This is a genomic window from Streptomyces sp. sk2.1 (genome assembly GCF_008120935.1).
Taxonomy (GTDB): Bacteria; Actinomycetota; Actinomycetes; order Streptomycetales; family Streptomycetaceae; genus Streptomyces.
On record NZ_RDBO01000033.1, the window covers coordinates 144,951 to 202,164 of the forward strand.

The 57,214-nt window shown below is 71.8% G+C and carries 50 protein-coding genes and 2 pseudogenes (1 of these 52 running past the window's edge); 16 read left to right on the forward strand and 36 right to left on the reverse strand.

Features of this window, described 5'->3' with window-relative positions; genetic code table 11:
- The first annotated feature begins 274 nt into the window (after window positions 1-274).
- Window positions 275-457 (forward strand): hypothetical protein, encoded by a 183-nt coding sequence (locus EAO76_RS12750; protein ID WP_148836044.1) that lies wholly within the window; start codon window positions 275-277, stop codon window positions 455-457.
- A gap of 37 nt (window positions 458-494) precedes the next feature.
- On the opposite strand, the gene EAO76_RS12755 is transcribed toward EAO76_RS12750, so the two are convergent.
- From EAO76_RS12755 to EAO76_RS12775, 5 genes are read right to left on the reverse strand one after another with little or no spacing between them, the layout of a single operon-like run.
- Window positions 495-1,511 carry a LacI family DNA-binding transcriptional regulator gene (locus EAO76_RS12755; RefSeq protein WP_262375423.1) on the reverse strand — a complete coding sequence of 339 codons (1,017 nt, stop codon included), beginning with the start codon at window positions 1,509-1,511 and terminating at the stop codon, window positions 495-497.
- A complete protein-coding gene (locus EAO76_RS12760; RefSeq protein WP_262375424.1) occupies window positions 1,504-3,267 on the reverse strand; it encodes a glycoside hydrolase family 36 protein in 1,764 nt (587 codons plus the stop codon). Before EAO76_RS12760 ends, EAO76_RS12755 begins: the two co-directional genes overlap by 8 nt.
- Before the next feature lie 2 nt (window positions 3,268-3,269).
- Entirely contained in the window at window positions 3,270-4,151 is an 882-nt protein-coding gene (locus EAO76_RS12765) for a carbohydrate ABC transporter permease (protein WP_148836046.1), read from the reverse strand.
- The gene (locus EAO76_RS12770) at window positions 4,148-5,077 is read right to left on the reverse strand and encodes a carbohydrate ABC transporter permease (RefSeq protein WP_148836047.1); all 930 of its coding nucleotides are present in this window, start codon (window positions 5,075-5,077) and stop codon (window positions 4,148-4,150) included. The genes EAO76_RS12765 and EAO76_RS12770 overlap by 4 nt, the downstream gene beginning before the upstream one ends.
- 5 nt (window positions 5,078-5,082) lie before the next feature.
- The gene (locus EAO76_RS12775) at window positions 5,083-6,429 is read right to left on the reverse strand and encodes a sugar ABC transporter substrate-binding protein (RefSeq protein WP_262375425.1); all 1,347 of its coding nucleotides are present in this window, start codon (window positions 6,427-6,429) and stop codon (window positions 5,083-5,085) included.
- 221 nt (window positions 6,430-6,650) lie between these two features.
- Here EAO76_RS12775 and EAO76_RS12780 point away from each other — a divergent pair, with 221 nt between their 5' ends.
- Both EAO76_RS12780 and EAO76_RS12785 read left to right on the forward strand, forming a co-directional pair.
- Window positions 6,651-8,600, forward strand: coding sequence for a hypothetical protein (locus tag EAO76_RS12780; protein WP_262375426.1), 1,950 nt, complete (start codon window positions 6,651-6,653; stop codon window positions 8,598-8,600).
- Between the two features lie 176 nt (window positions 8,601-8,776).
- A pseudogene (locus EAO76_RS12785) lies at window positions 8,777-9,156 on the forward strand (transposase); the annotation flags it as partial.
- Here EAO76_RS12785 and EAO76_RS12790 read toward each other — a convergent pair.
- The 3 genes from EAO76_RS12790 to EAO76_RS12805 all read right to left on the reverse strand — a co-directional run bounded on the left by EAO76_RS12790 (window position 9,131) and on the right by EAO76_RS12805 (window position 14,345).
- Window positions 9,131-9,715: a S1 RNA-binding domain-containing protein gene (locus EAO76_RS12790; protein ID WP_148836049.1), complete on the reverse strand. Its 585-nt coding sequence runs from the start codon at window positions 9,713-9,715 to the stop codon at window positions 9,131-9,133. The pseudogene EAO76_RS12785 and the gene EAO76_RS12790 sit on opposite strands and share 26 nt — an antisense overlap.
- 259 nt (window positions 9,716-9,974) lie before the next feature.
- Window positions 9,975-13,535, reverse strand: a complete 3,561-nt coding sequence (locus EAO76_RS12800) for a protein kinase domain-containing protein (RefSeq protein WP_187438585.1) — start codon at window positions 13,533-13,535, stop codon at window positions 9,975-9,977.
- A 363-nt stretch (window positions 13,536-13,898) separates the two neighbouring features.
- Window positions 13,899-14,345, reverse strand: a complete 447-nt coding sequence (locus tag EAO76_RS12805) for a MarR family winged helix-turn-helix transcriptional regulator (RefSeq protein WP_148836051.1) — start codon at window positions 14,343-14,345, stop codon at window positions 13,899-13,901.
- Between the two features lie 478 nt (window positions 14,346-14,823).
- On the opposite strand from EAO76_RS12805, the gene EAO76_RS12810 reads away from it, so the two are divergent.
- Entirely contained in the window at window positions 14,824-15,624 is an 801-nt protein-coding gene (locus tag EAO76_RS12810) for a GPP34 family phosphoprotein (RefSeq protein ID WP_148836052.1), read from the forward strand.
- A 131-nt stretch (window positions 15,625-15,755) separates the two neighbouring features.
- On the opposite strand, the pseudogene EAO76_RS46130 reads toward EAO76_RS12810, so the two are convergent.
- The 4 genes and pseudogenes from EAO76_RS46130 to EAO76_RS12830 form a co-directional block, all read right to left on the reverse strand.
- A pseudogene (locus EAO76_RS46130) lies at window positions 15,756-15,944 on the reverse strand (transposase); the annotation flags it as partial.
- A 298-nt stretch (window positions 15,945-16,242) separates the two neighbouring features.
- A complete protein-coding gene (locus EAO76_RS12820) occupies window positions 16,243-17,421 on the reverse strand; it encodes an acyl-CoA dehydrogenase family protein (protein ID WP_148836053.1) in 1,179 nt (392 codons plus the stop codon).
- A 157-nt stretch (window positions 17,422-17,578) separates the two neighbouring features.
- Window positions 17,579-18,736 (reverse strand): methyltransferase, encoded by a 1,158-nt coding sequence (locus EAO76_RS12825; protein ID WP_148836054.1) that lies wholly within the window; start codon window positions 18,734-18,736, stop codon window positions 17,579-17,581.
- Between the two features lie 77 nt (window positions 18,737-18,813).
- Window positions 18,814-19,014: a hypothetical protein gene (locus tag EAO76_RS12830; RefSeq protein ID WP_148836055.1), complete on the reverse strand. Its 201-nt coding sequence runs from the start codon at window positions 19,012-19,014 to the stop codon at window positions 18,814-18,816.
- A gap of 250 nt (window positions 19,015-19,264) precedes the next feature.
- Here EAO76_RS12830 and EAO76_RS12835 point away from each other — a divergent pair, with 250 nt between their 5' ends.
- A complete protein-coding gene (locus tag EAO76_RS12835) occupies window positions 19,265-20,089 on the forward strand; it encodes an endonuclease I family protein (RefSeq protein WP_148836056.1) in 825 nt (274 codons plus the stop codon).
- A gap of 160 nt (window positions 20,090-20,249) precedes the next feature.
- Complete coding sequence (locus EAO76_RS12840) at window positions 20,250-20,555, forward strand: plasmid stabilization protein (protein ID WP_148836057.1); 306 nt, start codon at window positions 20,250-20,252, stop codon at window positions 20,553-20,555.
- Window positions 20,556-20,583: 28 nt separating this feature from the next.
- Here the strand turns inward: EAO76_RS12840 and EAO76_RS12845 are convergent, their stop codons facing one another.
- The 7 genes from EAO76_RS12845 to EAO76_RS12875 all read right to left on the reverse strand — a co-directional run bounded on the left by EAO76_RS12845 (window position 20,584) and on the right by EAO76_RS12875 (window position 29,486).
- The gene (locus tag EAO76_RS12845) at window positions 20,584-22,971 is read right to left on the reverse strand and encodes a phosphoketolase (protein ID WP_148836058.1); all 2,388 of its coding nucleotides are present in this window, start codon (window positions 22,969-22,971) and stop codon (window positions 20,584-20,586) included.
- The gene (locus tag EAO76_RS12850) at window positions 22,968-24,404 is read right to left on the reverse strand and encodes an NADP-dependent succinic semialdehyde dehydrogenase (protein ID WP_148836059.1); all 1,437 of its coding nucleotides are present in this window, start codon (window positions 24,402-24,404) and stop codon (window positions 22,968-22,970) included. Before EAO76_RS12850 ends, EAO76_RS12845 begins: the two co-directional genes overlap by 4 nt.
- A gap of 186 nt (window positions 24,405-24,590) precedes the next feature.
- Window positions 24,591-25,121: an ATP-binding protein gene (locus EAO76_RS12855; protein ID WP_262375427.1), complete on the reverse strand. Its 531-nt coding sequence runs from the start codon at window positions 25,119-25,121 to the stop codon at window positions 24,591-24,593.
- 164 nt (window positions 25,122-25,285) lie between these two features.
- Window positions 25,286-27,385: a xanthine dehydrogenase family protein molybdopterin-binding subunit gene (locus EAO76_RS12860; RefSeq protein ID WP_148836060.1), complete on the reverse strand. Its 2,100-nt coding sequence runs from the start codon at window positions 27,383-27,385 to the stop codon at window positions 25,286-25,288.
- A 45-nt stretch (window positions 27,386-27,430) separates the two neighbouring features.
- The gene (locus EAO76_RS12865; protein ID WP_148836061.1) at window positions 27,431-28,417 is read right to left on the reverse strand and encodes a xanthine dehydrogenase family protein subunit M; all 987 of its coding nucleotides are present in this window, start codon (window positions 28,415-28,417) and stop codon (window positions 27,431-27,433) included.
- Complete coding sequence (locus EAO76_RS12870; protein ID WP_148836062.1) at window positions 28,414-28,971, reverse strand: 2Fe-2S iron-sulfur cluster-binding protein; 558 nt, start codon at window positions 28,969-28,971, stop codon at window positions 28,414-28,416. Before EAO76_RS12870 ends, EAO76_RS12865 begins: the two co-directional genes overlap by 4 nt.
- 83 nt (window positions 28,972-29,054) lie before the next feature.
- On the reverse strand, window positions 29,055-29,486 hold the full coding sequence (locus tag EAO76_RS12875) for a hypothetical protein (protein ID WP_148836063.1): 432 nt from the start codon (window positions 29,484-29,486) through the stop codon (window positions 29,055-29,057).
- Window positions 29,487-29,854: 368 nt separating this feature from the next.
- On the opposite strand from EAO76_RS12875, the gene EAO76_RS12880 reads away from it, so the two are divergent.
- A complete protein-coding gene (locus tag EAO76_RS12880; protein ID WP_148836064.1) occupies window positions 29,855-30,172 on the forward strand; it encodes a DUF6479 family protein in 318 nt (105 codons plus the stop codon).
- A 41-nt stretch (window positions 30,173-30,213) separates the two neighbouring features.
- Window positions 30,214-31,011, forward strand: a complete 798-nt coding sequence (locus tag EAO76_RS12885) for a VOC family protein (protein WP_148836177.1) — start codon at window positions 30,214-30,216, stop codon at window positions 31,009-31,011.
- Between the two features lie 80 nt (window positions 31,012-31,091).
- Here the strand turns inward: EAO76_RS12885 and EAO76_RS12890 are convergent, their stop codons facing one another.
- From EAO76_RS12890 to EAO76_RS12925, 8 genes are all read right to left on the reverse strand, one after another.
- Entirely contained in the window at window positions 31,092-31,613 is a 522-nt protein-coding gene (locus EAO76_RS12890; protein WP_148836065.1) for a DUF6328 family protein, read from the reverse strand.
- A 141-nt stretch (window positions 31,614-31,754) separates the two neighbouring features.
- Window positions 31,755-32,297: a GNAT family N-acetyltransferase gene (locus tag EAO76_RS12895; RefSeq protein WP_148836066.1), complete on the reverse strand. Its 543-nt coding sequence runs from the start codon at window positions 32,295-32,297 to the stop codon at window positions 31,755-31,757.
- A 57-nt stretch (window positions 32,298-32,354) separates the two neighbouring features.
- Window positions 32,355-32,759, reverse strand: a complete 405-nt coding sequence (locus EAO76_RS12900) for a DUF1992 domain-containing protein (protein ID WP_148836067.1) — start codon at window positions 32,757-32,759, stop codon at window positions 32,355-32,357.
- Window positions 32,760-32,834: 75 nt separating this feature from the next.
- A complete protein-coding gene (locus EAO76_RS12905; RefSeq protein ID WP_262375429.1) occupies window positions 32,835-33,812 on the reverse strand; it encodes a hypothetical protein in 978 nt (325 codons plus the stop codon).
- A gap of 162 nt (window positions 33,813-33,974) precedes the next feature.
- Entirely contained in the window at window positions 33,975-34,772 is a 798-nt protein-coding gene (locus EAO76_RS12910; protein WP_148836068.1) for a tyrosine-protein phosphatase, read from the reverse strand.
- A 314-nt stretch (window positions 34,773-35,086) separates the two neighbouring features.
- A complete protein-coding gene (locus EAO76_RS12915; RefSeq protein ID WP_148836069.1) occupies window positions 35,087-37,033 on the reverse strand; it encodes an ABC transporter permease in 1,947 nt (648 codons plus the stop codon).
- A gap of 105 nt (window positions 37,034-37,138) precedes the next feature.
- Complete coding sequence (modA, locus tag EAO76_RS12920) at window positions 37,139-37,930, reverse strand: molybdate ABC transporter substrate-binding protein (RefSeq protein ID WP_148836070.1); 792 nt, start codon at window positions 37,928-37,930, stop codon at window positions 37,139-37,141.
- 51 nt (window positions 37,931-37,981) lie between these two features.
- Window positions 37,982-38,377, reverse strand: a complete 396-nt coding sequence (locus EAO76_RS12925; RefSeq protein ID WP_148836071.1) for a molybdopterin-binding protein — start codon at window positions 38,375-38,377, stop codon at window positions 37,982-37,984.
- A gap of 207 nt (window positions 38,378-38,584) precedes the next feature.
- On the opposite strand from EAO76_RS12925, the gene mutA reads away from it, so the two are divergent.
- From mutA to meaB, 3 genes are read left to right on the forward strand one after another with little or no spacing between them, the layout of a single operon-like run.
- Entirely contained in the window at window positions 38,585-40,444 is a 1,860-nt protein-coding gene (gene mutA / locus EAO76_RS12930) for a methylmalonyl-CoA mutase small subunit (protein WP_148836072.1), read from the forward strand.
- Window positions 40,444-42,645, forward strand: a complete 2,202-nt coding sequence (scpA, locus tag EAO76_RS12935) for a methylmalonyl-CoA mutase (RefSeq protein WP_148836073.1) — start codon at window positions 40,444-40,446, stop codon at window positions 42,643-42,645. Before mutA ends, scpA begins: the two co-directional genes overlap by 1 nt.
- 12 nt (window positions 42,646-42,657) lie before the next feature.
- Complete coding sequence (gene meaB, locus EAO76_RS12940; RefSeq protein WP_148836074.1) at window positions 42,658-43,647, forward strand: methylmalonyl Co-A mutase-associated GTPase MeaB; 990 nt, start codon at window positions 42,658-42,660, stop codon at window positions 43,645-43,647.
- Window positions 43,648-43,706: 59 nt separating this feature from the next.
- Here meaB and EAO76_RS12945 read toward each other — a convergent pair whose 3' ends face one another.
- On the reverse strand, window positions 43,707-44,588 hold the full coding sequence (locus EAO76_RS12945) for a GNAT family N-acetyltransferase (protein WP_148836075.1): 882 nt from the start codon (window positions 44,586-44,588) through the stop codon (window positions 43,707-43,709).
- Window positions 44,589-44,968: 380 nt separating this feature from the next.
- Between EAO76_RS12945 and rho the strand changes: the two genes are divergently transcribed.
- Genes rho through EAO76_RS47285 form a run of 3 tightly spaced genes read left to right on the forward strand, consistent with a single transcriptional unit; the run spans window position 44,969 to window position 46,954 of the window.
- Window positions 44,969-46,132, forward strand: a complete 1,164-nt coding sequence (gene rho / locus EAO76_RS12950; protein WP_148836076.1) for a transcription termination factor Rho — start codon at window positions 44,969-44,971, stop codon at window positions 46,130-46,132.
- A 1-nt stretch (window position 46,133) separates the two neighbouring features.
- Window positions 46,134-46,667: an aldo/keto reductase gene (locus EAO76_RS47280; protein WP_316248333.1), complete on the forward strand. Its 534-nt coding sequence runs from the start codon at window positions 46,134-46,136 to the stop codon at window positions 46,665-46,667.
- On the forward strand, window positions 46,667-46,954 hold the full coding sequence (locus tag EAO76_RS47285) for an aldo/keto reductase (RefSeq protein WP_316248334.1): 288 nt from the start codon (window positions 46,667-46,669) through the stop codon (window positions 46,952-46,954). The genes EAO76_RS47280 and EAO76_RS47285 overlap by 1 nt, the downstream gene beginning before the upstream one ends.
- 60 nt (window positions 46,955-47,014) lie before the next feature.
- Here the strand turns inward: EAO76_RS47285 and EAO76_RS12960 are convergent, their stop codons facing one another.
- The 5 genes from EAO76_RS12960 to EAO76_RS12980 all read right to left on the reverse strand — a co-directional run bounded on the left by EAO76_RS12960 (window position 47,015) and on the right by EAO76_RS12980 (window position 54,038).
- Entirely contained in the window at window positions 47,015-48,376 is a 1,362-nt protein-coding gene (locus EAO76_RS12960) for an NAD(P)/FAD-dependent oxidoreductase (protein ID WP_148836077.1), read from the reverse strand.
- A 132-nt stretch (window positions 48,377-48,508) separates the two neighbouring features.
- Window positions 48,509-48,850 (reverse strand): hypothetical protein, encoded by a 342-nt coding sequence (locus EAO76_RS12965; protein ID WP_148836178.1) that lies wholly within the window; start codon window positions 48,848-48,850, stop codon window positions 48,509-48,511.
- Window positions 48,851-48,879: 29 nt separating this feature from the next.
- Window positions 48,880-50,610, reverse strand: a complete 1,731-nt coding sequence (gene ctaD / locus EAO76_RS12970) for a cytochrome c oxidase subunit I (protein WP_148836078.1) — start codon at window positions 50,608-50,610, stop codon at window positions 48,880-48,882.
- Window positions 50,611-50,862: 252 nt separating this feature from the next.
- Entirely contained in the window at window positions 50,863-51,606 is a 744-nt protein-coding gene (locus EAO76_RS12975) for a glucose 1-dehydrogenase (protein ID WP_148836179.1), read from the reverse strand.
- 209 nt (window positions 51,607-51,815) lie between these two features.
- Window positions 51,816-54,038, reverse strand: a complete 2,223-nt coding sequence (locus tag EAO76_RS12980) for an NADP-dependent isocitrate dehydrogenase (protein ID WP_148836079.1) — start codon at window positions 54,036-54,038, stop codon at window positions 51,816-51,818.
- 49 nt (window positions 54,039-54,087) lie between these two features.
- Between EAO76_RS12980 and EAO76_RS12985 the strand changes: the two genes are divergently transcribed.
- Entirely contained in the window at window positions 54,088-54,399 is a 312-nt protein-coding gene (locus tag EAO76_RS12985) for a peptidoglycan-binding domain-containing protein (protein WP_262375430.1), read from the forward strand.
- Here the strand turns inward: EAO76_RS12985 and EAO76_RS12990 are convergent.
- Window positions 54,347-55,102 (reverse strand): alpha/beta fold hydrolase, encoded by a 756-nt coding sequence (locus tag EAO76_RS12990; RefSeq protein WP_148836081.1) that lies wholly within the window; start codon window positions 55,100-55,102, stop codon window positions 54,347-54,349. The genes EAO76_RS12985 and EAO76_RS12990 overlap by 53 nt on opposite strands.
- 329 nt (window positions 55,103-55,431) lie before the next feature.
- Here EAO76_RS12990 and EAO76_RS12995 point away from each other — a divergent pair, with 329 nt between their 5' ends.
- Window positions 55,432-56,283: an MHYT domain-containing protein gene (locus EAO76_RS12995; RefSeq protein WP_148836082.1), complete on the forward strand. Its 852-nt coding sequence runs from the start codon at window positions 55,432-55,434 to the stop codon at window positions 56,281-56,283.
- 148 nt (window positions 56,284-56,431) lie between these two features.
- Here EAO76_RS12995 and EAO76_RS13000 read toward each other — a convergent pair whose 3' ends face one another.
- Together EAO76_RS13000 and EAO76_RS13005 are read right to left on the reverse strand one after the other, a co-directional pair.
- Window positions 56,432-56,860: an ATP-binding protein gene (locus tag EAO76_RS13000; protein WP_148836083.1), complete on the reverse strand. Its 429-nt coding sequence runs from the start codon at window positions 56,858-56,860 to the stop codon at window positions 56,432-56,434.
- A 322-nt stretch (window positions 56,861-57,182) separates the two neighbouring features.
- Window positions 57,183-57,214: the final stretch of a GlsB/YeaQ/YmgE family stress response membrane protein gene (locus EAO76_RS13005; RefSeq protein ID WP_148836180.1), read on the reverse strand. The gene runs 235 nt beyond the window's last position; 32 of the gene's 267 nt are visible here — the last part of the coding sequence; the start codon falls outside the window, past its right edge — the gene reads right to left on this strand; the stop codon is at window positions 57,183-57,185.

The window sequence follows — 57,214 nt, forward strand, 5'->3', positions numbered from 1 at the left end:
TGCGGGGTCGGGGTCGGTGCCCCGGTCGGGGTCTGTGCCCCGGTCGSCGACCGGGGCGGGCAGAGCGGTCATGCGGGGAGCTCCTTCGGTTCGTGACCGGCCCAGCGTCCGCCCCGGCGGGCTCGTTTCCGCCGCTCCTGGCGCGTTCTTGGCGCCGCCCGCTCCGCTTCTGACAGCCCCTTGACACGGACCGTGGTGCCGCACGGCGTCAGGACCGCGTGAAGACTCCGCCGGGGACCGCCCGGAGCCCGCCGCCCCGTCCTACAGTCGCCCCATGAGCCCATCCGGCGGGCGGACACCCGCGGATCACCAGGTACGACGGCTCTCGGTGGCACTCGCCGTCGGCGCCGTCCTCGTCAGCGGTTCCGGTGTGGCGGCCGACAGCATGTGGCTGCTCGGCACCGGAGCCTGGCTCCTCATCGCGGCCATCCTGCTGGAACTCGTCTACCGCCCCTGACCCCGCGCCCCGGACCGGGCCCGGGTGCCCCGCCGCGTCACGCTCCCGGGGCGGGCCCCGTGGACGAGCGGATGATCAGCTCGGGGTCGAAGAGCAGCTCGCCCACGGGGACGTCCCGGCTGCCGACCAGGGCCAGCACGCTTCGGCCGACCTCGGCGGCGAGGCGCTCGGCGGGCTGGCGGACCGTGGTCAGCGGAGGGTCGGTGAACTCGGTGATCGACGAGCCGTCGTATCCGACGACGGAGACGTCCCCCGGCACCGAGCGTCCCCGCCGTCTGATGCCGCGGATGGCTCCCAGCGCCATGTAGTCGCTCGCCGCCACGATGCCGGTGACCCCGAGGTCGAGGAAGGACTGGGCCGCCGCCTGGCCGCCCTCGATCGTGTAGGACTGCCGGATCACCAGCCGGTCCGCGTCCTCGATGCCCCGCCCGGCCATGGCGTCCAGGAAGCCCCGCACCCGCCGGTCGGCCGGATGGTTGCCGACCGGGCCCGACACCATGCCGATGGTGCGGTGGCCCAGGCGGTGGAGATGGTCGACGGCGAGCTCAGCGGCGAGGGCGTCGTCGGTGGAGTACACCGGGACCGGCACGCCGTCGGCGAACACCCCGTTGACGCCCACGTACGGGATGCGGCGGCCGCGGAGCATCTCGTAGGGCTCCAGCTCCGCGCCCTCCACCGTGTTCGACGACGACAGGAACACGACGGCGGCGATGCCCTTGTCGACGATCGAGGCGATGTACTCCGGCTCCTGGACCCCGCCGGGGAAGGCCGGGCAGAGGACGGTCTTCAGTCCGTGGGGGGCGAGCGTGGCCTCGATCCGCTCGGCCACGTCCGCGAAGAAGGGGTTGGTCACGTGCTCGGTCACGACGGCGACGAGCTGTCCGCTCACCGGGCGCTCGTACCCGAGCTCGGCCATGGCGCTCTCGACGGCGTCACGCGTCTTCTTCGCCACGCCCTGGCGCCGGTTGATGACCCGGCTGACCGTTGCCTCACTGACACCGGCGAGCGCCGCGACCTCAACGATGCCGACCTTCATGCGCTCCCTTTCACCCACCGGTCCACTCTCCGCCCCTGATGGTGGCGGAGCCCATCCGCGGCACCGTCAGGCTGTTGAGGCCGGCGGGGACGACCATTTGATTCCGTTCGATCATACGGCCGTCCGGACCACGGACCTCGACATCCACTTCGGCCCCGTCCGCGAACTCCAGGACGAGCCGGTCGACTTCCGAACCGTTCACCAGGAACGTCGTCCGGCCGGACGGGCGGCCCATCGGAACGACCCTCTCGCCGTGCACGGTGACGACCCGGGTTTCGTCGTCCTCGGCGCGGACCAGGGTGTAGAGGTCGTCCGGACGGCCGGGCTCGACGTCCCCGTCGAGCAGGGTGCCGCGGAGCTGCCTCCACCGGCCGAGCCAGAACCGGATCGCCTCCGTGTGGCTCTCGGGAAGGGTGTCGAGGCGGACCGAGACCTGGGGCACCGAGTGCAGCGTGCCGATGAGCTGACGCGCGGCCGCCTCGACGGGTGCGGTGGTGTCCCACAGGAGGGGGTCCGAGTGCACGGCGCCTCCCACGGCGAGGAGCGCCGTGTCGATGGTGCGGACCCGGTTGGCCGCCGAGTCGGCGGGGCAGTCGAACGAGCGCAGCATGTTGCCGAAGGCGGCCATGCCGGGGCCCACATAGGGCTGGCGCAGTTCGAGCAGCAGGTCGGTGCGGACCGCCTCCAGGGCGGCGCGGAGCTCGGTGAGCAGCAGGGTCAGGGCCCTGCCGATGTCGCCCCGTCCGTCGCCCGCGTAGACCCTGGCCTCGTCGAGGAAGTCGACCTTGAGCCCGTCGAGGCCGTGCTCCCGGACCAGGCGGACGCAGGTGTCGACCACGTGGGCCCGGACCTCGGGGCGGCGGGGGTCGAGGACGTACGCGCCCGGCACCCCTGCCTCGACGGTCGCGCAGGGCGCCCACCGGGGGTGGCAGTCGGCGCGCGGGCCGAGCAGGAGGGGCGCCACCCAGGCGAGGTACTTCAGTCCGGTGCCGCGCACGCGGGCGACGTGGCCGGTGAAGTCGGGGAACTTCCCGGGGTCCGGTACCCAGTCCCCCACCCCCGCGTAGCCGCGGCCACTGCCCAGGCGCTGCCATCCGTCGTCCAGGATGAGGGTGCCGAACCCGAGCTCGGCCGCGCGCTCCGCCTGCGTCTCGACGGTCTCCGCGTCGACCTGCTGGTTGAAGGCGTACCACGTGCAGTAGAGGGGAAGCCGGGCGGCCTCGGGGACGGGCATGGTCGGCAGCTCCGCCGCGTACCAGGTACGGAGGACCTTGAGGGCCGACGCGACGGAGGGGCTGCGCCGGACGAGGAGGAGGCGGTGGGGCCGTGCCGAGGCGGGCAGGGCCAGGTGCACGACGTAGGTGTCGTTCTCCTCGGAGACCCCGTAGCGGATGGAGACCTCGGGAACGGGGTCGGCGGCCGCGAAGGTCAGCATGGTGGCGCCGGTGTGGTCGTAGAGGCAGCCGGCCGCCAGTCCGTCGACCAGGCTGACGTCGGTGCGGCCCGCCCAGTCGGCGACGACGGTGCGGGACCAGCCGGCCTTGGGGTGCCAGTATCCGGCGGCGTCTCCCAGCGGAAGGGAGAGGCGGACCTCCACGGGGACGTCCGTGGCCTCGATGTGCAGCATCCTGAGTCCGTCGGGCAGCTCCGCGACGTTCCACTCGGGCTCCGCCCCGGGGGCGAGGACGGCGATCTCGACCGTGTCGAGCAGCGCGGTGTACGTGGCCGGGGCGAGTTCTGCGGTGGTGACGGCCTCGTGGGACAGGGTGGTCACGTTCACTCCTTGACGGCTCCGGCGAGCAGGCCGGAGACGAAGTGGCGTTGGAGGGCGAGGAAGACGATGGCCATGGGGATCGCGGCGATGGCCGTGCCGGTGAGGATGGCGCCGTAATCGGTCTTGTCGACGCCCTGGAGCGAGGCGAGCGCGACGGGGATGGTGAACGAGGCGTTGTCGCGCAGCACGATGAGCGGCCAGATGAAGTCGTTCCACTGGTACAGGAAGAGGAAGATGCCCAGTGCGGCGAGGGCCGGCTTCATGGGTGGCAGGACGACCCCGAAGAAGAGCCGGAACTCCCCGCAGCCGTCCATGCGGCCCGAGTCGAGGAGTTCGTCGGGCAGCGCGCCCATCGACTGGCGCATCAGGAAGATGCCGAAGGGCAGGGCCAGGTTGGGCATGATGACGGCCTGGTAGGTGTTCAGCCATTCCAGCTCGGCCATCATCTTGAACAGCGGGATCAGTGTGACCTGGGTGGGGATCACCAGGCCGAGCATGAGGACGCCGAAGAGCGCGTTGCCGCCCTTGAAGCGGTACTTGGCGAAGGCGTATCCCGCGAAGGTGCACACGGCCCCCGCGGCGAGTGTGTAGAGGACGGCGATGAGCAGCGAGTTGAGCACGACCTCGTCGAAGGAGGCCGTGTCCCGGAGCGACCGGAGGTTCTGTCCCAGGTGGCTGCCGGGGAGCAGGGCCGGGGGCGAGCCGAAGATGTCGTCGGTGCTGTGGGTGCCGGCGACGACGAGCCAGTAGAAGGGGACGAGGACGGCCGCGAGCACGATGGCGAGGCCGGAGGTGAGCAGGATGCTCCTGCCCGCGGTCCGGGAGCGCGGGGAGCGGGACGCGGTGCCCGCCGCCTTCGCGGTTCCGCGTGCGGAGGTGGTCATTTCTTGTCTCCCAGGACACGGAACTGGATCAGTCCGAGGATGCCGATGAGCACGGCGAGGACGTAGGCGATGGCGGAGGCGTACCCGAAGTCGAAGTAGGTGAAGGCGTTCTGGTACAGGTACAGGCCGATGGTGAGCGTGGCGTTGTCCGGGCCGCCGCGGGTGAGGACGTACGGCTCGTCGAAGATCTGCAGGGTGCCGATGGTCGAGAGCACCGTGGTGAGCAGGATCGCCGGCCTGAGGCCGGGCAGGGTGACGTGCCGGAAGGCGCCCGGGGCCCCGGCGCCGTCCACGGCGGCGGCGTCGTACAGCTCCTTGGGGATCGTCTGCAGCCGGGCGAGGAGGATCACCGCGTTGTAGCCGGTGTAGTGCCAGGTGAGGGCGAGTCCGAGGGAGATCTTGGCCCAGAGGGGGTCGGTGAGCCAGGGGATCCCCTCGGCACCGATCAGCGACAGGACCCAGTTGACCAGCCCGTACTCCTCGTTCAGGAGGACCGAGAAGACGACGCCGTAGGCGACGAGGCCGGTGACCATCGGCAGGAAGAAGCCGAGGCGGAACAAGGAGCGGGCCTTGAGCACGGCCGAGTCGAAGGCCACGGCGAGGCCGGTGGCGAGGGCGAGCATGAGGGGGACCTGGATCACCAGGATGATCCCCGTGTTCTTCAGCGCGGTCCAGAAGAGCGGGTCGTCGAGGAGCCTGCGGTAGTTGTCGCCGCCGACGAACAGGTCGACGCCGTCGACGGTCCGGTAGAGGCTGAGGACGAAGGACCAGGCGATCGGGTACAGCTTGAACGCCGCGAAGAGCAGGACGGCGGGCAGGACGAAGACGTACGGGGCCGTGCGGCGCCCCGTCAGGCGCGGCTTGCGGGCGGCGGCCGGGGACGGCGTGCCGGTCGCCGCCCGCGTGCGGTCGGGTGCGGTGGTCATGACGGTCACCCGGCGACCTTGCGCCCGGTCTGCTCGGCGAGCTGGTCGGCCGCTGCCCGCAGGACGGCCGCGGGGTCGGCCTTCTTGAGGAGCACCTTGGTCTGCGCGTCGGTGACCGCCTTGAGTGCGCGCGCGTAGTCGCCGGTGTAGTTGAAGGCCGGGGAGGGAGCCTTGAGGGCTTCGAGGAAGATCTCCCCCTTCTTCTTGCCGCCGAAGAACGGTGACGGCGCGTGGAAGACCGGGTCGTCGTAGGCCTTGAGCAGCGCCGGGGCGATGCCCTTGCCCCTGTAGACGGCGGCCTGGGACTCGGGGCGGGTGAGGGCGAACTCCACGAACTTCCACGCGGCGGCCTGCTGCTTGCTGGAGCCGGCGACGGCGAGGTGGGTCGAGTTGACGGTGGCGGCCCGGGTGCCGCCCCGGCGGATGGCGGGGGGCAGCCGGACACCCCACTTCCCGGCCTCCCCGGGCACGGTCTCCTCGATGATGCCGCCGAACCAGGTCGGCCAGGGCACCACGGCGTTGGTGCCCTTCTTGATCGAGCCGATCAGGGAGTTCCAGCCTCCGGAGATGTCACTGACGAGGCCGGCGTCGTTCATCCTCTTGATGAGCGTCATCGCCTTCACGGCCTCGGGCGATCCGATCATGATCTCGCCGTCGAGGTTGAAGTACATGGTGCCCTGCAGCTGGAGCAGCAGCTGGAAGAAGTTGGCGGAGTCGGCCTGCGAGGCGGGCTTGTCGATGCCGAGCAGGTGGGTGCCCGTCCTGGCCTTGATCTTCTTGCCGGCCTCGATGGCGTCGTCCCAGGTTTCGATGGCGTCGACGTCGACGTCCGCCTTCTCGAAGATGTCGGCGCGGTAGTAGAAGCCGCCGGAGTTCGCCTCCCAGGGAAGGGCGTTGACCCGCTTGCCGTCGGGGCAGACGGTCTCCCACAGTCCCTTGGCGAAGGCGTCGCGGTACTCGGTCGCGCCGAGGGGACCGAGGTCGGCGAGCCGGCCGGGGAACTTGGCGACGTACCCGGGCAGGTAGTCGACGCCGATGTGCATGACGTCGGCGAGGCCCACGCCTCCCGCCGCCATGGCCGTGGTGATCTTGTCCCAGATGGCGGGGTTCCCGATGTCCTGGACGTCCACCTCGATGCCCGGGTGCTTCTTGTTGAACGCCGGTATGAGCTTGCGCAGTTCCTCGGCCGGACCGGCCCAGCTCCACACCGTGATGTCCCCCTTGCCGGGGTCGCCCGCGGATCCGCTCCCTCCTCCGGTCGTGCTTCCCGTGCCGGAACAGGCGGTGAGACCGCCGAGGCCGGCTCCGGCGGCGAGAACGCCGCCCACCTTCAGGACTCCACGGCGACTCATGTCCATGGCACAACCACCTCTGTTCACAGCTGGGACGTCACACCGGCGATCGCCGGGCCGACGGCATCGGACGGTAGCAATCGATCAAATTGACTTGCAAGACTCCATTGAAAATTTTCTGCCATGCCAAACAATGCTTTTGCGCATGTGTATTGAAAGTCGGAGAGAGCTGCTGTTAGCGTCCGGCCACCATCCCCGTCTCCACGCAGACCGGAGCTTCCATGAGGCCCTCTCGATCCATGCGGCTGTCCCTCCTCGCGGCCCTCGCCACACTCGCGCCGCTCATCGTGAGCGGCGAGGCGTCGGCCGCCACGCAGCCCGTGCTGAACGTGATCAACCCCGGTTTCGAACAGGGCCGCACCGGCTGGGACTTCACCTCCGGCACCGGCACCGCCACCAACGCCCCGCACGGCGGCACGGGGCTCGCCTACCTGGACGAGGGCAGCGGGAAGAAGGTCTCCCAGACCATCACCGCCCGGGCCGACGGCCGTTACGACTTCTCCGCCTGGATCGCCGCCGCAGGCACCGGTGGCAGGTTCGTCGCCCGCGTCAACGGCACCACCGCGGGCAGTGTCGACCTCCCCGACCGCCCCACCTACGCCCGCCACACGATCAGCCGCGTGGCGCTCAGGAGCGGGGACACCCTTGAGATCGCCTTCGAGTCCGGCACCGGCTGGGTCAACGTGGACGACCTCATGGTCTCGCCTGCGGCACCGGTCGACCCGGTGGTGTCCTCCTCCGACCCGAAGATCGTCGCCATGTTCGACTGGGCGAAGCGCAAGGCGAACAGCTGGGTGCGGCTGCCCGGCACCACCGGCCCCCTGAACGTCGACGAGAACAACCCCTCCGGAACCGGAACCGGGGTCTACTCCCCGTCGTACTGGGCCGGTTACGCCCACCGCAGCGCCTACTACTCACGTGACATGGCCCACCAGGTGGCCGGGGCGTCGGTGCTCGGCCTGAACGACGAGAACCGGGCGATGCTCCGCGCGTTCGCGAACTCCGCCACCGCCCGGCACAAGTACTACCCCGTGTGGGCTCTCAACTTCGACAACAAGACCTATCTGTCCATCGACTACCACAACCCGAACAGCTTCGTCCGCGAGGTCCCCGCGACGTTCGAGCTGGTGGAGAAGGCCAACGAGGCCTACCGGTGGAGCGGGGACAGCGCCTACATCGACGACCCCTCCCTGTGGAACTACTACAAGCACGCCACCGAGGAGTTCATCGAGCTCCACGACGGCATGAAGCCCAACGGGGTCGCCGAGGGCAGTGGCGGCGGCATCTTCTCCGGAGTGGCCACCTACAACGAGATCGGCACCGAGCACCCGATCGAGTCCGGCGACTCCATCGGCTCCCAGTACCAGGCGTTCCGCGCCATGTCCGCGCTGGCCGCCGACAAGGGCGACAAAGCCCTGTCCGTCAAGTTCAAGAAGAAGGCCGACGACCTGAAGTCGTACTTCAACTCCTCCTGGAGCGGCACCGGTTCGGGCGGCTCCATGACCCGCGCCTACGGCAAGGACGGTGAGGAGTACAGCGGCTGGGGCAAGGAGAACAGCTGGTTCATGCCGATGAAGCAGATCATGGAGCCGGGCACGCGCACGGACACGTACCTGGACTTCATCGACCAGCAGTCGAGCGGCAGCGGCAAGCCGGGCAACATCGAGGCGATCTCCTACCTGCCGGACACCTTCTTCGCCTACGAGCGCAACGACACCGCCTGGAAGTGGATGAAGTACGTCTACGACCAGCGCGACCTCCAGCACCCGGTCTCCAGGCAGGGCCCCAACGGCGACTACCCCGAGATCTCCTACACCCTGGTGAGCCAGACCGTCGGGGGCCTCATGGGGGTTCGTCCAAACGCCCCGGCGCACGCCCTGAGCACCACCTCGCGCCTGCCCGCGGACATGGACTGGCTGCGCATCGAGGACATCAGGATCGGCGGCAACACGTTCACACTGCGGCACGACGGGGCGACGAAGTCGACGCTGACCAACAGCACCGGCCCGGCCTCCTACACCTGGGAGGCCCGCTTCCCCGGCAGCCACGCCCGGATCGAGATCGACGGCAAGCCCCGGAGGGCCACGACCAGGACCGTGAACGGCAAGACGTTCAGCTGCGCCACGGTCACGGTCACCCCGGGCCGGACGGTCACGGCCGAGGTGCGGTAACCACCCGCGGAGAACGACGGCACGCGCGCGGCCGGGGGCCGACGCACCGGGAAAGGTGCGTCGGCCCCCGGCCGCGCTGTGACCTCAAACTCTTCATGGCATCCGCTACATCCCTTGACCTGCGGGTTCGCCAACCAAGACCGTGTCCTACATGGTGATTGCTCGTCGGGCTGTTCATGGGGCGGGATACGTGGAGTCGGACTGTTCCGGACGGGTTGTGGGAGATCGCGAAGCCGTTGATCCCGCCGTCGAGGGTGCGGCCGCAGGGCGGCGGGACGCAGGACACCCCTGACGAGACCCTGTTCGCGGGGATCGTCCATGTGCTCGTCAGTGGCTGTGCGTGGCGGGCGCCGCTGTCGTGTTTCGGGGCCTTGGAGTCCACCGCTCGCCGGCGTTTCGTCATCCGGTCCAGGGCCGGTGTCAGGGGCCGGCTGCACGAGGCCGTCATCGGCAGGAGACGAGTGCGGCCTGCCCGACGTGACTCGTGGTCCTCGACTCCGCCCACGTACGGGCCGAAAAAAGGGGCGGACTCACAGGTCCGAGCCCCGTGGACCGTACGGGCCGCTCTCCGGCCTGGAGAGGAACACCCGGCGGCGTGACAGCTCGATTTCCGCGACGACGACGGCGATCTCCTCTCCGACCTCGAAGTCTTCTGCCGGACTTGCCGCAGGGCGGCCGTCGATCTCCCTGAAGGGGACCAGCCCGAAGATCTCATCCCCGAGGTCGACGAGAACCCCGATGGGAAGTACCTCCTCAACCGTCCCGCAGAATTCCTGGCCCACCGCTGTGCGGTCGGCGAAAGCCTGGAGGGGGTCGGGCTCCAGTGCTTTCAAAGACAGTCTGGCCTCGGCGTTGTAGGTGTCGAACCCGATGAACTCGCACGAGACACGCTGCCCCGTCCGAACAACATCGGTGGGAGCATCGAAGCGCCGCCAGGACAGTTCAGTGACATTGAGGAACCCGACACCGGGCAGAGTGGGATGGCCGGGCCCGTCGTCCAGGGCCACGAAGACCCCGAACCGTTCGATCGCCGCAACGGTGCCGGACAGGATGTCGCCGCGGTGCAGGGACTCAAGGAACGCCCAGAGTTCCGGGCTCTCGGACTGCCAATCCATACCCGTAACCCTGGCACACGACGTCGTGTGCCGACCATGTCCTCAAGCTGAAGCGACCGTCAGCAATCCCGCCATGCCTCAGCCGTCAGCACCTTGACGGCCCGGACAAGTCCTGGCGCCGGCTCAACCACCGCTACGAACACCATCCCCGCAACCACCTGGCCTTCCTCCGCCTCGCCGCCGCCCTCCGCCGCTACAAACGACTCGTCGAACCCACCACGTGGGGCACGGTCTCAGCCGTCACCAATTCCTTGGTCGGTCAGGTCGGGTGCGAGGCGAGCTCCCAGTCGAATTCCCACAGGCGTAGTGGCGTGTTCGCGCCGGCGGTGAGGGCGTACCGCCCGTCCGGCGTGAACGCGCAAGCCCAGATCCCGATCTGCTGCGTGTCGAGGGTGTGCGCGAACTGTCCGGTCCTCGGGTCCCATATCTGGACCATGCTCGTGGGTCTGCTGGACACCGCGACCGCCACGAAGCGGCCGTCGCAGATGTACTGGACCGTCTGCGCGTGACCCGGCAGGTGCTGTTGGCTCCGTACGCAGATGCCGGAGCCGAGGTCCCAGAGCCGGATGGTCCGGTCGTTGCCACAGGACACGGCGAAAGCTCCGTCCGGGCTCAGCGCAACCGAGCAGATCTCCGTGGGACTGTCCAGAACGTTCGTGCACTCGCCTGTGTCCAGGTCCCAGACCCGCACGGTGCGGTCCCAACTGCCGGACACCGCCCGGTGCCCGTCGGGATGCACCCACAGGTCAGTGGTGATGAAGCCGTTGCGGCCGTGGCCGCAGAGCGTTCGTGCGAGGCGGCCGTCCTTCAGGTCCCACAGGTGCAGTGCGTTGTTCCGGTCCGCGGTGAGCGCCCAGCGCCCGTTCGTAGTGAAACATGCCGGCTCGGCACCGCGGCCGGCACGTTCGTCGGTGATGCTCGTGAGCTTGTCACCGGTGTCGATCGACCACACAGAGAGTCGGCCGTCCTGCGTGGCGGACAGCACGCGCTGTTGATCGGGGCTGAGCCGGACCGCGGTGAACGGGGAAGGGCGGTTGATGTGTGCCCGGGTGCCGAGTCCCGTGCCGACCCCCCATTCCCGCAGGCATCGACCGGTGCGCGTGTCCCACACCCGCAGGCTTCCACCGGCGGATACGACGCGAGCACCGTCCGACGACAGATCGACCGCACACGGCGCCACGGACAGGCCGGGCAGCTCGCCGACCTGCCAACTGGCCCGCACCCCCACCTGCGGCAGAACACCGGCTAGCGACCGCCAGGCCGACAGCACGTGCGGGGCTCGTTCGAAGCCGGGAGTCCGCCGTGCCCTGGCGAGCAGTTCGCGCGCCTCGCCGTAGCGACGCCCGTCCCTGGCACGCTCGGCTGCGTCGACCAGCGTTCCCACGCCCGCCTGCAGTCTGGCCAGCTCTCCGTGCCGGTGTGGGGGGCTCAACCGGGGTGGCGCGGTGTAGCGGCCGGGCAGGGGCCACCATCGCACTCCGCCCTCGTCGGCAGCGACCGCGCGACGGGCGCCCGGCGCCAGCAGCACCTGCTGCTGCCGGCTCGCGGTGGACGGGAAAGTACGCAGGCAGCGGCCGCTGTCCAGCTCCCACAGCCGTGCCGTGCCGTCGGTCCCGCCGGACAGCAGCGCCTGGCCGTCGCCGCTCCACGACAGCGACACCACGCGTCGTGTGTGGCCGGTCAGTGTGTGCGTCTGCGCACCAGTGGCGAGATCCCAGACACCGATGTCCTCCCAGGAACGCTTGGTGGTCCCGCGGGAGCGGGCCATCGCCACGGTCCGGCTGTCCGCGCTGATGGATGCGGGTACGGCCGCCGCATCGACCCCATGCGACTCCCACCTGAGGGCCCCGGTGGTGTCCCACAGCTGCAGGCTGCCGTCATCGATTGTGATCAGCACTGACCGTCCGTCCGGGGACAGGGCGGCCAGGCTGCCTCGCCGACCGAGCCGCAGGCTCAACTCCCCGGTGAGCGCGTCCCAGATCGTCACACTGCCGCCGCCCGTCTGTGCGGCAGCGACGCGTCCGTCGGCGCTGAGCCGGACGGCGCTGACCGGGGCACGGCCGTCCGCACCGAGCCAACGGGACGTGGAGGACCCCGACTCTTCGTTGAAGTCCACCCGCCACAAGCGACGACGTCTCACCAGGTCCCACAGGTGCAGCTGGCGGTCGAGGCCACACATGACGAACCGCCCGTCAGCGCTGACGTCGATCTCCTTGTAGTAGTGCGGCTCGTCCCGGCGGAACAGGCACTGTCCGCTGTGCAGGTCCCACAGGCCCACGTACTTCCGGGAGGAGACCAGCGCCCGCCGGCCGTCTGTTGTCAAGCGGACCTTCGTTCGCGGTGCCTGGGGCACCTTGAGACCGTCGGCATCGGACACCCACCTCTCCTCGGCGGGCCACCAGCCCATCGGGCGGGACGTCACGCGGCTGCGATCGGGCGCCCCGCCCTCCCTGACCGTTCGTAGGGCGCCGGCAACCTTCGGCTGCTCCGGGGCCATTTCCTCGACAGTGCCGAGGAGCGCGTCGGCCGTGGCGATGTCACCGCGCTCCAGGTTGACTTCGGCCAGCAGGTATCGGGCCGTCCAGGAGTCCCTGGAGGCGGTGCGGGCAGCTTCCAGCCTGCTGATCAGTGCATCGTCGGTGAGGGCGCCGGACCGCCACCGGCGCAAGCCGTCGTTGTAGGTGGCTTCCAGGTGCCGCGGGTCGATGTCGACGGCTGCCTCGAACGCTTTCGCTGCCTGGGCCGGCCGACCGAGGTCCAGGAGTGACAGCCCTCGGTTGTTCAGCTCGTCGGCACGCAGGTCCGCCGCGACCGGCTGGTGGCGTGGATACGCCTCGCCCACCGTCCGGCGATAGACCTCGACCAGCTCGCCGGCGACCTCGGGCATCGACCGCGGACGGGCTGCCCGGTCGTGACGCAGGCACCGGTCCAACAGTGCCACGACCTCCGCCGGGATCTCGATCCGGTCGGTGTCCCGCCGCCGCCCGGCGCGGTGATCTGCGAGGACTTCCGCGGCGACGGGCCCAACCATCCAGGTCCTGCCGCCGATGAACATCTCCAGCACGGACACCGCGAAGCTGTAGATATCGCTCCCCCGCCCCACCCGCTCCCCCTCGGCCTGCTCGGGTGACGCGTAGGCGAGCGTCATGCCACCCCAGGAGACGACGGCGCTGACCCCCTCGGGCACGCCGCCATCCACGGAAGCTCCTGCCCTGGCCCGGGCAAGGCCGAAATCGGTCACCTTCGCCGTGAACGCCGCGTCCGCGCCCACATCGAGCAGCACATTGGCGGGCTTGACATCCTGGTGCACCAGCCCGCCCGCATCGTGACAGTGGGCGTGTTCCAGACCCCAGGCCATTTGGATGGCGACGTCCAGTATCCGGGCACGTACCTCCGACAGCTCGCCCGCGTACAACCGTCCGTCCGCGATCCAATCCGCCAGACTGCCGCCCGCGACGTACTCGGCGAACACCCGTGGAGCCCCGTCGAGCAAGCGCACGCTGTAACAGCCACACACATTCGGGTGCAGCCCCAACCCCACCCACGCCTCAGCCTCGTTGACGAACAAGTCCCGGTGGCCCACGCTCTGGAACCGGCCCGGCCGCGGACTCTTGACCGCCAGATCGACGCCCCATTCCCGGTCCCGGACCCGGTGCACCACGCCCATGCCGCCACGCCCGAGCTCTGCCAGAACCTCGTACCGGTCGTCAATCACGTCCCCGACCCGCCACGACGACGGCTCTTCGCTCCTCATGCCCGTCATCCCCAACCCTCCTCGTGCAGTGCACGCAACCAGAGTGACTTCGCCCGCCTGTTGCACGGACCCGCCGATCCCCCTCCGCGGTTCCCCGCAGGCCCCATGGGTCCGTAGACCACGTCAGGAGAGTCCAGCCGGGGGAAGCCGTGGCCCTGCTGCGAGGGGACAGCCGGCGCTGAGAGACGGTACGGCAGGACATGGCAGCCACGGACCTGCGGAACACGGCTACATCGTTTGCCGACCTTGCTTCACAGGCTGAGGGCACGTGTCCGTGACGTCGATGCTTGCCCGAGTCACCGGGCCGGCTGTCCCTCCCGGTGCGGCGGACGGTGCGGATGCGGGTGCCATCGATCAGGACAGACTCGCCGCCCCGATTCACGACCTTCCGCAGAGCACGGTCGGGGCGGGGTGCGTCCACGGAGTGGCTCAATCCGCGTCGGTCGCCTGCCCTCGGGCGTCATCGAAGTGCGTACGGACGCGGTCCAGAAGCGTGCAGAGCTGCTCGATTCCGTCCCGGCTGAGGGCATCGGCGAAGTACCGCTTCACGGCCGCGAGGTACGGGCCCGACGCGTTCCGGAGCGCGTCACGGCCGGCGGGGGTCAGCACGATCAGGGTTCCGTGTCCGCCGTCACAGGCTTCGCGCCGGATCGGGCCCAGCTTCTCCATCCTGCGCCCGAGATGGTGCGACAGCCGACTGCGCTCCCGGTCGACGGCCTCGGCCGACTCCGAGGAGCGCATGGCGCAGTCTTCGGCTTCGCCGAGTACCGGCAGTACGGCGTGGTCCCCCGGCGACACACCCACGTCCTGCAGCCCGGCACCGAGCACCTTGCGAAGGTCCGCGGTCAGGTCGATCGGCGTCCGCCACGTCTTCATCGCGCGGCGCCGGGCGTCGGGGGTCGGCGCCGTTCCGATCAGCCCTCATCTGCGTTCTTCCTGCGGGCTGACGTGTCAGGAATATCGTCGTGGACCCCGCCGGTGCGGCACAAGCCACGGTCTGCGGCCGGCCGCGCGGTGTCAAACGTCGGAGTCGCGCGACCCCGCCGTCGCCCGGAGGGCGGCTACGCTCCGTCTGGTGCGTGTGATCGCAAGGCTCCGGAATGGTCCCGCAGTGGAACTGCCAGGGCGTTTCGGCGACGCCGCCAGTGCGCCGGACGCCGCGCGACAGACGGCAATTCGACGCCAGGAATAGTTCCGCCATGTCCGCAGGCCATGAAGGCCAGCCCAGATCCTGACAGAAATACCTGTGCGTCCGGGCTCGGCCTCCCGGGGGCGGGCACTCCGGTACGGGCGGCACGCCGAGCATCCTGCGGAGCTCTCCCTTCCATGGACCGCCGCGCCTACCCTGGCAGGCATGACGACGGGGGATGAGCTGCTCCTGCTCGCGATAGTCCCGGGCAGGCAGCGCATACGCATACGAAGCGACGATCGGCTTCGGTACGCCCTGCGGACCTCGGAGTTGGCGGATCTGTGCCTGGCCGGACGGATCGCCGTCGGGCGCCGACGGATCGAGGTGTTGGACACCCGGCCTGTCGAAGACCGTCGCCTGAGCAATGTCCTGCAAGGTCTCGGCGCAGCTGCTCCCCCGCCGGGCCTCAAGGACTGGCTGCGCCGGACACCGCGCTCCCTGACCGTCGAGTACCTCTCCCGGCTGGAGGACCAGAAGGCGGTCCGTGTCCGTCGGCTGCGCGATTCCAGCGGCCGTACCCGCAACGACATTCTTTCCGTGGACATGCCGCGCCGCCAGGCGCTACTGACCCGCCTCGACAGCGTGGTCCGCTCCGGCTCCGTACGGTCCACCGCTGACCGCAACCTCACCCTCGCCGTACTTGCCCAGGCCGCGGGCCTCGCCCCTGCCGCCTACCCTGGACTGCGCGGCATCACCGCCCGCCGCCGTATGGCCGCCCTCGCCGCAACGCACCGTCTCACCCCCGCAGCCGCCGGAGCGGTCCCGGTCGCCGACGTGGAACTCGCTGCGGCACTGACCACCGGCGCCGACGTCCTGACCCGCCGACTCCTCGGCGAGCTCAGTGACCTCTACTCCGACTTCACCACCGGCGGCCACGGTCTTGGCCACGGCTTGGGCTCCGGCGGTTGGTCTGAGGGCGGCGCAGGCGGCACCGGCCACCACGGCGACGGGAACGCCGGCTGGTGACTCCGGCAGCCGGGAGTCGCACGGCTCTTGACCTTGCCCGGGCCCGGTGGAGCTCGGTACGCGAGCCGTGCGGGCATCCCCCGCCATCTGTCACATGACATGGTGTCAGAGGCACCTCCACCATCTGTCGCTCAGCGCCGAGCCCACATCAGGAGCGGTGCGAGAGCGACTGCTGCCTGGTAGGACTCGGCGGTCTTGTCGTAGCGCGTGGCAATGCCGCGCCGTTGTTTCAAGTGGTTGAAGCAGCGTTCGACGACATTGCACTGTTTGCAGAGCTGCTTGTCGAAGGCCGGCGGGCGCCCTCCGCGGCATCCTCGGCGGTGAAGCGACCCCTCAGGTCACGACATTTCCGTTTTATGCCGCGTGGTCCAGCCGTTGATGGCAGAGGACCCTCGCCTGGTACGGCGTGATGTAGCCGATGGTCGAGTGGAACCGCTCCCGGTTGCAATGTTCCGTGATCCAGACGAAACCTCCAGCGTCCAGGTGCCGGAATTTCGGGGGTCACTCCAGACGGCACCGCCACCCCGCCCATCTCCGGGATGGAGAGATCCACCGGAAAGAGATCATGGTGACCATCGGCCTCTGCAGGTGACGACTGAAATCGGCAGTCGCACGCGCTCAGCGCCGTACCCGCGGCATTCCCAGGCCGATCCACGAGATGATCTCCCGCTGGATCTCGTTGTTGCCGCCGCCGAAGGTGAAGATGACCGCGGAGCGGTATCCGCGTTCGAGTTCGCCGTGCAGTACGGTGCCCGCCGATCCCTCCTTGAGGGGGGCCGCCGAGCCGACGATCTCCATGAGCCAGGCGTAGGCGTCGCGGCGGGCCTCGGAGCCGTAGACCTTGACGGCGGAGGCGTCCTGCGGGGTGAGGGTTCCTTCCTGGACCGCGGAGACCATGCGCCAGTTGAGCAGTTTCATGGCGTCGAGCCTGGCGTGGGTGCGGGCCAGGAGGGTGCGGACCCAGCCGAGGTCGGCGACGCGGCGGCCGTCGGCGAGGCGGGTGTCCACCGCCCAGCGCTGGACGTCGTGGAGGGCACGGATGGCCATGGTGCCGTGGGCGGCGAGGGTGACGCGTTCGTGGTTGAGCTGGTTGGTGATGAGCCGCCAGCCCCGGTTCTCCTCGCCGACGCGGTGCGTGACGGGAACGCGGACGTTCTCGTAGTGGCTGGCGGTGGTGTCGTGCGAGGCGAGGGTGTTGATCAGGGTGCAGGAGTAGCCGGGGTCGGTGGTCGGGACGAGCAGCATGGTGATGCCCTTGTGCGGCGGCGCGTCCGGGTCGGTGCGGACGGCGAGCCAGACCCAGTCGGCGGTGTCGCCGTTGGTCGTCCAGATCTTCTGGCCGTTGACGACGTAGTCGTCGCCGTCGCGCACGGCCCGGGTCCGGAGGGCGGCGAGGTCGGTGCCCGCCTCCGGTTCGCTGTAGCCGATGGCGAAGTCGATCTCGCCGCTGAGGATCCTCGGCAGGAAGTACGCCTTCTGCTCGTCGGTGCCGTACCGCATGATCGTCGGCCCCACTGTGTTGAGGGCCATCAGCGGCAGCGGCACACCCGCCTGGGCCGCCTCGTCGAAGAAGATGAACTGCTCCATCGCGGACAGGCCCCGTCCGCCGTACTCCGCCGGCCAGCCGACGCCGAGCCAGCCGTCGGTGCCGAGGCGGCGGATCGTCTCCCGGTAGAAGCGCTTCTGCTCCTCGGGGGCGGCGTGGCGCGCGTGGGCGTCGCCGGGTATCAGGTCGGCGAAGTAGGTACGCAGTTCGGCGCGCAACTGCTGCTGCTCAGGCGTGTATTCGAGGTGCACGGCCCCTCCAGGAGTCTCGCGTTCGCGTCGCCCGTGTGCGGCGGCGCACACAGTAGAACGTGTTGCAGGAATCCGGAAGGGCCAATGCCCTTCGTACGGGCCGGTGTCCGGTCCCCGGTGGCCGGGAACCGCGGCAGGCCGGTGCCCCTCGTGCGGGTCAGCGCTTGACGGCGCGCAGGACGACGAACTTCGGGTTGCCCGCGACCGTGGCGCAGTTGCCGAAGATGCGGCGGAGTTGGGTGTGGTAGCCGAGGTGCCGGTTGCCGACGACCCAGAGTTCGCCGCCGGGCCGCAGCGCGGTACGGGCCCCGTGGAACATGGTGCGGGCCGTCGCGTCGGTGGTGGCCTGGTGGGAGTGGAACGGCGGGTTGTTGAGCACCAGGTCCACGCCGGCGGGCGGCATGTCCGCCAGTCCGTCGCCGACCCTGAACTCGGCCTCGGCGTCCGGGCCGGTGTTGGCCCGGAAGGTCTCCTCGGCGGAGGCGACCGCCTGGTACGACTCGTCGATGAAGGTGACCGACGCCTCGGGGTTGGCGAGCGCCGCGGCGAGACCGACGACGCCGTTCCCGCAGCCGAGGTCGACGACCCGGTCGGGGCCGCTGCGCGCGGGGAGATGGCCGAGGAAGAAGCGGGTGCCGATGTCGAGGCGGTCGGCGCAGAAGATGCCCGCGTGGTTGACGACGGTCCGGCCGGAGACCGGGCCGATGCCTTCGGGCAGTTCGTAGCGGCGGGGCCAGGGGCTGGGGGTCCGGGCCAGGCCGGGGTCCGGGGTGCAGAGGATGAGCCGGGCCTTCCGCACCGCGAGGGAGGTGCGGGTCGGGCCGATGATCCGCTCGAAGAGTTCGAGCGTGGAGGTGTGGATCTCGCGGACCATGCCGGTGCCGATGACGACGGTGCCCGCGTGGACGGCCGGCGCGATCCGGTGCAGCTGGTCCTCCAGGAGCGCGAGGCTCTTCGGCACCCGTACCAGCAGGACGTCGACGCGGTCCGGCGGCGCGTCCCTGGCCGACAGCAGGCGTACGGCGTCCGCGTCCGCGCCGTTGCGGGCCAGGTTCGCCAGGGTGGCGCGCCGCGCCAGGTAGGAGTCGGTGATCTGTACGGGCCGGTGCTCGGCCAGCACGGTGCTCAGGGCGCCCCAGCGGTCGCCCACCACGACCACGGTGCCGGACAGGTCGACGGGCTCCGCCCCGTCCTCCCCCTCCAGCCGCCGCAGCAGGTACTCGTCGGCGGCATCCCAGGCGCGGAACGGGTCGCGCGGGTTCTCGGGGAAGCGGGCCAGTTCGTACCCGGCCCCTGACGTCGTCAAACGGTTCATTGTGCACCCAGGCTAGCCGAGCCGCGGGAAGTGCCCACAACACTCCCCGCGGCCCGGCCGCCGGGCGGACGCTCCCGCTACGGCAGCGCCTTGTCGATCGCCGACCGACCCTCCCGGGCGAGCCTGCGCTCCGCCCACTGGAGGTTCTCCGGAGTGAGGTCCCGCCCGGAGGCGAGCACCAGATCCTCCGCCGACGGATGGTCGCTGCCACCCGTGTGCAAGAGGCTGTCGGGGGTCACTCCCCGCGTTGCGGATACGGATTCGGGCTCGTCGCTCATGCCGCCTCCTCGTCCCTTTCGGACATTCTCGCTCCGCGCCCGACGCGCCGCATCCGAGACCCATGCACCTTTTTCCGACACGGAGGCCGGATCATCACTTGACCTGCACATGATAGGTACGGAGCGTTCACACCATGGTCACGGTGCGTGTGGCACGCTCCCGCTTACCACATAGCACACGATCGCCGCGGCGCCACCCCCACCTAGTGGCGGTGTCGCGGCGCACGTATTTCCGGAGAGGACACCCCACATGTCCCGTCGTCACCCTCGCCACCGGCGCACGCTGCTGGCCACCCTCGCCGCCTTCGCGGTGCTCGGCGGCACCGCGGCCGCCGCACCGGCCGCCACGACCCAGGACGCGCCGACCGCCACGACCCCGCTCCGGGTACTCGACGACACGTACTACCAGGACGCGCTCGGCAAGAGCGGGTCCCAGCTGAAGAGCGCGCTGCACGAGATCATCAGCGACCAGACCAAGATCTCCTACAGCCAGGTCTGGACCGCCCTCAAGGACACCGACCAGGACCCCTCCAACAGCTCGAACGTGATCGAGCTCTACACCGGCCGCTCCATTTCCAAGAACTCCAACGGCGGCTCGGTCGGGAACTGGAACCGTGAGCACGTCTGGGCCAAGTCCCACGGCGACTTCGGCACCGCCACCGGCCCCGGCACCGACATCCACCACCTGCGCCCGGAGGACGTCACCGTCAACTCGATCCGCGGCAACAAGGACTTCGACAACGGCGGCAGCTCGGTCAGCGGCGCCCCGGGCAACTACACCGACAGCGACTCCTTCGAGCCGCGCGACGCGGTCAAGGGCGACGTGGCCCGCATGATCCTCTACATGGCCGTGCGCTACGAGGGCACCGACGGCTTCCCCGACCTGGAGCCCAACGACCGGGTGTCCAACGGTTCCGCCCCGAACATCGGCCGGCTGTCGGTGCTGAAGGCGTGGAGCCAGGAGGACCCGCCGGACAGCTTCGAGAAGCGTCGCAACGACGTCATATTCGACCAGTACCAGCACAACCGGAACCCGTTCATCGACCACCCCGAGTGGGTCGAGTCCATCTGGTAGCCGGTGGCGCGCCGGGACGCCTCGCGGCGTCCCGGCGACCGCCCGGCGCGGTGTGCGGCAGGCGTGCGGGCCCCCTCGGGCGCTGGGACACTGGAGAGGGTCCCGGCCGGACCCCGTGCCGAACCCCGGGGCGGGTGCCGGGGAGAGGGGTGACCGCACCATGTCGCATGGATCCGGCGCCGGACGGCACCGGCAGTACGAGCACATCAAGGAGAGCGCGCAGGAGCGCGGGGTCGGCGAGGAGCGGGCCGAGGGGATCGCGGCCCGTACCGCGGGCGGGGACCACTTCCGCACGGGCCCGGTGAGGACCGTGCGCCGCGCGTCCGCCGCGGCCCCGTCGTCCGTACCGCACGACAGCGCCGAAGCCCCCACCCGCGACCAGCTCTACGAAGAGGCACGGCGGAAGAACGTCCACGGGCGGTCGACCATGACCAAGGCCGAGCTGGCCCGGGCGGTCGGCCGCTGAGCGCCTTTCGCACGGGACCGGGACGGACTCAGCCGCCCCAGGTCCAGTCGGCCACCTCGGGCAGGTCCGTGCCGTGTTCCCGGATCCAGGCGTGGTGGCGGGTGCGGACGTCCGCCATCGCCTGGCGCACGGCCGCGGCGCGGACCCCGAGGCCGGGCACCCGGTCGATGACGTCCATGACCAGCCGGTAGCGGTCCAGGTCGTTGCGGACCACCATGTCGAAGGGCGTCGTGGTGGTGCCCTCCTCCTTGTAGCCCCGCACGTGCAGGCCGGCGTGGCCCGCGCGGCGGTAGGCGAGCCGGTGGATCAGCCACGGGTAGCCGTGGTAGGCGAAGATCACCGGGGCGTTCCGGGTGAACAGGGCGTCGTACTCGGCGTCCGGCATGCCGTGCGGGTGCTCCTCGCGGGGCATCAGCCGCGCCATGTCGACGACGTTGACCACCCGTACGGCCAGTTCCGGCAGATGCCCGCGCAGCAGGTCCGCCGCGGCCAGGGTCTCCAGCGTGGGCACGTCCCCGGCGCAGGCGAGCACCACGTCGGGTTCGCGGCTGCCGTCCTCCGTCCCGGCCCACTCCCACACCCCGGCGCCGCGGGCGCAGTGCGCGCGGGCCTGGTCCATCGTGAGCCAGTCGAAGGACGGTTGCTTGCCGGCCACGATCACGTTGACGTGGTCGCGGCTGCGCAGCGCGTGGTCGGTGACCGAGAGCAGTGTGTTGGTGTCCGGGGGCAGGTAGACCCGCACGACTTCGGGGCTCTTGTTGAGGACGTGGTCGACGAAGCCCGGGTCCTGGTGGGAGAAGCCGTTGTGGTCCTGCCGCCAGACGTGGGAGGTGAGCAGGTAGTTGAGCGAGGCGACGGGGCGGCGCCAGGCCAGCCTGCGGGCGGTCCTGAGCCATTTGATGTGCTGGTTGACCATCGAGTCGACGATGTGGGCGAACGCCTCGTAGCAGGAGAAGAGGCCGTGCCGGCCGGTGAGGAGGTAGCCCTCCAGCCAGCCCTGGCACAGGTGCTCGGAGAGCACCTCCATGACACGGCCGTCGTGGGAGAGGTTCTCGTCGGTGGGCAGGATGCGTTCCTGCCAGTTCTTGGCGGTGGCCCCGTAGAGGGCGCCGAGCCGGTTCGACGCGGTTTCGTCGGGGCCGACGACCCGGAAGTCGCGGCGTTCGGCGGTGGCGGCCATGACGGCCTCCAGCAGACCGCCGAGCACCCGGGTCGGCTCGTGGAACGCGATGCCCGGGGCCCGGACCTCGACGGCGTGGTCGTCCAGCGGCGGGAGGGGCAGTTCTCGCAGCAGCAGGCCGCCGTTGGCGTACGGGGTCGAGCCGAGCCGGGCGTCGCCCTCGGGCACGCAGTCGAGCACCTGGGGGCGGGGCCGTCCGGACGCGTCGAAGAGTTCCTCGGGCCGGTAGGAGCGCAGCCACTCCTCCAGCTGCCGCAGGTGGTCCGGGTCGTCCCGGACCCCGGACAGCGGGACCTGATGGGCGCGCCAGGTGCCTTCGACGGGCACTCCGTCGACCTCGGCCGGGCCGGTCCAGCCCTTGGGGGTGCGCAGCACGATCATCGGCCAGTGCGGACGCCGGGTGTCGCCGCCGTCGCGGGCGGCTGCCTGTATCTCCCGGACGCGGTCGACGGCCAGGTCCGTCGCGGCGGCCATCGCCCGGTGGACGTTGAACGGTTCGTCGCCGCCGACGTACAGGGGATCGTGCCCGTAGCCGCGCAGCAGCGCGTCGAGTTCGGTCTCCGGGAGGCGGGCGAGCAGGGTCGGGTTGGCGATCTTGTAGCCGTTGAGGTGGAGGATCGGGAGGACCGCCCCGTCGTGCACCGGGTCGAGGAACTTGTTGGAGTGCCAGGACGCGGCGAGCGGCCCGGTCTCGGCCTCGCCGTCGCCGACGACGCAGGCGACGAGCAGGTCCGGGTGGTCGAGGGCGGCGCCGTAGGCGTGGGTGAGGGCGTAGCCGAGTTCGCCGCCCTCGTGGATGGAGCCGGGGGTCTCCGGCGCCACGTGGCTGGGCACGCCGCCGGGGAAGGAGAACTGCCGGAACAGCCGTCGCATGCCTTCGGTGTCGCGTCCGACGTCGGGGTACGTCTGCGCGTAGCTGCCCTCCAGCCAGGAGTTGGCCAGGACGGCGGGTCCGCCGTGGCCGGGGCCCCAGACGCAGAGGCAGCGCAGGCCGCGGGACTTGATGGCACGGTTGAGGTGGGTGTGGACCAGGTTCAGTCCGGGTGAGGTGCCCCAGTGGCCGAGCAGCCGCGGCTTGATGTCCTCCCGGGCGAGCGGCCGGGTGAGGAGGGGGTTGTCCATCAGGTAGATCTGGCCGACGGTCAGGTAGTTGGCGGCCCGCCAGTGCGCGTCGAGTGCCGCGATCTCCTCGTCGGACGGGCCGGGTATGTGGGCCGGACCGGCGTCGTCGCTCATGCGGTCTCCCGGAACGTGGTGCCGACGGGGTCGGGGCCGTACCAGACCGTGGTGGCGTTGCAGAATTCGCGGATGCCGTGACCGGCGAGTTCCCGCCCGTAGCCGGAGTGCTTGACGCCGCCGAAGGGCAGTGCGGGGTGGGACGCCGTCATGCCGTTGAAGAAGACGCCGCCCGCCTGCAGGTCGCGCACGCAGCGGCGGGCCTCCTCCGGATTCCTGGTCCATACGTTGGAACTGAGGCCGAAGGGGGTGTCGTTGGCGAGTTCCACGGCCTCGTCGAGCCCTTTGACGCGGTAGAGCGTGGCGACGGGACCGAAGGTCTCCTCGTGGTGGATGCGCATGGCGGGGGTGATGCCGGTGAGGACCGTGGGGGCGTAGAACCAGCCGCCCCTCAGTTCCGGGTCCAGGCGTTCGGGGCGGCCGCCGCCGCACAGCACGTCCGCGCCCTGCCGCACCGCGTCGTCCACCAGCTCCTCCAGGTCGGCGCGGCCCTGCCGGCTGGCCAGGGGGCCGATGTCGGTGGACTCGTGGAGCGGGTCGCCGACCGTCAGGTCGCGCATGCCGACGGTGAACCGCTCGGCGAACTCCTCGTACACGTCCGCGTGCACGATGAAGCGCTTGGCGGCGATGCAGGACTGTCCGTTGTTCTGCGCCCTGGCGGTCACCGCGGTACGGGCGGCCCGGACGACGTCCGCGGACGGCATGACGAGGTACGGGTCGCTGCCGCCCAGTTCCAGGACGGTCCGCTTCACCACGTCACCGGCGATCGAGGCGACCGAGCGGCCGGCCGGTTCGCTGCCGGTGAGGGTGGCGGCGGCGACCCGGGGGTCGCGCAGGACCGACTCGACCGCGGCGGACCCCACGAGGAGGGTCTGGAAGCAGCCCTCGGGGAATCCCGCCCGGCGGAACAGGCCCTCCAGGTACATCGCGGTCTGCGGGACGTTGGAGGCGTGCTTGAGCAGGCCGACGTTCCCGGCCATCAGCGCGGGGGCGGCGAACCGCACGACCTGCCACAGCGGGAAGTTCCACGGCATCACGGCGAGGACGGCGCCGAGCGGCCGGTAGTGGACGTAGGCGCGGGAGGCACCGGAGTCCCGCACATCGTCCGGGGAGGGGTGTTCGTCCGCGAGGAGTTCCTCCGCGTGCGCCGCGTACCAGCGCATCGCCCTGGCGCACTTGGCGGCCTCCGCACGGGCCGCGGTGACGGGTTTGCCCATCTCGGTGGTCATGGTGCGCGCGATGTCCTGCCGGTCCTCGTCGAGCAGTTCGGCGGCCTGCTCCATCAGCCGGGCCCGTTCGGCGAATCCGGTGGTCCGGTACTGCCTGAACGCGGTGTCGGCGGCCGCGATCCGGCGTTCGATCTCCGCCTCCCCCAGCGCGTCGAACGTTCTGAGGGTCTCGCCGTTCGCGGGGTTGACCGTCGCGATGGGCATGGCTGGGTCCTCCTTGCCTGGGTCCTTCGACCGTGCCGTGCCCCGCGCCGCGCCGCAACGCGGGCCCGGCGGGCGGGTGCCCGGCGGGCGCGGACGGGGCGTGCGGGGTGCGAACCGTCCGCGCCGTCCACGCCGGAGGGGGCGCTCCGCCGGGTACGGGCCGGCGGGGCGGGTGCGGCGGTCGTCTCAGACGAGGGCGGCGTCGGGCTCCCGGGCGGTCGCGGCGCCGGGAACGTCGGCGGTCGCGGAGCCGGGGACGTCGGCGGTCGCGACGGGCGGGCGGCGGAATTCGCGCACGCCGGGCAGCGGCGACAGCGGCACCAGGTCGATGCCGTTCGGCTCCTTCGCGTACCGGGTGAACCAGACGACCTTGCCCTCGTCGGTGCGGCAGGTGCCCCAGCTGTCGCTCAGGGCCATGATCCGGCTCAGTCCGCCGCCCCCGGTGCTGAGCAGCCGCGGCATGCCGGAACCGTTGTCGGCGACGGAGACCGTCAGGTGCCGCCCGGACCAACGGAGTTCGACGACGCAGTTGTTGTCGTCACCGACGTGCCGGTGGACATTGGTCAGCAGCTCCTCCACGCCGCGGCACACCGGCCGGACATGAAGTTCGAGACTCCAGTGGCGCAGGTGCGCGGCGATTATTCGCCGCAGCTGGGACACGCGCTCTGCCGAAACCTGGAGTTCGACCAGATAGTGCCGGTCGAGTGGAACGGTCATCGTCGAGGCTCCTCACATCGAGGCCCACTGGCTTTCGCCCCGTTGAACCAACGACCCCCGAACACGAAGAGTGAGCAGATGTCTCTTCTGGGTCACTGACAGCGTGACCCGGTTGGGCCCGGCGCGCAACACGAGAGGGTGCCCACCGGTCCCGCCCGGCACGTTCACACCAGGTAGGGCAGCAGCTTGTCCGGGGTGAGCGGGAGGTCGCGCAGCCGGATGCCGGTGGCGTGCCGGACCGCGTTGCCGACGGCCGCCGCGGCGCCGACGATGCCGATCTCGCCGATGCCCTTGCTGCCCATCGGATTGAGGTGCGGGTCGTCCTCGTCGATCCAGTGCGCCTCGATCTCCGGCACGTCGGCGCTGACCGGCACGTGGTAGGAGGCGAGGTCGCTCTCGGTGAAGTCCCCGAAGACGGGGTCGATGGCGCTGCCCTCGGTCAGGGCCATGCCGATCCCCATGGTCATGCCGCCGATGAACTGGGAGCGCGCGGTCCGGGGGTTGAGGATGCGTCCGGCGGCGAAGACGCCGAGCATCCGGCGCAGCCGCGCCTCCCCGGTGCGGGAGTCGACGGCGACCTCGGCGAAGTGCGCCCCGAAGGCGTGCCGCGCGTACGGGGAGTTCCCGGCGGTCTCCTGCCGGGTGTCGGCGGTGGCCGTGAGGCCCTGTGCGGGGAGGGGGCCGGGGTGCTCGCCCAGTCGCCGCAGCAGGAGGGTGGCCGCCTTGTGCACGGCCCAGCCCCAGGAGGCGGTCCCCGCGGAGCCGCCGGCCACCGGGGCGTCGGACAGCTCGCTGCTGCCGATGTCGATCCGCACGTCGTCCATGGGGGTGTCCAGCACGTCGGCCGCGATCTGCGCGAGCACGGTGCGGGCGCCGGTGCCGATGTCGGTGGCGTTGACCCGGACGTGGTACGAGCCGTCGGGGGCCGCGTGGACCGAGGCGCCGCAGGGGGCGATGTACACGGGGTAGGTGGCGGCGGCGACGCCCGTGCCGATGAGCAGCGGCCCCTCCTCGCGGACCGCGGGGCGCGGGTCGCGGTCGTACCAGCCGAAGCGTGCGGCGCCCGCCTCCAGGCAGGCGGTGAGGCCGCGGCTGCTGAACGGCAGGCCGGAGTCGGGTTCGTGCGCCGGGTCGTTGCGGACGCGCAGTTCGACGGGGTCCATGCCGAGGGCGGAGGCGAGCTCGTCCATGGCGGATTCGAGCGCGTACATGCCGGGGGCCTCGCCCGGCGCGCGCATCCAGGAGGGGCTCGGCACGTCCAGGGCGGCCACCCGGTGGACGGTGCGGCCGGCCGGGGACCCGTACATGACCCGGGTCGGTACGGCGGCCTGTTCCACGAACTCCTTGACGGTGGAGGTGTGGGTGAGGGCCTCGTGGTCGATCGCGGTGAGGATGCCGTCGAGCCCGGCGCCGAGCCGGACGCGCTGCACGGTGGGGGCCCGGTGGCCGACCGCGGCGGCCATCTGGCGGCGGGGCAGGGCGATCTTGACCGGGTGTCCGGTGTGGCGGGCGGCCATGGCGGCGAGGACGGTCTGCGGGCGCGGGGTGCCCTTGGAGCCGAAGCCGCCGCCGACGTGTTCGGAGACCGCGGTGACCTGCTGCGGCTTCAGCCCGAACACGGCGGCGAGGGTGTCGCGCACCGTCGTGGAGCCCTGGCTGGAGTCATGGACGGTCAGGTGTCCGTCCGCGTCCCACCACGCCGTCGTGGCGTGCGGCTCCATGGGGTGGTTGTGCAGGGGGCCGATGGTGTACGTGGCGTCGATCTGCACGGGGGCCGCGCGGAGGGCCCGGTCGGTGTCGCCGCGTTCGCGGACGGCGGGGTAGCCGCCGTTGACCGTCCGGGGGACGTACAGGCCGGGATGGTCCTCGGTCAGGACGACGTCGTGCCCGGCGGTCTCGTACGTGATCCGCAGCGCCCCGGCCCCGGCACGGGCGGCCTCGGGGGTGTCGGCCACCACGAGCGCGACGTACCAGCCCCGGTGCGGGACCAGGTCGTTCCGGAGGACGGCGAGGGCGGGGTCGTCGGGCTCCTCGGTCCGGGGGGCGTTGTCGTGGGTGAGCACGGCGCGTACGCCGGGCAGGGCCAGTGCCTGGTCCGCGTGGACGGCGGTGACCCGGCCGCGGACGATCGTGGCGGGGACGGGTCGCCCGTACAGGCAACCGGGCGGAGTGTGCTCGGCGGAGTACCGGGCGGTGCCCGTGACCTTGTCCCGGCCCTCGCGGCGGACGACGGGGGTGCCCAGTGGTGACGGGGCCTGGCTCATGACGGGATCCTCACCTCTGCGGGTCGGCCGGTGTGGTGCGGTGGTTCAGCTGTCGGCGGCGAGTTCGGCCAGCGCGTCCACGGCGAGGGCGCGGGCGAGTCCCACCTTGAACGCGTTGTCGCGCAGCGGCCGGGCCGCGGCGAGTTCGGCGTCCACTGCCTGTTCGAAGGTCTCGGGGGCGGCCGGGGCGCCCCGGAGCGCCGCTTCCGCGGTGTGTGCGCGCCAGGGCCGGTGGGCGAGCCCGCCGAAGGCCAGCGCCGCGTGCTCGATCCGGCCGCGGCGGACGCTCAGCACGGCGGCGACCGACACGAGGGCGAAGGCGAAGGAGGCCCGGTCGCGGGCCTTGCGGTAGAGGGAGGCCGCGCCGTCCGGGGGCGGGGGCAGGAGCACCTCGGTGACGAGTTCGCCCGGCAGGGTCTCGGTGTCGCGGTGCGGGGTGTCGCCCGGCAGCCGGTGGAAGCCGGTGGCGGGCACGGTCCGTTCGCCGTCCGGTCCGTGCAGGCGGACGGTGGCGTCGAGGGCGGACAGCGCGACGGCCATGTCGGACGGGTGGGTGGCGACGCAGTGCTCGGAGTGGCCGAGCACCGCGAGATCGCGGTGGGCGCCCTCCCGGGCGGGGCAGCCGGTGCCGGGGTCCCGCTTGTTGCAGGGTTTGGAGGTGTCCTGGAAGTAGGGGCAGCGGGTGCGCTGGAGCAGGTTGCCGCCGGTGGTTGCGGTGTTGCGGAGCTGCCCGGAGGCGCCGGACAGCAGCGCCTGCGACAGGGCGGGGTAGCGGGTGCGCACCTCGGGGTGGGCGGCCAGGTCGCTGTTGCGCACGGTGGCGCCGATGCGCAGTCCGCCGTCGTCGGTGCCGGTGACCCGGTCCAGTAGCAGCCGGCTGACGTCGATGAGCAGGGCGGGGGTCTCGACGCCGAGCTTCATCAGGTCGACGAGGTTGGTGCCGCCGGCGAGGAAACCGGCGCCCGGGTGGGCGGCGTGTTCGCGGACGGCCTCCTCGGCGGACCGGGCCCGGAGGTAGGCGAAGGGCTTCACGGCGTCACGTCCTCGATCGCCTCGACGATGCGGGGGTAGGCGCCGCAGCGGCACAGGTTGCCGCTCATCCGTTCGCGGATCTCCGCGGCGTCGAGGGCGGCCGGGGCGGTGCGCGCGGTGGCGTGGGAGGGGAAGCCCTCCGCCGCCTCGCCGAGCATGCCGACGGCCGAGCAGAGCTGACCGGGGGTGCAGTAGCCGCACTGGAGGGCGTCGCGGTCCAGGAACGCCGCCTGGAGCGGGTGGAGCCGGTCGCCGTCGGCCAGGCCCTCGACGGTGGTGACGGCGGCGCCGTCGTGGGCGACGGCGAGCAGCAGGCAGCTGTTGGCCCGCCGGCCGTCGACGAGGACGGTGCACGCCCCGCACTGGCCGTGGTCGCAGCCCTTCTTGGCGCCGGTCAGCCCGAGGTGCTCGCGCAGGGCGTCCAGGACCGTGGTGCGGTGGTCGAGCGTGAGGGTCCGCTCGGTTCCGTTGACCCGCAGCGTCAGGGTGGAGCGGTCGGCGGTCGCCGTCCGCTGCCGGGGGGCGTCGTCTTCCCGTCCGTGGGAGGGGTCCACTCACTCGCACCTTTCAGGGGTGGCTTCCGGGTGTTTCCTCATGGATGGTCCGCTTTCTACCAGACGGGGAGCGCCTTCCCGGCTCATTGCCCCGTGCCCGGGCCGTGGCCCTCCGGACGGTCGCCCGACCGGCTCCGCAGGCGCAGGCGCACCTCTTCCTCCTGGTCGCCGGAGACCGTGCCGACGACCTGGACGTCGAAGGCGTGCGCCAGGCTCCGCCTGAGCCGTTCGACCGCCCAGTAGCCGCCCTGCACGTCGACGCTCACGGGCGCGTCGAGCGAGACCGCCCCGGAGACCACCCTGGCCTCGGTGACGTCGACGGTCACCGCCCACGCGGTGGGGCGGCTGCCCGCGAGGTCCCGCGGGACGTCGGCCGAGGCCCGGTCGGTGGTGAACGCCGCCCGCAGCACGTCGAAGACCATCCGCGCGTCGTCCTTCCCGCACCCGCTGATGACGACCGACACCTCCTGTCCGTATCCGCTCGCCGCCGTCTGCTTCTCCTTGATCGTGTTCACCGCGGTTCCTTCCGGTCGGTGCGGCGCCGCACGTTCCCGCGCCGGGGCCGGCCCATCGGCCGGGCGGATCCGGCGCCCGTCATTCCGCCCCGCCCCTTCGACGTTTCGGGGCTGTCTCCAGCCTCGCTCCGCGGCGGTGCGACAGCGACACGAGGGCGCCGCCGCGGGCCGCTCCACCCTTCGAAACCCGCCGGTCGGGGCCCGCCGCCCTCGCCCCGTGCCGCCTGCGGCGGCCCGCCCCCGCCTCCGAGCGAAACGCTTTTCTCCCCATATCCACTTAAAATATGAATTCATGGTGTTTGTCGCGTGCGGGATTCGCCTCGGGGTATCCGGCACATATGGACGGATCGCACATGGACGGATCGCACATGGACCTGAATTCGCTGGCCCTCGTCCTCGCCGACGGCCGGGGCGCGACCGGAGCGGTACTGGGCGTCGTCGGGGTGGCACTGGTGGCCATGCTGATCGGCGGCTTCTGGCTGGGCAAGCGGCGCCGGGACCAGGAGCTGCCACCCCCCAGACCCGATGAACAGCCACCGCGGCCGGACCACCGGAGCCACGTCGAGGCGCACGACGTGCACGGCGACGACAGCTTCCCGCCCAACGGCAGGGGCCTTTCCCCCTACGAGCTCGGGGACCACGGGAACGAGCCCCTGCGCCGCAACGGCGACGAACGCCGCGAATGAACCCCGAGCTCCCTCACGACGGCTCCCCGGGGCGCACGCCGATGCCGGCGCCGCTGACCGGATCGGCGGCGCCCTGCTGGGTGAACCTCATGACCCGCGACCTGGGGGCGGCGCAGGAGTTCTACGGCGCCGTGCTCGGGTGGTCCTTCCGGCCGGGCAGGCTGGGGCAGGAGTTCTCGGTCGCACGCCGTGGCGACGTACCGGTCGCCGGGATCGGCGCGACGGCGACCGCCTACCGGGTGGCCGTGGCCTGGACGCCCTACTTCGCCGTCCCCGACGCGGACGCCGCCGCCTCGCGCATCCGGGAACGCAGCGGCACTGTCGCGGTGGGCCCGCTGGCGCTCGGCAAGGGGCGCGGGGCCCTGGCGGCGGACCGCGACGGCGCGGTGTTCGGCGTCTGGGAGCGGACCGGGCCCGAGACCTCGCCGCCCGCGCCGGACGACCACTCGCACGCCTGGCTCCGGCTGCACACCAGGAACGCCTTCGACGCCGCGATCTTCTACGGGGAGGTGCTCGGCTGGGCGAGCGGGCGCCCGGGGGGCTGCGAGGTGTCGTACGAGAAGGACGAGGTCGTCGTCGACTGCCGCGGCCGACGGCTCGCCCGGATCGGATCGGGCGCGGTGGAGGCGGCGCCCGATCCGATGGTCCGCCCGCACTGGCAGGTGTACTTCCCGGTCACCGACGTGGCGGCCACGGTCGCCGCGGCGCGGGAGAACGGCGGCGGTCTGATCGAGCGACGGCCGCTGGGCCGGGGCGGCGAGGCGACCCTGCTGGACCCGGACGGGGCCCTCTTCACGGTCACGGACGTCCCGGAACTCGCCGTGGCGGACCCCCGCTGACCGGACCGCGCGTGGGGCCGCACCCCGCGCGGAGACCGTCCCCCATGTCCGGCTCCGCTCCGGCCCCACCCCCGACGGGATCATTCCGGCCCGGCGCGTTCCTCTCCGTCGGACGGCGAGGAACGCGCCAGGGCTTGGGCCGGGAACACGAACCAGCAGGCCAGGAACCACACCGCCATGCCGCCCACCAGCCACAGGGCGACGGAGTTGTGCAGGGCCACCCGCAGGATGAGCAGCAGGGTGGAGCACATGGTGCAGAACAGCAGGACGAGCCCGAGCACGGTCATCCGGGACGCCCAGGCGACCGTCTGCGGCTTGAGTCGCCGCCCGGTGAGCAGCCGGTGGTACGAGACGGGCCCGATCAGGGCGGCGGCGGTGGCCGAGCCCAGCATCACGGTGACCACGTAGATGTTGCGGTCGGTGTCCGAGAGTTCGGCGAAGCGCGGTTGGAAGACCACGGCGAGCAGGAAGCCGAACAGGATCTGGACACCTGTCTGGGCCACCCGCAGCTCCTGGAGCAGGTCCGTCCACCGCCGGTCCGCGCGCTCCTCGGGGGTCTCGTGGCGGCCCGGATCGCCAGAGGGGCCTGCTGTCGGGGTCACGGGAAGCCTCCGTCCGAGTACCGGCCGTACGCCCCCTCCTTCCTCACCGTAGACCCGGCGGCGGGTGCGGGCACGGACGCCGTTGCTCGGCCCGCGGCGGGTGCGGGCATTCGCCCCTCGGCCCGCGGCACGGCCCCGGAGTCACTCCTCGCGCGGACCCGCGCCGCGGTCCGGACCGGTTTCCTCCCCCGCCGCCCCGACCGGCAGCAGCAGCTCGGGCCGGTCCCACATCACCGCGGGCGGGCGGGCCACCGACGTGCCGGTGCGCAGGGCGCCCATGCTCCGGTAGAAGCCCTCGGCGGGCGGGTGCGAGACGACGCGGACGCCGCTCAGCCCGGCGCGCCCCGCCTCGCCGCGCAGATGACCGACGAGGAGCCGTCCGATGCCGAGCCCCTGCACGTCGTCGGCGACGAACATGAGGTCGAGTTCCGGCGGCGAGAGGACGAGCGAGTAGAAGCCGAGCAGCCGGTCGGTGCCGGTCTCGACGGCCGCGAAGACCCGGTGGGTCTCGATGTAGTCGGGGCCCACCCGGTAACCGGCGACCATCGAGGCGTAGTGCCCCTCGTAGGCACGGGATGTCCTGACCATTCGGGTGAGTCGCTTCGCGTCCCGGGCGGTCGCCCGCCTGACGTGCGCGGCCGCCCGGCGCGGCGCGGCGCCCGGACGCGTGGTGCTCGTTGCCATGGGCCGAGTATCACCCATCCGGGCCAGGGGGCCGGGCGGCCGTCGCCCGGCGGACCCTCACGCGGAGTCGCGCGCGGCGCGCCACTCCTCGACCACGGCCTCGACGTCGAACGGCCGGAGGTTCAGCAGCGGTCCCGGCGGCGGCCGCCTGATGGCTGCCCGGATCTTCTCGTTGACCTCGGTGAGCATGCGCCGCACCTCGGCCTCCGTGCGCGTCCCGGGAACGGCCGCGGACACCTCCTCGGCCTCCTTGCGCAGGGCCAGCGCCGGCGGGAGCACCGACACCCCTTCGCGGTGCATCTTCCGCTTGATCCACCAGTTCTCGTCGTAGGGGGCCTCGACACTGTCGAGCGGCTTGCCGAAGCCCGGCAACTGCGAGATGTCTCCGCGCTGTTCGGACTCCCGGATCTGCTTGTCGACCCATGATTCGAAGCTGATGTTCGCGGGTTTGCGCTCGGTCAACGTACGCCCCTTCCGGAGTTTCGTAATCCGTGCTCTCACGATACCCGGGGCCGGTACGCGGCCGGGGGCGCCGGGTCAGTGCGCGTGCCCGGCGGTGCCCTCGTCCTTGCCCTCGCCCTTGCTCCCGCTCTCGCCCTCCTGGTGGTCGCCGCCCTTCTCGGCGGACGCCGGAACCCGGACGGTGAAGGCGGCCGTGCGCACCTTGCCCTCGTGCTGGAAGTCGAGGAAGAGGCGGTAGGTGCCCGCGCTGGGCGCCGTGGCGGTGAAGGACACCTCGGGGCCCGGGCCCCCCTCGTTCGGGTGGACGTGGAGGTAGGCCAGGTCGCCCGAGCGCAGGGCGACCAGGTGCCCGTACGCGCCGAGGTAGCGCTGGAGGTCGGTGACGGGGCGGCCGTTCCGGCTGATGGTCAGCTTCAGTTCGCCCGACCGGCCGGCCCGGAGGTCGCCGTCGAGCGCGACGTCGTACCCGTCGGTCCCGGCGGTGGCGCGCGGGGCGGGCAGCGCGGCGGGGCGGTACGGGCCGGAGACGGCCAGGTTCGCGCCCAGGGTGAGGTTCTCGGCCCCCTCGGCCGCGGGGGTGAAGTCGGCGAACGCCCGGTAGCCACCGGCCTCGGGCAGTTCGACGGAGGTCGACCAGGTGCCGTCGGCCGCGCGGACGGGGTGCAGGTGCCGGTACTGGGTGAGGTCGCTCGACGCGAGGATGAAGTGCAGTTCCTTGCCGTGCTCGCGCCGGTAGGCGGTGACCTTGCGTCCGCTGTCGTCCTTGACGGTGAACCGGATCTCGCTGCGGGCCCCGGCGCGGATCACCGGGTTCTCGAGCGCCAGCGTGTACCCGCCGTCGGAGACCTCCAGGCCGCCGGCCGCGTGGTCCGCCGCCGCCTTCGGCTCCTCCTTCCCCTCGCCCGCCTCCTCTCCCCCGCCGTGGCCGCCGTGCTGCGCGGGGCGGTCCTCGGCCGCCACCAGCGGGTCGACGCTCCTGCCCACGCCGTACGCGGTTCCGAAGGTCGCGGCGAGCGCGGCGGCGAAGGCGGTGATCCTCAGGGCGTTGTTCATGACGGTTTCCTCCTCGGGTGGACCGGGAGGCCGCGCCCCCCGACACACCACAAGGTACCCCCTGGGGGTATCAAGTCAACCCGGGAGGACGGCATCTTTTCCCGCTCCCCGCGAAGGGCGGGATCCGGCGGCGCGCACGGGGCGGGCGCCGGGACGTCCGGCTCAGGCGGGCACCACGAGTCCGTCGAGCAGCCGCTCCAGCGCGGCCCGGGGAATCCGCAGGCCGTCGCGCACATAGCCCTCCAGCCCGCCCCACCGCTCGTCCATGGCGTCCAGCGCCGTGTCGAGGTACCGGGGCCGGACCTCGCTGATCGCGGACGCGATCTCCGGGTCGCCGCCCGCGTCGAGGAAGTCCCGCACGTAGGGCGCGAAGGCGGCCCGTACCACCGGGTTCACCGCGAGGAACTCGGCCCGGACGGCCTCGCGCGACGCACCGAGCATCATCAGGAGCAGCGCGGCGGCCCAGCCGGTCCGGTCCTTGCCCGCCGTGCAGTGGAAGAGCACCGGACGGGCCCGGTCGTCGGCGACCGTCTCGACGAAGGCCCGGTGGGCGGCCGCGGCACCCGGCGAGAGGACCATCTGCCGGTAGGTCCCGGCGAACATCTCCTCCGCCTTCCCGCCCCCCAGCAGCCGCTGCGCCTCGACGGGGTCGGCGAGCAGCGCGCGCAGCCGGGCGGGTGCCACGCCCGGGTTGTCCCCGAGCACGTCGGCGACGAACAGCCGCGCCCCGGGAGGCAGCCGGTCCGGTGCCGCGGAGCGCTCGTCGGCGGTCCGCAGGTCGACGACGGTACGGATGCCGAGCGCGGCCACCTCCGAGTCCTGCGCCGCGTCGAGCCCGCTGAGCTGCCCGGAGCGCAGCACGGCCCCCGGCCGGACCCGTCGGCCCCGGCCCAGGGCGATACCGCCCAGGTCGCGCAGGTTGAGGACGGTGGATGCGGGGACGGCCCTGGCGGTCTGCACGATGAATTCCCCTGTTCCCGACGTGTGTGCGCATTGATTCGACCTGGCCGGTCAAACGTTGCACGCGCCCGGGAAATCGACAAAGTAAAACGCCGGGCGACGGCGACCGGGAACCCCTATGGAGATAAAGGAAATGTGAAGCCGCATCCTTCCGGCCCCAGGTCAGGGGCATCATGCGGAGAAAGGTGGCTCTTTTCCGGCCCTCCCGGACGCCCCTCCACTCTTTTGCCGCACGGGCCGGGCGGCGGGAATCGAATTTCCGGCCCCGCGTTTTTCCGGACGTATGCGCCCGGCCCGGATCGGGAGCGATCCGTTCACCGGGTGACGACGGTGACCTCGGTCGCCTTGACGCTCGCCCACACGGCCGTTCCCTCTCCGAGGCCCAGCTCGGCCGCCGCCTCGGGGGTGATCTCGGCGACCAGGTCCGGTGCCTCGTCGAGAGCGACGGCCACCCGGACCCGGCTGCCCACGGCGGTCAGTTCGCGGACGGTACCGGGCCAGACGTTGCGCGGGCTCCCGGCCGGCCGGTCGCGGTGCACCGCGACCGCTTCCGGCGCGATGACCGCGAGCACGGCCGTCCCCCCGGCGGGCGCGTCCGCGACGACCAGCCGGCCGCCGTCCGCGAGGGCGAGGGTGCCGTCGCCGGCGGCGGTGCCCGGCCAGGCGTTGCGGCCGAGCATCCGGGCGACCCACGGCGAGCGCGGGTGCCGGGTCACCTCGGCCGGGGTCGCGTACTGGAGGGTGCGGCCCTCGTCGAGCACGAGCACCCGGTCGGCCAGCGACGCCGCCTCGACGGGGTCGTGGGTGACGATCAGACAGACCCCGCCGAACCCGGCGAGGTGGCTGCGCAGGGTGTGCCGGACGTGGGCGCGGGTGGTCTGGTCGAGGGCCGCGAGGGGCTCGTCGAGCAGCAGCAGCCGGGGGCGGGCGGCGAGCGCCCTGGCCAGGGCCACGCGCTGGGCCTGGCCGCCGGAGAGCTGGGCGGGTCTGCGGTGGGAGAGGTGGCCGACGCCCAGCCGGTCGAGCCACCGCTGCGCCTCGCGCCGGGCCTCGGCCCGGGGGACGCCGCGGGCGCGGAGCCCGTACGCCGTGTTCGTCAGCGCGCTCAGGTGCGGGAAGAGCGCGCCGTCCTGCGGCACCCAGGCGACCTGGCGGCGGTGCGGGGGCAGTCCGGTGACGTCGGTGTCGCCGAGGCGCAGCCGGGCGCGGGCGCGCGGGGTCAGGCCGAGCAGGGCGCGCAGCAGCGTCGTCTTGCCCGCGCCGTTGGGGCCGACGACGGCGATCGTGGTGCCGGGCGGGGCGTCGAGGGTCAGCCGGTTGAAGCCGGTCACCTCGGCGTGCAGCGACCGGGGCTCCTGCCGGGCGGGGGGCGGCACCTCCCGGCCGGCCGGGGGCTCCGTCGCGGCCGGGTCCTTTGGGTCGTCCGGGACGGGGCCGGGGGCGCGCGAGCGGTCGCGCGGCGTTCCGGTCCAGCGCCCGCGCAGTGCGACGAGTACGGCCATGGCGATGGCGAGCAGCAGCAGCGAGACGGAGGTGGCGGCCTCCGGGGACTCCTGGAGCAGCAGATAGACCTGGAGGGGCAGCGTCTGCGTGGTGCCCGGCAGGTTTCCCGCGAAGGTGATGGTCGCCCCGAACTCGCCGAGTGCGCGCGCCCAGGTGAGGGCGGCCCCGGCGGCGAGGCCGGGGGCGACCATCGGGAGGGTGACGGTGAGGAACACCCGGACCGGCGGGGCCCCGAGCGAGGCCGCGGTCTCCTCGTACGCGGGGCGCAGACCGGCCAGTGCCCCTTCGAGGCTGATGACGAGGAACGGCATCGCGACGAAGGTCGCCGCGACCACCGCGCCCGACGTGTGGAAGGGCAGGGTGATGCCGAAGGTGTCCTCCAGCCAGGGTCCCAGCAGGCCCCGTCGGCCGAAGCCGAGGAGGAGGGCCACGCCCCCGACGGTGGGCGGCAGCACCATCGGCAGCAGGACCAGGGAGCGGACGAGTGCCTTGCCGGGGAAGTCGACCCTGGCCAGCAGCCAGGCCAGCGGCACCCCGAGCAGCAGGGACAGACCCAGCGCCCAGAAGGAGACGAGCAGGGACAGTCTGAGGGCCCGGGTGACGTCCGGATCGGTCAGATGGGCCCCGAGGTCGGCCCAGGGGGTGCGGGCCAGGACGCCGATCAGCGGCACCAGCAGGAACGCGACGGCGAGCAGGGCGGGAAGGGCCAGGGCGACGGGGGTGCGCACACCGGGCACACGGCTGCGGAGGGCTCTCATCGGGATTCCCTGGATGGGTCGGTACGGGGTACGGGGACCTGGCTCCCCCGGACGGGCCGGTCGTCGCACCGTCGGTACATCGGCACGACGGCCGGCCGCGGCGGGCTACGGCTGTTGGAAGCCCGCCGCCCGGAGGATCTTCTGCGCGGCGGGGGTGCTCAGCCACTTCACGAACGCCGTCGCGGCCTTGCTGTCGCCGGACTGGCGCAGGGTGGCGGCCGGGTAGGAGGCGACGGCGTTCTGCGCGTCGGGGATGTCGACGGCGTCGACCTTGTCGGGGGCCGTGGCCGCGTCGGTCCGGTAGACGATGCCCGCGTCCGCCTCGCCGAGTTCGACCTTGCTGAGGACGGCGCGGACGTTGGGCTCCTGGGAGACCGGCTTCACGGTGAGCTTCTGGGCGTCGAGGACCTGCTCGCTGTAGCGGCCGACCGGCACCTCGGGGGCCGCCAGGACGACCTTCAGGCCGGGGTCCGTCAGGTCCTTCAGGCCGCCGATCTTCTTCGGGTTCCCCTCTCCGGTGGCGATGACCAGGCGGTTCTTCGCGATGACGGTGGGAGTCCCGGTGTCGTCCCCCAGCCCGTCCATCGTCTTGGTGTCCGCCGTGACCAGCACGTCGGCGGGGGCGCCCTGCTTCACCTGGGCGGCCAGTTCCTGGGAACCCGCGAAGGAGAAGGTCACCTTCGTGCCCGGGTGCTCCTTCTCGTACGCGGCGCCCGCCGTCTTGAACACGTCGGTGAGGGAGGCCGCCGCGAGCACCGTCAGCCGGGCTCCGGAGGACGGTGCGGACTTCCCGGCGGACTCCTTCTCGTCACCGCCGCCGCAGGCGGCGAGCGGGAGCAGCAGGGCGGCGGTCGTGATCGCGGCGGCGACGCGGCGCCTGCCGGGGGTGATCGTCATGGTGACGGTGGCTCCTGGGGATAGAGGGGGACGCTCGTGGGCGGCGCGTGGTCAGACGCGGTCGATGTGCACGTTGGTGGACTTCACCCGGGCGGTGGCCCGCATGCCGACTTCCAGCCCGAGCTCCTCGACGGCCTCCCGGGTGAGCAGGGAGACCAGCCGGTGCGGTCCCGCCTGGATCTCGACCTGCGCCGCGACGTCGCCGAGCTTCACGGCGGTGACGATGCCCGGGAAGGCGTTGCGGGCCGAGGTGTACGAGGGTTCGTCCTCGCCCCCGCCGCCCTGGCCGACCTCGATGGAGAACGCGGCCAGGTCGCGGCCGTCGATGACCCTGCGGCCGCTTTCGTCGCGGTGGGTGGCGACCCTTCCGGCGTCCGCCCAGCGGCGTGCCGTGTCGGGGCTCACGCCCAGCAGACGCGCCGCCTGCCCGATGGTGTAGGACTGCATGTGCGACAAGATATTCGAATGAATCTTGCAGCTGCAACGCACTGCGGCGTTCTGTGGAGCAAATGCCAGGAGCACTGGAGGAACCGACAGGCGTCTGCGGCGACCGGGCTACGCCACGGTGCGTGAAGGATCAAGTGCGGTCGGCAGAGTGCAAGGTCACAAGCGGAACCCATGCTGCCCTATAGCGACCTGACCTAGCATCTGGGCATGACGGTCCTGCCTGCCGACGGGCTTTCGTTGGCCGCCGAATTCCCCGCCCCCGCCCATGAGCAGTGGCAACGCCTCGTCGAAGGCGTGCTGCGCAAGTCGGGCAAGGAGGTCGCGGGGACGGCCGCCGAGGAAGCGCTGTCCACCACGGTGGAGGACGGGCTCATCACCCGCCCTCTCTACACTTCGCGCGACGGCGCGCCCGATGCCGGATATCCGGGTTTCGCCCCCTTCACCCGCGGCGGCACGGCCGAGGGCAATGCGGCGGGCGGCTGGGACGTACGGCAGCGGCACACCCTCGCGGATCCCGCCCGGCTCAACGAGGCGGTGCTCGCCGACCTGGAGAACGGCGTCACCTCGTTGTGGCTGACCGTGGGCGGCTCCGGGGGCGTACCGGTGTCCGGTCTGGCGAGGGCGCTGGACGGCGTCCTCCTCGACCTGGCCCCCGTGGTCCTCGACGCCGGGAGCGAACTCGACGCCGCCGCCACGGAGTTGCTGCGCATCGCCGCGGAGCGCGGGGTCGACGCCCCGGCCCTCCGCGGGAATCTCGGCGCCGACCCGTTCGCCCTGGCGGCCCGTGACGGCACCGCTCCCGACTCCTCGGACGCGGTCCGCTGGGCACTGCGGTGCGCGCGGGAGTTCCCCGGGCTGCGGGCGCTGACCGTGGACGCGCTGCCGTACCACGAGGCCGGCGGTTCGGCCGCCGAGGAGCTGGGCGCCTCGCTGGCGACCGGTGTCGCCGTCCTGCGGGACCTGACGGAGGCCGGTCTCACGGTCGAGCAGGCCTGCGGGCAGCTGGAGTTCCGGTACGCGGCGACCGCCGACCAGTTCCTGACCATCGCCAAGCTGCGGGCCGCCCGACGGCTGTGGTCCCGGGTGGCCGAGGTGTGCGGGGCCGCCGGTGCCGGCGCGCAGCGCCAGCACGCGGTGACGTCCCCGGTGATGATGACGCGGCGCGACCCGTGGGTGAACATGCTGCGGACGACGCTGGCCTGCCTGGGCGCGGGGGTCGGCGGGGCCGGCTCCGTCACCGTGCTGCCGTTCGACCACGCCCTGGGGCTGCCGGACGCGTTCGCCCGGCGCATCGCCCGCAACACGTCGACGATCCTGCTGGAGGAGTCGCACCTGGCCCAGGTGATCGACCCGGCCGGCGGTTCCTGGTACGTGGAGCGGCTCACCGCCGAACTCGCCGATGCGGCGTGGTCGTTCTTCCAGGAGATCGAGCGCTCCGGCGGTCAGGCCGCCGCCCTGCGCTCCGGGATGATCCGCGAGCGTCTCGCGGCGACCTGGGCGGCGCGCAGCAAGGACCTGGCGCGCCGCAAGGAGCCGATCACCGGGGTGAGCGAGTTCCCGCTGCTGGCGGAGCGTCCGGTGGAGCGCGAGGCCGCCCCCGTCGATCCGGTGGCCCCGGGCGGTCTGCCCCGGGTCCGGCGCGACGAGGCGTTCGAGGCGCTGCGCGCCCGGTCGGACGCGCACCTCGCGGCGACCGGGCAGCGGCCGAAGGTGTTCCTCGCCGCGCTCGGGCCCGCCGCGGCCCACACCGCGCGGGCGTCGTTCGCCGCCAATCTGTTCCGGGCGGGCGGCATCGAGCCGGTCCACGACCCGGTCTCCGTCGACGCGGCGACGGCCGGCGGGGCGTTCTCCGCCTCCGGGGCCACCGTGGCGTGTCTGTGTTCCAGCGACGCGCTCTACGCCGAGCAGGCCGCGGCGGTCGCCGGGGCGCTGCGGTCGGCGGGCGCGCAGCGGGTGTTCCTCGCGGGCCGGCCCGGCGAGCACGCCGGTGTCGACGAGTACGTCTTCGCCGGCTCCGACGTGGTGGCCGTGCTCTCCTCCCTCCTCGACCGTATGGATGTGGCGTAATGCGTATCCCCGACTTCTCCGGGATCGACCTCGGTCCGGGCGATGCCGCCGAAGTGTCCGAGGAGCAGTGGCGTGCCTCGGTGAAGGAGTCCTCCGGCGGGTCGGACGACGACCTGCTGTGGCAGACCCCGGAAGGCATCGCGGTCAAGCCGCTGTACACCGGGCGCGACCTGGAAGGGCTCGACTTCCTCGACACGTACCCGGGCATCGCCCCGTACCTGCGGGGCCCGTACCCGACGATGTACGTCAACCAGCCCTGGACGATCCGGCAGTACGCCGGTTTCTCCACCGCCGAGGAGTCCAACGCCTTCTACCGCCGCAATCTCGCGGCCGGGCAGAAGGGCCTGTCCGTCGCCTTCGACCTGCCGACCCACCGCGGCTACGACAGCGACCACCCGCGGGTGACCGGTGACGTCGGCATGGCGGGCGTGGCGATCGACTCCATCTACGACATGCGCCAGCTCTTCGACGGCATCCCGCTGGACCGGATGTCGGTGTCGATGACGATGAACGGCGCGGTGCTGCCCGTGCTCGCGCTGTACATCGTGGCCGCGGAGGAGCAGGGCGTCGGGCCGGAGAAGCTGGCCGGGACCATTCAGAACGACATTCTGAAGGAGTTCATGGTCCGCAACACCTACATCTATCCGCCCAAGCCCTCGATGCGGATCATCTCCGACATCTTCGCGTACACCTCGCAGAAGATGCCGCGCTACAACTCGATCTCCATCTCCGGCTACCACATCCAGGAAGCGGGTGCGACGGCCGACCTGGAGCTGGCGTACACGCTGGCGGACGGGGTGGAGTACCTGCGGGCCGGGCGGGAGGCGGGGCTGGACGTGGACGCGTTCGCGCCGCGGCTGTCGTTCTTCTGGGCGATCGGCATGAACTTCTTCATGGAGATCGCGAAGCTGCGGGCGGCCCGGCTGCTCTGGGCCAAGCTGGTCGGGCAGTTCGAGCCGAAGAACGCCAAGTCCCTTTCGCTGCGCACCCATTCGCAGACGTCCGGGTGGTCGCTGACCGCGCAGGACGTGTTCAACAACGTGACCCGGACCTGTGTGGAGGCGATGGCCGCCACCCAGGGGCACACCCAGTCGCTGCACACCAACGCGCTCGACGAGGCGCTGGCCCTGCCGACGGACTTCTCGGCACGGATCGCCCGCAACACCCAGCTGCTGCTCCAGCAGGAGTCGGGCACCGGCCGGGTGATCGACCCGTGGGGCGGCAGCGCGTACGTGGAGAAGCTGACGTACGACCTGGCGCGCCGGGCCTGGCAGCACATCGAGGAGGTCGAGGCGGCGGGCGGCATGGCGCAGGCCATCGACGCGGGCATCCCGAAGCTCCGGGTGGAGGAGGCCGCGGCCCGTACCCAGGCCCGGATCGACTCCGGCCGCCAGCCGGTGATCGGGGTCAACAAGTACCGGGTGGAGAGCGACGAGCAGATCGAGGTGCTCAAGGTCGACAACTCCTCGGTGCGCGCCCAGCAGATCGAGAAGCTGCGCCGGTTGCGCGAGGAGCGCGACGAGTCGGCCTGCCGGGCCGCGCTGCATGCGCTGACCGCGGCGGCCGAGCGGGAGCCGGGCCCCGGCCTGGAGGGCAATCTGCTGGCGCTGGCCGTCGACGCGGCCCGTGCGATGGCGACCGTGGGCGAGATCTCGGACGCCCTGGAGAAGGTGTACGGACGGCACGCCGGCCAGATCCGTACGATTTCCGGTGTGTATCGCAACGAGGCAGGTGAGTCCCCCTCCGTGGACCGGACCCGGGCACTGGTGGACAGGTTCGAGGAGGCCGAGGGGCGCCGTCCGCGCATCCTGGTCGCCAAGATGGGGCAGGACGGTCACGACCGCGGCCAGAAGGTGATCTCGACGGCCTTCGCGGACCTGGGCTTCGACGTGGACGTCGGCCCGCTGTTCCAGACGCCGGCCGAGGTGGCGCGGCAGGCGGTGGAGGCGGACGTGCACATCGTGGGCGTCTCCTCGCTGGCCGCCGGGCACCTCACGCTCGTCCCGGCGCTCCGCGAGGAGCTGGCGGCCGAGGGGCGCGAGGACATCATGATCGTGGTGGGCGGGGTGATTCCGCCGCAGGACGTCGACGCGCTGCACGAGGCGGGCGCCACGGCCGTGTTCCCGCCCGGCACGGTGATCCCGGACGCCGCGTACGACCTGGTGACGCGGCTCGGCACCGAGCTCGGCCACGAACTGTGAGCCGCTGACCAGATGGCCGTGAAGATCGACATCGACAGTTACGCGAAGGGGGTGCTCGACGGGAGGCGCGCGCAGATCGCGCGGGCCATCACCCTCGTCGAGTCCACCCGCCCCGATCACCGGGTGCTGGCCCAGCAGCTGCTGCGCGAGCTGCTGCCGCACTCCGGTGCGGCCCGGCGGATCGGCATCAGTGGGGTGCCGGGCGTGGGCAAGTCCACCTTCATCGACGCGCTGGGCACCATGCTCACCGGGCTCGGGCACCGGGTCGCGGTGCTGGCCGTCGACCCCTCCTCCACCCGTACCGGGGGCTCCATCCTGGGTGACAAGACCAGGATGGAGCGGCTCGCGGTGGACCCGGCGGCGTATGTGCGCCCGTCCCCCACGGCCGGCACGCTCGGCGGGGTGGCGAAGGCGACCCGGGAGTCCATCGTGGTGATGGAGGCCGCGGGGTACGACGTGGTGCTGGTGGAGACGGTCGGCGTCGGCCAGTCGGAGACGGCGGTGGCCAACATGGTCGACACGTTTCTGCTGCTGACCCTGGCCCGTACCGGCGATCAGCTCCAGGGGATCAAGAAGGGCGTCCTGGAGCTGGCGGACGCCATCGCGGTCAACAAGGCGGACGGTCCGCACGAGCGCGACGCGCGGGCGGCGGCGCGCGAACTGGCCGGTGCGCTGCGGCTGATGCACCCGGCGGACGCGGCGTGGACGCCGCCGGTGCTCACCTGCAGCGCGCGTGAGTCCACCGGTCTCGACACCCTGTGGGAGCGGTTGGAGCAGCATCGCTCGCTGCTCGAATCGACCGGCCGGCTCGCCGCGAAGCGGCGCGACCAGCAGGTCGACTGGACGTGGACGATGGTGCGCGACGAACTGCTGGAGAGCCTGCGCGGCCATCCGGCGGTGCGTTCGCTCGCCCCGGATCTCGAACGACGGGTCCGGGACGGCGAGTTGACGGCCACGCTCGCGGCCGAACAGATCCTCGGCGCGTTCCGCGGCACGGTCTGATCCGGAGGACGGTCCGTCCGGGGGCCGGGGCGGGACCCCGGCCCCCGGACGGACGGTTCCTACAGGTCGAGCTGGTACTCGACCGACCTGTGCGTCGGTTCGTAGCCGAGTTCGTCGTTGACGCGCCGCATGTGCGCGTTGCTGTCGGCGGTGTCGGTCAGCAGTCCTTCCAGGTCCGGGTGGCTCTCCCGGGCCCCGAGGACCGACCGGGCCTTCATCCACCGGCCCAGGCCGTTCCCCCGGTGCCCGGGAAGGACTCCGGTGCCGTAGTGCTGTGCGTCGCCCTTCCCGTCGCCCGGCACGACGAGTTCGGTGAAGCCCACGATCGTGCCGTCGGACTCGTCGACCGCCGCGACCGTGTGGAGCAGGTCGCCGCGGTCCGCGACGGCCGCCGCCGCGGACCGGACCCGGTCCACGTCCCAGACGACCGTGCCGAAGTCGGTGTCGCCCATGGGCATGTCGTCCATGGCCCGGCGGGACGCCGCGAACGTGGACGCGAGTGCGTCCGGGACGGTGCCGTCCCAGGAGATGAGCCGGTAGCCCGGATGCGGCTGCCCGACGATCCGGCGCAGGACGCCGGTGTCGGCCTTCGCCAGCGGGAGCCGGACGTACACGAGGGTCAGCACCGTGCGCAGTCCCTTGGCCCGCAGGAAGCGGTCACCCGGGGACCCGGCCCCGGCCTGCGCGATGACGCTGCGCCTCCCCTCCTCGCGGGCGGCGGCGACCGCCGTGTCGAACAGCCGCGAGCCGACTCCCTTGCGGCGCTCCGCCGGATGGACGTGGAGCTCCAGTTCGGCGAGGTGGTCCTGGCCCTCGCGGGTGAAGACGCGCAGGAACGCCGAGCCGACCGGGCTGCCCGCGGAGTCGGAGGCGAGCCAGACCAGACGGTGGCTCCCGCCGGACCGCTCGGGGTCGGTCAGTGCGGTGATGCGTAGCGACAAAGTGACTCCTCCGCGCCCGGGGCGCAGGTCTGAACGGTTGGACGGGCGGACGGCCCGGAGAACCACACCACTCCGCGAACGCCGCGGCAACCGCATATCGGGGCCCTTCCGCATCGGGGCCTCCCTGTGCCCGGGTGTCGTGGTACCGTGCAATCAGCACACGTGTACGTCTCGTTTCGAGGCGCCGGTGCCGATTCACCTCTCCGGAGCCGTCACGCCCGTCCTCTTGCGACCGGCGATCCGGCTTCCGCGTCATCTCATCCGGTTCGGGCCCGGCTCTCCCCCGCCCGGACTTTCCCGCCCGTCGTGCGCGGCGTGATCCCTTCCGCCCGCACCGTCCGGCACCTTCGTTCGCCATGTCCGCGAAAGGACCGTCCTCCATGACCAGCACTCTTGAACACCCGCTCCTGCACCGGGAGTCGACCACCGAGGAAGCCGAAGGCGTCCTCGACACCACCCACCAGGGCAATGGCGTGCTGCGCGTCCGGGGCGGTCTCGCCTCCCCCGGCGACGTGGCGGTCCCGGCCGCCCTGATCCGCCGCCACGGCCTGCGCCGGGGCGACCTGGTCGAGGGGTTCTGCGACCGGCCCCGCGCCCTGTCCACCGTGGAGCGGGTCAACGGCCTTCCCCCGCAGGCGCTTCGCGGCCGGCCACACTTCCGCGACCTCACCCCGCTCCACCCCCGGCAGCGGCTGCGGCTGGAGACGCCGTCCGGAGGTGCCGCGCTGCGTCTCGTCGACCTGGTCGCACCGATCGGCAAGGGGCAGCGCGGGCTCGTCGTCGCCCCGCCCAGGACCGGCAAGACGGTGCTGCTGCAGCAGATCGCCGCCGCCGTCGCCGCCAACCACCCCGAGTGCCACCTGATGGTGGTACTGGTCGACGAACGCCCCGAGGAGGTCACCGACATGCGCCGCTCCGTGCGGGGCGAGGTGCTCGCCTCGACGTTCGACCGGCCGGCGAAGGAACACATCGCGCTCGCCGAACTCGCGGTCGAGCGCGCCAGGCGGCTGGTCGAGCAGGGCCGGGACGTCGTCGTCCTGCTCGACTCCCTCACCCGTCTGTGCCGCGCCCACAACAACGCCTCCGCCGCGGGCGGACGCACCCTCAGCGGCGGCGTCGACGCGGCCGCCCTGCTCGGCCCCAAGCAGCTCTTCGGCGCCGCGCGACTCGCCGAGGAGGGCGGTTCCCTCACCGTCCTGGCCACCGCGCTGGTGGAGACCGGCTCCCGCGCCGACGACTACTTCTTCGAGGAGCTGAAGAGCACCGGCAACATGGAGCTCCGGCTCGACCGCGCCCTGGCTGACCGGCGCGTCCACCCGGCCGTGAACATCCCCGCTTCCGGCACCCGGCGCGAGGAACTCCTCGTGCCGGAAGGCGAGTTGCGCGCGGTACGGGGGCTGCGGCGCGCGCTGCTCACCAGGGATCCGCAGTCCGCCCTCGAAACGCTGCTCGACCGGCTCCGCCGCACACCGGACAACGCCGCGTTCCTCCGCGCCGTCCCGGGCGCCCGGGTCCATCCGGAAGGCACCGGGCCGGCGCAATGACATGGCCGGGCCGTCGCACGACGCGCCCCACGAACGCAGGGCGAGCAGTCATCTGGAGTTCCGCCGGCCCGGCCGCAGCGGCCTGACCATCAGTGGGATCGCTCACGGAAACTGGCTCACCCACGGGTCCCCGGTGGAGGAGGACACGGCCGCCGCCTGCACCCGCGCCGCCCTGGCCGCCGGAACCACCACCTTCGACACCTCGGACGTCCACGCCGGGCCCCGGGCCGAGGCCGTCCCGGGCCGGGCTCCCAAGGGCGAACTCCACGAGGGAATCGAGGTGTTCACCGAGGTCTGCTTCCCGACCGGTCCCGGACACAACGACCGGGGACTCGCCCGCAAGCACATCATGGAATCCATCGACAACTCGCCGCGCCGCCTGCGGACGGACTACGTGGACCTGTACCAGGCCCACCGCCACGACCACTCGACGCCGCTGGAAGAGACCATGGAGGCGTTCGCCAATGTCGTCCGCTCCGGCAAGGCCCTCCACATCGGCGTTTCGGAACGGACACCAAGGGCGGCGCGGACGTGATGGCCGACTGGCTGCGCGACGAGGTGCTGGAGCGCGTCCAGCGCCTGCGGCCGCTCGCCGACGGCGCCGGTCTCAGCCTGGCCCGGCTCGCGGTGGCGTGGGTGCCGCAGAACCCGAACGTCTCCGCCACGATCATCGGCGCGTCCAGGCCGGAGCAGGTGACGGAGAACGCCGGGGCGGCCGGTGTGACGCTCGACGCGGAGCTGCTGAAGGGGATCGACGACATCCTGGACCCGGCGGTGGAGCGGAACCCCGCGCTGACGGCGGGACACGCGGGCGACAACTGACCGGACCGGCCTCCGTCCCGGCACCGGTCGCCGCCGGTGCCGGGACGGAGGGCCGCGGGTTCAGGTCCCGGTGTGCAGCGCGGCGGTGTGCTCGCGGACCTGGGCCGGGGTCAGATAGGCGTCCGTGTACTCGAAGTCGCGCAGCTTGGCCGGGTTGCGGGACTGGAAGCCGGTACGGACGAAGTCGTCGCCCGCGACGGCGTTCAGCACCCAGTTGGTCATGACCCGCGCCTTGGCGACGTTGGTCCGCAGCGCCGACCAGTGGTAGCCGCGGGCGACGGCCTGTGCGGCGATCCCGTGCATCTCGACGCCGAGCGGCTTGGAGACGGCGTCCTTGCCGCCGAGGTCCACGACGAGGCCGAGGTCCTTGTGGACGTACGGCTTCAGCGGCTGGTTGCGCAGCGTCGCGATGAGGTTGTCGGCGGCCCGGCGGCCCTGGCGCATGGCGTGCTGCGCGGTGGGCGGGCAGACCGCCCCGTCGCCCTTGCTGAGGTCCGGCACGGCCGCGCAGTCGCCGAGCGCGAAGACGCCGTCGAAGCCGGGCAGGCTCATCTCGGCGGTCACGGCGAGCCGGCCGCGCACCGTCTCCGCGTCGAAGGTGGCGACGAGCGGGCTCGCGGCGACCCCGGCCGTCCAGATCAGGGTGCGGCAGGGCAGCACCCTGCCGTCGGTGAAGGTGACCGTCTCGGCGGTGGCCTCGGCGACCGAGACGCCGAGCGACACCTCGATGCCCCGGGCGCGCAGCACCTCCAGGGCGCTGCTGCCGAGCTTGTCCCCCAGTTCGGGCATCAGCTTCGGGGCGATGTCGATGAGGTGCCACTTGATCAGCTTCGGGTCGAGCCGGGGGTAGCGCTTGATCGCGTTGCTGGTGAGGCGTTGCAGGCAGGCGGCCGTCTCGGTGCCCGCGTATCCGCCGCCGACCACCACGAACTGCAGGCGCGAGGCCCGCTCGTGCTCGTCGTGGCTGGCGTCGGCGAGGTCGAGCTGGGCGATCACGTGGTCGCGCACGTACGCGGCCTCGGCCAGGGTCTTCATGCCCCGCGCGTGGTCCAGCAGGCCGGGGATGTCGAAGGTGCGGGTGATGCTGCCGGGGCTGAGCACGATGTAGTCGTAGGGCTCGTAGACGATCTCGTCGGTGATCTTGCGGATGACGCAGATCTTCGCCCTGGGGTCCACTCCGATGGCCCCGCCGGGAATGATCCGGGTGCGGTGCTTCTGGCTGCGGCGCAGCGAGAGGGCGACCGACTGCGGGGTGAGCACACCGGCCGCCACCTGGGGCAGCAGGGGCAGGTAGAGCTGGTACGAGAACGGGGCGACGAGCGCGATCTCCGCCTCGCCGGGGATGAGGCCGCGCTCCAGACGGCGTACGCATTCCACTCCGGCGAATCCGGCGCCGACAACGAGAATTCTGGGTCGTGCCACGGTCTTCGTCCCTTCTCGGGCCTGCACGGTCGTCCGTTCGCCTGCCACGTCGCACGCGCACGTCGTCACTCATCCTTACGAGTCGGCGCGGACTTCGCCTGCTGGGGACGGCGGACGGACGACACCGCGCGATCAGCGGAACAGCAGGGCGAGCGCCGCGCAGGTGCCGCCGGCCGCGGCGACGAGCACGACGCCGGTGGCCACGCAGCGCGTCCTGAGCCTGCGGTAGCGCGCCTCGTACTCGCCGCGCAGCGCGGTGGACCTGGTGGCGATCCGGGTGAGCGCGGCCCGTGACGCGGCGAGCCGGTCGGCCGTGTAGGCCCGTTCCACGTCCTCGCGCTGGGCGGTGGTGAGCCAGGGCAGCCCGTCGGTGAAGCGGGCCGCCCGGCGGCGGGCCTCCTCGACCTCGGCGCTCCACAGCAGGTAGCCCTGCAGTCGTGCCAGTCCGCGGGCGGTGTCCTCGTCCGGGTCCACTCGTTCCTCCCCGTCCCGGGACGCCGTGCTCACGTCCGGGTGTCCCCCGGGATGCCGGTCGTCCCGCCGCCGGGGCGGTTGAGGGCCTCGTCGAGCGCGCGGAGCGAGGGGTGGTGCAGGTCGAAGGCCGGGGATTCGGAACGGATCCGGGGCAGGGTGAGGAAGTTGTGCCGCGGCGGCGGGCAGGAGGTCGCCCACTCCAGCGAGCGGCCGTAGCCCCATGGGTCGTCGACCTCGATCTTCTTGCCGTACTTGGCGGTCTTCCACACGTTGTAGAAGAACGGCAGCATCGACAGGCCGAGCAGGAACGAGGCGATCGTCGAGATCGTGTTCAGCGCGGTGAAGCCGTCCGCGGCCAGGTAGTCGGCGTAGCGGCGCGGCATGCCCTCGGCGCCGAGCCAGTGCTGCACCAGGAACGTGCCGTGGAAGCCCACGAACAGCGTCCAGAAGGTGATCTTGCCGAGCCGCTCGTCCAGCATCTTGCCGGTGAACTTCGGCCACCAGAAGTGGAATCCGGCGAACATCGCGAACACCACGGTGCCGAAGACGACGTAGTGGAAGTGCGCGACGACGAAGTACGAGTCCGAGACGTGGAAGTCCATCGGGGGCGACGCCAGGATCACCCCGGTCAGACCGCCGAACAGGAAGGTGACCAGGAAGCCGATCGACCAGAGCATCGGGGTCTCGAAGGACAGCGACCCGTGCCACATCGTGCCGATCCAGTTGAAGAACTTCACCCCGGTCGGTACGGCGATCAGGAAGGTCATGAACGAGAAGAACGGCAGCAGCACGGCGCCCGTGACGAACATGTGGTGGGCCCACACGGTCACGGAGAGGCCCGCGATGGCGATCGTCGCGCTGATCAGGCCGACGTAGCCGAAGATCGGTTTCCGGCTGAAGACCGGGATGATCTCGCTGACGATGCCGAAGAACGGCAGGGCGATGATGTACACCTCCGGATGGCCGAAGAACCAGAAAAGGTGCTGCCAGAGCAGTGCGCCGCCGTTGGCCGCGTCGAAGACGTGGGCGCCGAACTTGCGGTCCGCCTCCAGCACCAGCAGGGCCGCGGCGAGGACCGGGAAGGCCATCAGGACCAGCACGGCGGTCAGCAGGACGTTCCAGGTGAAGATCGGCATGCGGAACATCGTCATGCCGGGGGCGCGCATGCAGATGATCGTGGTGATGAAGTTGACCGAGCCGAGGATCGTGCCGAAGCCGGAGAAGGCCAGACCCATGATCCACATGTCGCTGCCGATGCCCGGCGAGCGGACCGCGTCGGTCAGCGGGGAGTAGGCGAACCAGCCGAAGTCCGCCGCCCCGTTCGGGGTGAGGAAGCCGGCCACGACGATGATCGAGCCGAAGAGGTACAGCCAGTAGGCGAACATGTTCAGCCGCGGGAACGCCACGTCGGGCGCGCCGATCTGCAACGGCATGATCCAGTTGGTGAATCCGGCGAACAGCGGCGTCGCGAACATCAGCAGCATGATCGTGCCGTGGATGGTGAACGCCTGGTTGAACTGCTCGGGCGACACGATCTGGATTCCCGGGCGGGCCAGTTCGGCGCGCATGACCAGGGCCAGCACCCCGCCGAGGACGAAGAAGGCGAACGACGTGACCAGGTAGAGCGTGCCGATCGTCTTGTGGTCGGTGGTGGTCAGCCACTTGACGACGACGTTCCCCGGTTCCTCGGCGTGGACCGGGAGCTCGTTCGCGTACGTCTCCTCCGCCCCGGTTTCCCCTGCTGTGCCCGTCGTCGTCACTGGGACGCTCCTTCGATCGTCGTGCGCCGGTGGGCCGGGCAACCCGGCAGGGGCGCCCGGCCCACCCGGCCGGCCCGCGGACCGGCCCACGCGCGTCACCCCGTATTCCAGGTGCAGCAAATCAGCCGTGCGGCGGCCGTGCGCGGCCCTGCGCCCGCCGTCGCACGACTTTCACCCGTCAGGGCGCCGCCGGACGCGGGGGGTGTCCGGGGTGTCCGCGACCGGTGCCGTGACCGGTCCGCCGGGCGACGCTCAGGCCAGTCCGCCCGTCGCCCGTACGTTCTGCCCCGTGAGCCAGCGCCCGTCGTGGCCGACGAGGAAGGCGACCACGTCGGCCACGTCGGCGGGCTCCCCCAGCCGGCGCAGGGGGGTCATGCCGACGACCGTCTCCAGTGCCTGCGGCGGGTTGGCGGCGCGCAGCATGTCGGTGTCGGTGGCGCCGGGCGAGACGGTGTTGACGGTGATCGAGCGGGGGCCGAGTTCGTGGGCCGCCACGGCGGTGAGCTGTTCGAGCGCGCCCTTGCCCGCGGCGTAGGCGGAGATGCCGGGGCCCGGTCGCACGGTGTTGGCCGTGGAGATGTTCACGATGCGTCCGCCGTCGCGCATCCGCAGGGCGGCGTGGCGGATCGTCAGGAAGACCGCCCGGGTGTTGACCGCCATCACCCGGTCGAAGAGCTCCGGTTCGGTGTCCGCGATCAGGGCCGGGGCGGGGCACAGGGCGGCGTTGTTCACCAGGATGTCCAGCCCGTCGAACTCCTCCTCGGCGATCGCCATCAGCCGCTCCGCGCCGTCCGGGTCCGCGAGGTCCTGCCGGACGGCCCGCGCCTCGCCGCCGTTCTCCCGTACCGTGCGGACGACCTCCTCGGCCGCCTCGTCGTCGGTGGCGTAGTTGAAGACCACGCGCGCCCCGTCGCGGCACAGCCGCTCGACGACGGCGCGTCCGATGCCCCGCGATCCTCCGGTGACCACGGCGTTCTTGCCTGTCAGCCCTGTCAGCACGGTTCCTGCCCTTCCACGGCGGTCCGGTCGGTCCGGGCAAGCGAACCTACCGGCCGGGGCTGCGCCCCGTAACCGGTTCGCGCGGATCGCCCGGCACCGGCCCGGGACACGGAAGAGCCCCGGCCGGGCGTGGTGCCGGCCGGGGCGGAGGGAAGGGGTGCCGCGTCGGCCGCACCCCTTCCACTGCTGTTCGCGCAGTCGTCGCGTCAGCCGATGGAGGAGATGGCCCGGACGAACGTCTCCGAGGGGCGCATCACGGCGGCGGCCTTGGCCGGGTCGGGCTGGTAGTAGCCGCCGATGTCGGCCGGCGAGCCCTGCACCGCGATCAGCTCGTCGACGATGGTCCGCTCCTGCTCGGCCAGCGTCTTCGCGAGCTCGCCGAAGGCCTGCGCGAGCTGCGCGTCCTCGGTCTGCTGCGCCAGCTCCTGGGCCCAGTACAGGGCCAGGTAGAAGTGGCTGCCGCGGTTGTCGATGCCGCCCAGCTTGCGGCTCGGCGACTTGTCCTCGTTGAGGAAGGTGCCGGTCGCGCGGTCGAGCGTGTCGGCGAGGACCTTGGCACGCGCGTTGCCCGTGGTCGTCGCCAGGTGCTCGAAGCTGGCCGCGAGCGCGAAGAACTCGCCCAGGCTGTCCCAGCGCAGGTAGTTCTCCTTGACGAGCTGCTGGACGTGCTTGGGCGCGGAGCCGCCGGCACCGGTCTCGAACAGGCCGCCGCCGTTCATGAGCGGGACGACGGAGAGCATCTTCGCGCTCGTGCCCAGCTCCAGGATCGGGAACAGGTCGGTCAGGTAGTCGCGCAGCACGTTGCCGGTGACCGAGATGGTGTCCTCGCCGCGGCGGATGCGCTCCAGCGAGAAGGCGGTCGCCTTCTGCGGCGACATGATCTCGATCTGCAGGCCGTCGGTGTCGTGGTCGGCGAGGTAGGTCTTGACCTTGGCGATCAGCTGCGCGTCGTGGGCGCGGTCCTCGTCGAGCCAGAACACGGCCGGGGCGCCGGTGGCGCGGGCCCGGGTGACGGCGAGCTTGACCCAGTCCTGGATCGGCAGGTCCTTGGCCTGGCACATGCGGAAGATGTCGCCCGCGCCCACGGCCTGCTCCAGGACGACCTCGCCCTTTCCGTCGAGGACCCGCACCGTACCGGTGGTCGGGATCTCGAAGGTCTTGTCGTGGCTGCCGTACTCCTCGGCCTTCTGCGCCATCAGGCCGACGTTCGGGACCGAGCCCATGGTCGACGGGTCGAAGGCGCCGTTGGCGCGGCAGTCGTCGATGACGACCTGGTAGACGCTCGCGTAGCTGCTGTCGGGCAGCACGGCGAGGGTGTCGGCCTCCTGGCCGTCGGGGCCCCACATGTGGCCGGAGGTGCGGATCATGGCCGGCATGGAGGCGTCGACGATGACGTCGCTGGGCACGTGCAGGTTGGTGATGCCCTTGTCCGAGTCGACCATGGCCAGCGCGGGGCCCTCGGCGAGCTCGGCCTCGAAGGCCGCCTTGATCTCGGCGCCGACGTGCGGCACGTCGTCCAGGCCCTTGAGGATGGCGCCGAGGCCGTCGTTCGGGGAGAGGCCGGCCGCGGCGAGCACGTCGCCGTACTTGGCGAAGGTGTTCGGGAAGAAGGCACGGACGACGTGGCCGAAGATGATCGGGTCGGAGACCTTCATCATGGTGGCCTTGAGGTGGACGGAGAACAGCACGCCCTCGGCCTTGGCGCGGGCGACCTGCGCGGTGAGGAACTCGCGCAGGGCGGCGACGCGCATGACCGCGGCGTCGACGACCTCGCCCGCGAGCACCGGTACCGACTCGCGCAGCACGGTGGTGCTGCCGTCGTCACCGGCGAGCTCGATGCGCAGCGAACCGGCCTCGGGGATGACCACGGACTTCTCGGTGGAACGGAAGTCGTCGACGCCCATGGTGGCGACGTTCGTCTTCGATTCGGCGGACCACTTGCCCATGCGGTGCGGGTGCGCCTTGGCGTAGTTCTTGACCGAGGCGGGGGCGCGGCGGTCGGAGTTGCCCTCGCGCAGCACGGGGTTCACCGCGCTGCCCTTGACCTTGTCGTAGCGCGCGCGGACGTCCTTGTCCTCATCGGTCTGCGGGTCGTCCGGGTAGTCCGGAAGCGCGTAGCCCTGCGCCTGGAGCTCGGCGATGGCGGCCTTCAGCTGCGGGATCGACGCCGAGATGTTGGGCAGCTTGATGATGTTGGCCTCGGGCCGCTTGGCCAGCTCGCCGAGCTCGGCGAGCGCGTCCTCGATGCGCTGGCCCTCCTCCAGACGCTCGGGGAAGCCCGCGATGATGCGCCCGGCCAGCGAGATGTCCCGGCTCTCGACGTTGACACCGGCCGTCGAGGCGTAGGCCTGGACCACGGGCAAGAACGAATAGGTCGCCAGGGCCGGGGCCTCGTCGGTGTGCGTATAGATGATGGTCGAGTCAGTCACCCTGTGCTCCGCTCCACGTCTACAACATTGCTTGACATCAAGATATCTCGTGACCGCCCCCGACTCGACAGGACCCCGTCCCCCCGGGCCGACGGCCCGCGTCGCCCCTGCCGGGAGGCTGCCCGACGACGGGGCACCGGCGCTCGGCAGCAGCGGGCCGCAGGTGACCGAACTCCAGTGGCGGCTGGCCCGGCTCGCCCTGTACGACGGTCCGTACGACGGCGTCTTCTCGGCCGCCGTCGAGGACGCCGTGCTCCGCTTCCAGCGGACCCGGGGCCTCGACGATCCGGGCGGCGTCCACGGGGCCGCTACCCGGGAGGCGCTCCGGGCGGAGACGGACGGAAAGGGCCCGGACCGCTGACGGGACCGTACGGCGCCGGCGCGTCCCGGAGGAACGCGGCGACCGCCTCGGTGAACTCCTCGGGCGCCGCGTGGTGGACCAGGTGCCCGACCGGAATGGTGACCAGCCGGCCGCCGGGGACGCGACGGGCCAGCTCGGCGACCCCGTCCTGGGGCACATGACTGCGCGGGCCCCCGGCCACCACGAGGGTCTCGGCGGTGATCCGGCCGAGCAGCCCCGACCACCGGGGGTCGGGCCGGTCGATCTGCCCCCTGATGGCCGGCACCACCGCCCAGTCGAAGTCCAGGTCGCCGTCCGGCCGGGTCGGGACGGTCGGCTCCCGGGGGAGCGGCACCGGGACGTCCTCCAGGACGAGCCGGCCCACCCGCCGGGGGTGTTGCCCCGCGAGCAGATAGGCCACGACGCCGCCCATGGAGTGCCCGACCAGGTCCACCCGGTCGAGCCCCAGCGCCTCCAGGAACCCGGACACGTCGGCCCGCATGAGTTCGAGGGAGTAGTCGCCCGGCCGGTCGCTCCGGCCGTGGCCGCGGAGATCGAGGGCGTGCACCCGGCGGTCGCGGGCGAGGGCGGGCGCCACCGCGTCCCAGTCACCGGCGTTCTCCCCCAGGGCGTGCAGCAGGACGAGCGGGGCGGCGTCCGGCGGGCCCGACACCCGGTAGGCCAGCCGGACCCCTCCCACGTCGACCGAGAGATGATCAGCCATGTCCGGAGGGTATGCGCACGGGCCCCGCGAGGAGCGGGAGTTCACCGTCGGCCGAACCGCCGCTCCGCGCCGTCGGCCGGTGGACACGGCGGGAAGCGCTCGACGCGTGATTTCCCGTCAGATCTCGAAACGGAGTCGTCGGGGATCGGAATGGGTGCTTTTTCCGTGCCGGATATCACATGAAGGAGGATTTAAGGTCGACTGAAGCCTTTCGTGATGATTCGGTTATGCAGGAGGGTAGATTTTCGGCCATCGCATCCGCTTATCGTCATTGGGCGGGACTCCGAAGGGGAGTTCGCGCACGGATCGGGCAAGGGAGGAGCGGAACGATGGCGTCCGCGACCGTGGATGGTTTCAGCCAGGGCTTCGTGACCCCGGTCGCCGGGTTCCTCGTCGCCTGGCTGGGCGGAGCCCTCGGGCTGCGGTGCACGAACCGGTCGATGCACAGCGAGGGCGTCGCGAAGACGGGATGGCTCGCGCTCGGCTCCACGTCGATCGGCGTCGGCATCTGGACGATGCACTTCATCGCGATGCTCGGCTTCAGCGTGGCGGAATCCTCCGTCACCTACGACGGCACGCTCACCGCGGCGAGCCTGGTGGTGGCGGTCGTCGTCGTGGGCGTCGGCGTCTTCGCCGTCGGCTACCTGGGGGCGCGCCGGCCGGCACTGCTGACGGCCGGTCTGCTGATGGGACTGGGCATCGCGGGCATGCACTACCTGGGCATGGCAGCGATGCACGTGGGGTCGGGGATCAGCTACTCCGTGCCCCTGGTGGTGCTGTCCGTGGTGATCGCGGTGGTCGCGGCGACGGCGGCACTGTGGTCCGCGATGTCCGCGTACGGATTCCGCGCGAGCCTCCGGGCGAGCCTGATCTTCGGGGTCGCGGTCGCCGCGATGCACTACACGGGAATGGCCGCGCTGAACGTGGAACTCGGGGAGGGCCACGGGTCGCACGGCGGCGGCGGGATGACGGGCACGGAACTGCTCGTGCCGATGCTGCTGGGACCGGCCGTGTTCCTGGTGGTGGCCGCCGCGGTGGTGATGTTCGACCCCGTCCTGATGCTGGGGGAGGAGTGGGAGGACCGGGGCACCGACCCGTCCTCCGGGGAGCCCGCGGGGAGGGCCGGAAGGCGTACGGCCGGGAGGCGGACGCCCGGAAGGCAGCGGGTGGGCAGGCCATAGGAGGGGAGCGTGGCTCCTTCCGGCGGTGCCGGAGGGGAGCCGCGCCCGGCCGGGCCGGGGCCGTACCGTGCGTCATGCGCGCGGGACGGCCCCTCCCCTGTTGACCCGGCCGGGCACGACGGGAACCCGGCCGGGGCCGGGCCCCGGCTCATTCGATCGCGCCGAGCAGCGCGAACCGGACGATGACACTCTTGCCGGGCCCGTCGCAGGCGGGCTCGGTCCGTACGTCGCCGGAATAGTCGTGCGCGAGACCGGACACCACCGCGAGGCCCTGCCGGGGCGCGAGGTCCTTCAGCGACACCGGACGCGGGTCCTGGTCCCCGACGGAGATCGTGAGGAGATATCCCTCCAGAGCGAGGGAGACCTGTACGTCCGGCGAGAGATCGGCGTGCTGCACGGCGTTGGAGACGAGTTCGGCCACCACCTGGAGGGCCGCGTCGAAGAGGGTGGAATCCGGTGCGATGCCGGCCCGGTGCAGCCACTGGCCGGAACGGTCCCGGGCCGCCTGCACCGATCCGCGGATCGACGGCAGGGCCCAGGAGAGGTGGTCCGGGTGCGCGGGCAGGGGCAGCATCACGCGCGTTCCGGCTCCGTGCCGCGAACCTCGCCCGGGCGGCACGACGCGTACGACGCCCCCTGCCGCGTCCCGACCCGGCACGTCGGCCGCGCCTCCGCACCTGTTGCACGCATCCGTCCGCACCACCCGTCGTCGCTTCGGCGAAGTCGCCCGTCGCGGGAACTCCGCAGAAGTAACGACGGCGGCCGAGCGGTCGGTCACGGCACCGGAGTGCATGATCGGATGTTCGAGAACACGGCACCCGGGGGCGCCGGGCCGGGCGGCGGCGCTTCCACGGGATGCGGGGCCGGCGGGGGCACCGGCCCGGGCAGTGCGCTCCCGGTCAGTTCCGCGAGTTGCCGAAGAGCAGGCGGT

Coding starts and splice junctions, on each gene's coding strand:
- EAO76_RS12750 (WP_148836044.1), top strand. CDS start 275: ATGAGCCCATCCGGCGGGCGGACACCCGCGGATCACCAGGTACGACGG.
- EAO76_RS12765 (WP_148836046.1), bottom strand. CDS start 4,151: ATGACCACCTCCGCACGCGGAACCGCGAAGGCGGCGGGCACCGCGTCC.
- EAO76_RS12770 (WP_148836047.1), bottom strand. CDS start 5,077: ATGACCACCGCACCCGACCGCACGCGGGCGGCGACCGGCACGCCGTCC.
- EAO76_RS12775 (WP_262375425.1), bottom strand. CDS start 6,429: ATGAGTCGCCGTGGAGTCCTGAAGGTGGGCGGCGTTCTCGCCGCCGGA.
- EAO76_RS12780 (WP_262375426.1), top strand. CDS start 6,651: ATGAGGCCCTCTCGATCCATGCGGCTGTCCCTCCTCGCGGCCCTCGCC.
- EAO76_RS12790 (WP_148836049.1), bottom strand. CDS start 9,715: ATGGATTGGCAGTCCGAGAGCCCGGAACTCTGGGCGTTCCTTGAGTCC.
- EAO76_RS12805 (WP_148836051.1), bottom strand. CDS start 14,345: ATGAAGACGTGGCGGACGCCGATCGACCTGACCGCGGACCTTCGCAAG.
- EAO76_RS12810 (WP_148836052.1), top strand. CDS start 14,824: ATGACGACGGGGGATGAGCTGCTCCTGCTCGCGATAGTCCCGGGCAGG.
- EAO76_RS12825 (WP_148836054.1), bottom strand. CDS start 18,736: ATGAACCGTTTGACGACGTCAGGGGCCGGGTACGAACTGGCCCGCTTC.
- EAO76_RS12830 (WP_148836055.1), bottom strand. CDS start 19,014: ATGAGCGACGAGCCCGAATCCGTATCCGCAACGCGGGGAGTGACCCCC.
- EAO76_RS12835 (WP_148836056.1), top strand. CDS start 19,265: ATGTCCCGTCGTCACCCTCGCCACCGGCGCACGCTGCTGGCCACCCTC.
- EAO76_RS12840 (WP_148836057.1), top strand. CDS start 20,250: ATGTCGCATGGATCCGGCGCCGGACGGCACCGGCAGTACGAGCACATC.
- EAO76_RS12845 (WP_148836058.1), bottom strand. CDS start 22,971: ATGAGCGACGACGCCGGTCCGGCCCACATACCCGGCCCGTCCGACGAG.
- EAO76_RS12850 (WP_148836059.1), bottom strand. CDS start 24,404: ATGCCCATCGCGACGGTCAACCCCGCGAACGGCGAGACCCTCAGAACG.
- EAO76_RS12855 (WP_262375427.1), bottom strand. CDS start 25,121: ATGACCGTTCCACTCGACCGGCACTATCTGGTCGAACTCCAGGTTTCG.
- EAO76_RS12860 (WP_148836060.1), bottom strand. CDS start 27,385: ATGAGCCAGGCCCCGTCACCACTGGGCACCCCCGTCGTCCGCCGCGAG.
- EAO76_RS12880 (WP_148836064.1), top strand. CDS start 29,855: ATGGACCTGAATTCGCTGGCCCTCGTCCTCGCCGACGGCCGGGGCGCG.
- EAO76_RS12885 (WP_148836177.1), top strand. CDS start 30,214: ATGCCGGCGCCGCTGACCGGATCGGCGGCGCCCTGCTGGGTGAACCTC.
- EAO76_RS12895 (WP_148836066.1), bottom strand. CDS start 32,297: ATGGCAACGAGCACCACGCGTCCGGGCGCCGCGCCGCGCCGGGCGGCC.
- EAO76_RS12905 (WP_262375429.1), bottom strand. CDS start 33,812: ATGAACAACGCCCTGAGGATCACCGCCTTCGCCGCCGCGCTCGCCGCG.
- EAO76_RS12915 (WP_148836069.1), bottom strand. CDS start 37,033: ATGAGAGCCCTCCGCAGCCGTGTGCCCGGTGTGCGCACCCCCGTCGCC.
- modA (WP_148836070.1), bottom strand. CDS start 37,930: ATGACGATCACCCCCGGCAGGCGCCGCGTCGCCGCCGCGATCACGACC.
- EAO76_RS12925 (WP_148836071.1), bottom strand. CDS start 38,377: ATGCAGTCCTACACCATCGGGCAGGCGGCGCGTCTGCTGGGCGTGAGC.
- mutA (WP_148836072.1), top strand. CDS start 38,585: ATGACGGTCCTGCCTGCCGACGGGCTTTCGTTGGCCGCCGAATTCCCC.
- scpA (WP_148836073.1), top strand. CDS start 40,444: ATGCGTATCCCCGACTTCTCCGGGATCGACCTCGGTCCGGGCGATGCC.
- meaB (WP_148836074.1), top strand. CDS start 42,658: ATGGCCGTGAAGATCGACATCGACAGTTACGCGAAGGGGGTGCTCGAC.
- rho (WP_148836076.1), top strand. CDS start 44,969: ATGACCAGCACTCTTGAACACCCGCTCCTGCACCGGGAGTCGACCACC.
- EAO76_RS47280 (WP_316248333.1), top strand. CDS start 46,134: ATGGCCGGGCCGTCGCACGACGCGCCCCACGAACGCAGGGCGAGCAGT.
- EAO76_RS47285 (WP_316248334.1), top strand. CDS start 46,667: ATGGCCGACTGGCTGCGCGACGAGGTGCTGGAGCGCGTCCAGCGCCTG.
- EAO76_RS12990 (WP_148836081.1), bottom strand. CDS start 55,102: ATGGCTGATCATCTCTCGGTCGACGTGGGAGGGGTCCGGCTGGCCTAC.
- EAO76_RS12995 (WP_148836082.1), top strand. CDS start 55,432: ATGGCGTCCGCGACCGTGGATGGTTTCAGCCAGGGCTTCGTGACCCCG.